The organism is Chloroflexota bacterium (assembly GCA_016219275.1).
GTDB lineage: Bacteria > Chloroflexota > Anaerolineae > UBA4142 > UBA4142 > JACRBM01.
Genome location: JACRBM010000023.1, coordinates 1 through 57671 on the forward strand (window position 1 = coordinate 1; position 57671 = coordinate 57671).

Here is a 57671-nt window from a genome sequence, read left to right on the forward strand (position 1 = left end):
CGGTTCGTGAAACATCCACCAGTGCCGGCTCAACTGCCTGTGGCGGTCTGGATCAATCCGCCCAAACCAGCGGGTGAAGTGGCGGCACCACTTCAGTAAATTCCGAAAAGAGTTGTACCAAACCTATTGACACATTCCGTTATGCCAAACCACGACGCGATGATCGTATGCTCGTTTGGTACGAAGATGCTAATGCCATAAATTTTTTTCTATTTCAGCTCGGAGCGATGGACGAGATTTTAGATCTTGAATCGAATGCTCGTCCGATCAAGAAAAAAAGACCCTCTGTGTATTTCTTTGGTAGACCATTGGCGGTATTTACATTTCAATCGCAGGTCTTGCCAGGAATACACCATATTGAAAGCCCAAGTTCATTTGCGGATTGGGGTGAAATTCTAGTCCTTGGAAATTGTGAGATAGAGAATAAAAATCAATGGAAAATAATCGCGCGATATTCGGATTTTCGTTTGATAAGCAAATAGTTGAAGTTTATCCGCAAGATTGGTTTAACAAAGGTGATTATGATTTTGGCTATCAATGGATTACGCGTGTCGCGAGAGATGAAGATGGAAAGATCATCGGCGATGGAATTCGCCTAGACCGCTTCCGGCTCGATGCATCGGGTAGAAATATTGAAACCAAAGGTTTTCAAAGTTCGTACTTTGATTTCGATTAGAACCTTTGGATAGGATGTTGTTCATGCGTATCGGCATTCTCACCATCAGCGACCGCGCGTCGCAAGGCATTTACGAAGATAAATCGGGTCCCGCGTTGCGTGAAATGGTCGTCCAACATTTCGGCGAAGATGTGGACTTGTACCACATCGTCCCGGACGAATTCATGGAGATCAAGCGCGCACTGCTCAAGTGGTGCGACGACGCGAAACTCGATTTGATTTTGACAACCGGCGGCACCGGCTTTGCGCCGCGCGATGTAACGCCCGAAGCGACGCGCGTGGTGATCGAACGCGAAGCGCCGGGCTTGGTTTACGCGATGATCGCGGCAAGTTTGCAGAAAACGCCCTACGCGATGTTGACGCGCATGGTCGCCGGGATTCGCGGGCATACGCTCATCGTGAATTTGCCCGGCAGTCCAAAAGCCGCGTGCGAAAACCTCGCGGTGATTTTGCCCGCGTTGCCGCACGCCATCGAATTATTGCGCGGCGCGCCGGGCGATCATCATACGTACGAAAATCCGCTCGACGAAGCGGAACGCAAACGCGAAGTGGCGAGCGACTAATCCATGAGCATCACCGTCTCCGCCGTCCAACTCGCGTTCACGCTCGCGAGTTCACCGCAAGAATTTTACGACCGCGTGTATCCGCCGATTCAGCGCGCCGTACAAGATGGCGCGCAAGTGGTCGTGCTCCCTAATTATGCCGGCTTGATGCTGTTGGGTGTCGCCGCGCCGTCGGAACAAAAGACGCTCGCATTGGGCGAGATTGCGCGCGCGGGCAGGTTCGCGACCGTCGGTGATTTGTTGCGCGCGACCGCGCCGACTATCCGGATTTTTTATCTCCACTTGTTTCAGTCGCTCGCTGAACGCGCGCGGGTGTTTATCGCGCCAGGCACGGTGGTCGAGTGGCAAGGCGGTCGGTTGTTCAACACCGCGTATCTGTTTTCGCCGGAGGGACACATTGTCGGCGCGCAAAAACAAACGCATCGTTCGCCACGCGAAATCGGCTGGGGTTTGGATCAAGGGAGTGAACTCGCGGTGTGGGACATTGGCTTGGCGCGTGTCGGCATCGTCGTCGGCACGGACGTGGCGTATCCCGAAGTCGCGCGAATTCTCGTTCAGCAAAACGCGAATCTACTATTGCATCCTGCCGCATATCCGACATGGAACGACGACGCGTTGTTGCTCGACCTTTGGCGCGAGACGCAGACGAATGGCGTGTGCGGCGCGCAGGCGTGCGCGGTCGGCGAGTTTCGCGGCAAGTCCGCCTTGTATGCGCCGATTGAAATGACCCGTGCGCGTACGGGAATTGTCGCGCAATCCACCGTCGCCGATGACGAGTGCGTCGTCACCGCGCCGCTCGAGGTAGACGCGTGCCCGTTGAACGGTGCGCGCAACCATCGCGGATTTTTCGCGCGCGAATTGCCGCGGGCGTATCGAGGCATGTAGCGATGCCGCTTCAGGGTCAATTTCGTTCTGCCGCGTTACGCGCGTCGCTCGCGCTCAAAGCTAATCCGCGCGCGGTGAACGCGGCATTGAGCAAACGCGCCTCGCAGCGTCCGCGCCTGCCCACGCGCGATCGCGTCACGGTCGCCGCGATTCAAATGCCGCTCTTGTTGGTGCACGAGGTCGCGCCGTTCGTCGAGCAATGCGAACGGCTCGCGTGGCAAGCCGTCGAGCGCGGCGCGCAACTGATCGTGTTTCCCGAATACAGCGGTCTGCCGTTGCTGGGATTGTTGCCGAGTCTGCGCGATCTCGCCGGGTTGAGTGCGCCGTTCGCCCAGGTCATCGCGGAACCGGACACGCGCGCGTTTCTGCCGTTGAGCCAACGCCTCTTTGAAACGCTTGGCGCGACGCTCGCTGCGCGATTCAGCGTTTACGTGATGATGGGCACGACGATCACGAATGACAGCGCGGGCAGATTGTTCAACACCGCGTTTCTATTCAGCCCCGAAGGTCGGCGCGCCGGAACCTGGGACAAGTTGTTCGCCGCCGAGCACGAAGCCGACTGGATGATTCCCGGCGAAGATTTGCGCGTGTTGACCTTGCCTTTCGCGCAGATCAGTGTTTTGCTGGGCGCGGATTGCCAATACTGGGAAGCCGCGCGTCTAGCCATGTTGCGCGGCGCAGATATCATCTTGTCCGCGAGCGGCGAGCCGCGTGCGAACGAAGCCACCGCCGGTTTGCGCGGCATGGCGAGCCGCGCGCAAGAAAGTCTCGCGTTCGGCGTGCAAGCGCGCGCGGTGACCGAATTGTTTGGATTGAGTTGGGGCGGTCCGAGTGCGATCCTCGCGCCGGTCGGACTGCGCCAAACGACGAGCGCGTTTGTGGCGCGTACCCATACGCCGAATGTCGAAGAGGTGATCGTCGCCGATTTGGATCTGGCGGCGCTGCGCGAATTGCGCGACGCGCAACCGCGCGATTGGAATGTGGAACTGTATCGCAAATATTTGGCACGCGGGTTCGAGGTCTAGTCGCGATGGAATTGTTTCTCACTGGCATCCTGGTTGGTTTCTCGATTGCCGCGCCGGTCGGACCGATCGGCGTACTGTGCATTCGCCGAACGTTGGCGGAGGGACGCGCCGCCGGCTTGGTGTCTGGTCTCGGCGCGGCAACTGCCGACGCAATGTACGGCACGATTGCCGGATTCGGACTGACGCTTGTATCGAGCGCGCTCGTGAGCCAACAAATGTGGCTGCGTTTGATCGGCGGCGCGTTCCTGTTATATCTGGGTGTGCGGACATTTCTCGCGCAACCCGCCGATCGCGCGGCGAGCGCGGAAGGACGCGGTTTGCTCGGCGCGTACGCCTCGACGTTTTTCCTGACTGTGACCAACCCAATGACGATCTTGTCTTTCGTCGCGATTTTTGCCGGCGTTGGATTGGCGAATGCGGCGGGCGATTACGTCGCCGCGGCGATGCTCGTCGCCGGCGTGTTTCTCGGTTCCGCGTTGTGGTGGCTCACGTTGAGCGGCGGCGTCGGATTGTTTCGCAACAAATTCGATCAACGCGCACTCGGCTGGGTCAATCGCGTGTCTGGCGTGATCGTCGCCGTCTTTGGTCTTGTCGCGCTCGTATCGTTGTGGAGTGTTTGAGAAACAAAGAGGACTAGCATTATCTAGAAAATTCTTTCTCCCACGAAGGACACCAACGGCACGAATTTGTCAAACATTTTTCAGTGATCTTCGTGCGCTTCGTGGGAAAAAATCTTTTTCATACAATATGTTCGCCGATCAAAAAAAATCATGTGAAATTGTGGGGCAATTTTCCAAATTGCTCGCTTCTGGGAGAGGGCATGACAAAACCGTTCATCGCAGACCGCCGCAAGATTCAAAAATTTTCAGACAAGGAACTTGTCAATCTCAATCTATTCGACGGCGACGCGTTCTTCGGTCGCCTGCTGTGTTTCTCGCGTGGTCAGGTCGTGCGCTATCATCGCCACGAACATACCGACGAAGTATTCGACGTGCTTGAAGGCGAGGGCACGATCTTGATTGACGGCGGCGAAGTGCGCGGCACGGCTGGGACGATTCTCTACGTGCCTGCCGGCATCGAGCATGGTTTTCGCGCGGATGGCACCGAAGAATGGATCGTGCGCGAGACGGTCCACGAACGCGTGTACGCGGGACGCGCCGCAAAGATGGTTCTGCGCGCGCTGCTCAAACGATTGCCGTTGATCGGCAAAAGGTGGAGTAGTGGATAGTACTGCCGCGCTCGATGCGTTGAAAAGCCAACCGTACTTTGTCGCGCTGGATCATGTCGAACTCGAACGCCTCGCGCGGACATTGGTCGAGCGGTCGTACGATAAAGACCAGATTATTTTTCTCGAAGGCGAGCCGTGCCAGGGCTTGTACATATTGCGCGAGGGATTGGTGAAAATCTACAAACTCTCGGATGAAGGACGCGAACAGATTTTGCGCTTTATGAGTCCCGGCGAATCGTTCAACGAAGTCGCGGTGTTCGACGGCGGACCCAACCCAGCGAACGTCTCGGCAGTCCAGGCGAGTACGCTCTGGATCGTACCGAGCGCGAGCGTGGTGGACTTGATCACGCGCCGTCCCGAAGTCGCGCTCGCGGTGATTCGTAACCTGGGTGCGCGCATACGCCATCTCGTCACGCTCGTCGAGGATTTGGCGTTGCGGCACGTAACCGCGCGTCTAGCAAAACTGTTGCTCGAAACCGCGACGAGTCGCCAACCCGCGTTGACGCAACAAGAAATGGCATCGCGACTCGGCACGGTGCGCGAAATGATCGGACGTTCTCTGCGGCAGATGGAATCGAAAGGGCTGATCAAAACCGAGCGCGGCAAAATTGTGATCGTGGATCGCAAGGGCTTGGAAAAGTTGGTGTGAGGTAATCAACCCGAAGGCGGTTTGCCCGCTTCGGGTTTTTACATTTAATCAATGAGACAAATCCTTCACCTCGACCTGGACGCGTTTTTCGCGTCGGTTGAGGTTTTACTCAACCCCGAACTAGTAGACAAACCGCTCATTGTCGCGTGGGATGGACCGCGCAGTGTGGTCACGACCGCATCCTATCCCGCGCGCAAATTCGGCGTCCATAGCGCGATGCCGCTTGCGCAAGCAGTCCGGCTCTGTCCGCAGGCGATCATCGTGCCGCCGCGTCGCGGCGTCTACTCGGAGTACTCGCAACGCGTGATGAATATTCTGCGCGAGCATTCGCCGCTCGTCGAGCAAGTTTCGATTGACGAGGCGTACGTCGAAATCGAGCCCGACCGCGACGCGGTCCAAGTCGCGCGCGCAATTCAACAGCGCATCAAGAACGAAGTCGGACTCGATTGCACGGTCGCGGTCGCAAGCAACAAACTCGTGTCGAAAATCGCGTGCAACATGGTCAAGCCGCGCGGGTTGATCGTCGTGTCGCCGGGCGAGGAAGCGAACTATCTCGCGCTCTTGCCGATTGACAAACTTCCGGGCGCGGGCAAAGCGACGCGCGCCAAACTCGCGCGCTGGCAAGTGCAAACGATTGGCGATCTGGCGCACGTGCCGGTTGAAGAACTGCGCGCGGCGTTCGGCAAGACCGGCGTTTACTTGCACGACGCGGCGAACGGGCGCGACGATTCGAGCATCGTGACGGATTGGAAGCCGAAATCGGTGAGCCAGGAAAATACGTTCGAGCGCGATATTCGCGATCACGCGCAAATCGAAAAATGGATCGCGGACATGAGCGCGGGCGTTGCGCACGAATTGAAACACGAGGGTTATCTCGCGCGCACCGTCGTGTTGAAACTGCGCTATGGCGATTTCACAACACTTACGCGACAAACAACCTTGCGCGCGCCGACCGCTGATGCTGACGAGATCGAAGTCTGCGCGATGCGTTTGTTGCGCGAACACTGGGACCAAAAACGCGCCCTCCGCCTAGTCGGCGTGGGCGCGCACAATTTGATTGAAGAATCCGGCGTGTGGCAGATGGAGTTGGAAGTGTGAGGACTTGCCTCACCTAACCTCTCCCCTGCGGAGAGAGGAACTGAGCCGCATCGTCACAAACATCCACGGTGCGCCCACGCCAATCCACAAACCAATCACCGCATAGCGGATGAACGAAAAGATGTCGCCTGGCGGCAAAAGCGGTTTGATGCCGAGACGCAAAGCCATTACTATCGCAAGCGCCAGTGCGAATTTCACGATTTGCTTCCACCACTCGCCGCGCGGATCGAACCGCACGACCTGAGTCTCGATCATCAAGCCGATGTTAAAACCCAGCATCGCACCAAGCGAAACAGCGGATTCGGGATTCAGCATGATCGCGGCGAGCAGGAGGGGCCAGCCAATCGCCATCACCCACAACATCACGCGCGGACGCGCGGCGAAGCGCTCGACCACTCTCCCGCGCACGACGACCGCGAGAACGAGCAAACCGATGAGGAGACTCGCAAGCACATCGGTCGGATAATGCGCGCCGAGATACACACGCGCAGATGCGATCATCACCACCGCGCAAATTGCCCAGACCCACAACGCACGATTGCGAAACTGGGTTGCGAGATAACCCCACAAGATCAATACATCCAGCGTGCCCGCGCTCGGGAAACTCGAATCGGGTTGGTGATCGAGATCGCGCACACGACGATCCAGATCATACGGGCGCGTTTCGCCGGTCACATTCTTGAGAAAGCGCGAGAGAAATTCGGTAGAGGTAAACAGAATCAAAAGCGATGCCCCGATCCGTTTGTCAATACACCACCACACGATCGGCAAAACAAGCAACATGAATTCTTCGGACTGCAAGAGGTTGAACGTGTTGAAAACAGCATCGAGCGCTGGATTCAAGGATTGGAACCAGAGCGTAAACGCGATTTGTGCTTGAAGCAGGTCGGTCATCGGTGACTCCTCAGTGTACGATGTTACGGACAATTGTCATGTGAATTTATCGTGGATCACGATTTACTTTTTACTTTTGATTTCTGACTTTTAACTTCATTCAATAACTCCTCCGCATTCTTACGCGTCGTCGCGGTTTCCGTGCCAAGCATTTGCGCGATTTCGTCAACGCGTTCCGACTCTTTCAACGGCTGGACCTGGGTGATCGTTCGCTCGCCGGCAACCTCTTTGCGAATCTTGAAATGCGTGTCGCCATACGCCGCGATTTGCGGCAGGTGCGTGATACACAGCACTTGATGTTGCGGCACACCATCGGTGCGTTGCGCGCTCGGCGTGAGCGCCCACAACTTGTTGCCGACAATGCCGCCGGTGCGTCCGCCGATACCCTGGTCAATCTCGTCAAAGATCAACGTCGGTGTGTTGTCCGCGACGGCGAGCACCGATTTCATCGCGAGCATCAAGCGCGATGTTTCACCGCCCGACGCGATTTTCGCGAGCGGTTTGAGCGGCTCGCCCGGATTCGGCGCGACTATGAATTCGGCGCGATCAATCCCGGTCGCATCGAACGCGACGCGCTTGCCCTGTTCCGCATCCTCGACGCCGTTCGCGTCGTCCGCACGTTCGAGCGCGACGCCGAATTTCGCTTTCGCCATGCCCAGGTCTTGGAGTTGCGCTTCGATCTCGCGCGCCAAGCGTTCGCCCGCCTCGCGACGCGCGTGCGATAAATCCGTGGCGAGCGCGGCGATCTGCTTGAGCAGTTGCGCCTCTTGGTCTTTTAACTCCGCGATGCGTTCTTCGCTGTGCGAAATCGTTGCGAGTTCCGCCGCGGCGTTCTCGCCGTACTTGATGATCTCGGCGATCGTTTCGCCGTACTTGCGCTTCAAGCGAAAGATCAGATCGAGCCGCTCGTCAATCTGCGCGAGCCGCGCGGGGTCGTGGTCTACGTTGTCGCGATACGCGTGCAACGAACGCGCGAGGTCGTCCGCTTGCGCGGCAACCCCTTCGGCTTGCTCGCGCAAATTTTTCACCGACGGATCGTACTTTTCCAAACCCGTGACGGCTTGCAACGCTTCGGCGAACATATCTATCGCGCCTTTTTCGTCCTCGCCTTCGCCGTATAGCGCGCGGTACGCGTGATCCGCGAGATTCGCGCGTAGTTCCGCATTTCCCAAAAGTTCCCTTTCTTGCTTAAGCGCCTCTTCTTCGCCGTCTTGCAAATTGGCGTCCGTGATTTCTTCGACGACGTACGTCAAGCGATCCACGCGCCGCGCGATTTCGCGCTCGTCCACCATCAAGCGTTTGAGTTCACTCCGCACCGCGCGAATCGCTTTGACTTTTTCGGCGACGCGCGTGCGACTCTCCCAGAGGTTGCCATAGCGGTCGAGAAAATCAATGTGCTCGCGCACGCGCAGCAGCGACAAGTGTTCGCTCTGTCCGTGAATGTCAATCAAACGTTCGCCGATGCGTTGCAGCACGGTGAGCGTCACCGCGCGTCCGTTCACGCGGCAAACGTTGCGTCCCTCGCGTGAAATCTCGCGCGTGATGATGAGTGCATCCTCGGTGTGCTCCACGCCGATTTCGTCGAGGAGCGCGAACGCGTCCATCCGCATCGCGGCATCGAGCGTAAACATCGCTTCGACGCGCGCCTTGTCCGCGCCGGCGCGCACGAATTCGCTCTGCGCGCGTCCGCCGAGCAGGGTGCCGAGCGCGTCAATGATGATGGACTTGCCCGCGCCGGTCTCGCCGGTCAACACGTTGAACCCAGGATGGAATTGCAAATGCAAATGATCTATGATCGCGAAATTCGCAATATCGAGTTCGGCTAGCATAAATCCCCTCTGACTAGGCGCGCAGACGCGCGAAGACCGTGCTCACTGCGAGCACGAGGTAAATGATCAAGCCCAGGTTGAACAACGTCGCCGGAATCGCGAGCAAGGCAAAGACAAAGCGCCCGCTCGTCAACGCGGCATACAGCGGCAGCGCGCCAGCGCCTATCACACTACCGACAACCGTCGCGCCTGCCGCGACCCACGCGATAAATTTGCCGCGTCGTTTTTGGATCGCGCGCCGAATAATTTCCGCCATCGCACCGCCGGCAGCGGGCGCATAGAAAATCGCGAGGAACCACATGCCGCTCAACACCATGGCAATCGCGCCGCCGATGCCGGCGAGAATCAAACCGACGATGACGACAATCGCATAATCGAGTGCGGTCGCGGTGTAATACCCAGATTGTTGAACGTTCAGACAAGTCTTGCAGCGATAACCGACCGGCGTGCGGACGACGCATTTGATACACACCGGGTTCCCGCATTTGTTGCAGCGCAACAATGTTTCGGTTTGCGGATGATTCACACAATAGACAGCCGTCGGCATTCTTATTTCTCCGATACTCAGCCCAACCTTACGAAGGTTTCGCGCAAGCGCCTTCGCAAGGTTGAGCCGTTTTCTTTCCGAACAAATTTTCGATTCGTATTTTACCACGAAATAATCAGATGCGAAATACCATTAGCAGCCAGCCGGCGATGCAAAAGTACGGACCGTACGCAATCGGTACGCCCGTATTCACGCGCCGCGTGCGCGCAAATTGATACAGCAACACTCCGATCGCGGCAAACCCGCCGAGCAGGATCGCGACGACCATCGCATAAACACACATCGGAAATCCGGTGATGATGCCGACGAACGCGGCGAGTTTGACATCGCCAAAGCCGAACGGCACCGCCAGTGTGTGCCCGCGCCAACGCGAAAACACCGGCGCGGCGATGTAAATCGCAAAGACGAACGCGAACGCGACCACGCCCCCGAGCAGCGACAACATCCAACCCAGTTTGGTGAACGGACTCGCGATGAGCGCGAACACAATCGCGGGCAGGATGACGACGTTGAGAATCAAACGATGCTCGTAGTCAATCACCAACACGAGCACGAGCACCGCCGTGTAAATCAACGCGAGCGCGAGTTGCACTGTCGCACTGTAGTACACCCAGAGAAACGCGAACAGCGCCGCGGTTCCCAGGATGACGAGCGGCGCGCGATTTGGAATCCGCCACACGGGTGCGCGCGTGGGTAGCGCATCGGCTAAACGATGAATGCCTGCGCCGACAAGGAGACCCAATCCAATCAATAAAACAATTTCCATTTTGACAAAAATCCTTTCGGCGAATATGATGCGCCCATGCTAGAACAATCCCACGTCGAACGCACCTTTATTCCGCTTGACCGTTTGAGTTTGCTGACCAGTCTGGTGCTCGTCGGCTTGACGCTCACGCTCGTCCTCGAGCTGCCTTCCGCACATATCCAGTTTTCGTTCCTCGGCTCGGATGCCGGGCTGACGATTTCGGGTACGTGGTTGATCGCGTTCGTGCTCGCCGCGCTCACCGCCGCCGGCGTGAATGGCATCGCGCGCGCACATCCGCGCATTCACCTCGCCGATACGCGGTACATTTTTATCTTGTGGATTCTCCCCGCGCTCATCGTCATCGCGTCCACGATCATGTTGTCGTTTGTGAATGTGCGCGTGAACGGCGGATTCGGCTTGGCGGGCATCGTCATCACCGGCGTTTTTTTCGTCGCGGTCATCATCGGCGAATATACCACGATTGATTTGAACGACCACTGGTACAGCGCGGCGCGCCTTGGCGTAAACCTCGCGGCGTATCTTGCCGCGCTCGTTTTCTTCGCGACGATTTACAGTTGGAAAATTCGCAGTCTGTTTTCCGCGACCGGGATCGGCATCGTCGCCGGGCTGCTTGCGCTCGAATTGCTGCGCGGGAGTGAAACCGATTTTCGCCGCACTTGGTTGTTCGCCGCGTCCGTCGGTCTGACCATCGGCGAGATGGTGTGGGCGTTGAACTATTGGAATCTCACCGGCTTTATGGGCGGCGCGTTGCTCCTCGTTTTTTTCTACGCGATGACTGGCTTGCTTCAGCAATACCTCTGGAATCGCTTGAACCAAATTGTGTTCAGCGAATTCGCGCTCATCGTCCTCGGTGCGCTCGTGCTGTTGTTCTGGCTCCGACCAGGTTAGTGCCAGGATTAAGTAATCAGTAATCAGTGTTCAGTATTCAGACTGAACACTGAATACTGATTACTGTTCACTGCTCACCGTTCACTGCCGACTGACCACCGCTCCCCCAATCACCATCACGCCACCCAGTATTTGCAACACCTCGACGCGTTCGCCGAGCAGGATGAACGCGAGCGCACTCGCGATGACCGGCTCGATGGTCGCGACGAGACTCGCGTTGCTCGCCGGTACATGTTTCAAGCCGATGTTGTAGAACACGTACGAACCAATCGTCGGACCCAACACGAGTCCCAGGAGAGACAACCACACAGCGGGTCTCTGCGCGAGCGGCGCAAACGCATCAAACGATTGGAACGGTGCGAGGAAGAGCGCGCCGATGAGCAAGGCGTACACGAGCGCGGTCAGCGATTCGAACTCGGCGAGCGCGAACTTGCTAAAGATCGTGTAGAGCGCGTACGTGAACCCCGCGCCCAGCCCCAACAAAATTCCCACCGCGTTGAGCCGCAACTGCGATAGATCGTATGCGCGCGCGACGAACGCGCAACCGGCGAATGCGAGTACGAGCGCGAGCACTTTGCGCGCGTTGAGCGGCTCGCGCCACGCGCGCCACGCCATCAACGTCACAAACGCGGGCGCGGTGTAGAGGAGCACCACCGCCGTCGTCACGCTCGTTTGAATCACCGCGTTGGTGTACGTGAAATAGAACGCGGCAACCGCGCAGAATCCATACGCGATGAAAAATGGGATCGCGCGGCGCGGAATTCTCAAGAGGCGCGGTTGTGTTAACGCAACCCAGGTCAGTAGAATCGCGCCGGTCAACACCGCGCGCAAGAATGGAATCGTCAAGCCGGACAAACCAAAATCGTCGTACAACGAACGGAAAAATATTCCCAGTGTGCCCCATAAAATGGCGGCAAGCAAAACAAAAACATAACCCCGCGTAGATGAATGCCCCAAATTCCAATCTCCGATGTCGCGTCCATGTAAAACGTAGCGCGATTTTACCGCGATTTGCGCGGCAAGACAAGTAATCAAAAAGACCTGGAAGGTTTACAAAACCTCCCAGGTCTTTTGCTTCTAGTAGCGTCCGCCGCCGCCGCCACCGCGACCGCCGCGTCCACCGCCGCGATGCGTGCCGTAGCCGCCGCCGCGATGCGTGCCGTAGCCGCCGCCGCCGCCGCTGCTACCGCCGCGGAAGCCGCCGCCACCGCTGCGCTCTTCGCGTGGGCGCGCCACGTTCACCGTGATCGCGCGACCATCGAGTTCGTGGCTGTTGAACATCTGGATCGCTTTTTGCGCGTCCGCATCCGTCGCCATTTCGACAAAACCGAAACCTTTGGGGCGTCGCGTTTCGCGATCCAAAATCAAGGACACTTCCTTGACCTCGCCGGCTTGGGCAAAGAGCGCACGCAAGTCGTCCTCACTCACGTTGTAAGGCAAATTGCCAACGTACAACTTCGATTCCATTTTGAACCTCTCCTTTTGGGTTCTGGAAAAAATGCCCCGCTCTACGCGTCGGCAATTCCTTCCGAGTCAATTCGACGACGCGAGCACTATGCCGGCGTCGCCACCATTTTTTGCCGCGCGTGACGCTGCGATTCGACGTACCGCCGAATCGCTTCGGCGTCCGGCTGAACCAACGCCGGCGCGCGATAATCAACCCCGTCCAGACGACGGCGCTCAATTTTGCGTTGCAATACATTTTCGATGCGACGGACCATCGTTTCGTCCGTCGGTGTGACGAGTGTGTACGCGCACCCCGCCGCTTGCGCGCGTCCGGTGCGACCGATGCGATGCACGTAATCTTCCGCTTGCATCGGCACGTCATAGTTGACGACGTGCGAAATGCCTTCGACGTCAATCCCGCGCGCGGCGATGTCGGTCGCGACGAGCACACGCGCTTTGCCGCGACGAAAAGCTTCGAGCGCGGCGATGCGTTGTCCTTGCGAGCGGTCGCCGTGAATCACATCGGCGCGAATGTTCGCGTTGCGTAATTGCCGCGCGACGCGATCGGCGCGCCGTTTGGTGCGCGCAAAGATCAGGACGCTGTCCATTTCTTTTTCGCACAACAATCGTTGGAGCACTTGGACTTTTAAATGTTCCGGCACCGGGAAGAATGTTTGCGCAATCGCGTCGGGCGTGGTTTTCTTTTCGACTTGAATGCGCGCGGGGCGCCGCGTGATTTGCGCGGCGAGACTCACAATCGCGGGTACGAGCGTGGCGGAAAACAACAGCGTTTGCCGTTCGCGCGGCAATAACGCGATGATGCGGCGAATGTCCGGCAAAAAGCCGATGTCGAGCATCCGATCGGCTTCGTCGAGCACGAGCGCCTGGAGCGACGCGAACGCGACGTTCTTGCGCTCGATGTGATCGAGCAATCGTCCGGGCGTCGCGATGATCACATCCGCGCCACGCCGCAGCGCGTTCGTCTGATTACTCATCGCCACGCCGCCGTAAATCGCGGCGACGCGCAGATCGGTGTGTGCGCTCAACGCTTGTGCGTGCTCCGTGACCTGAAGCGCCAGTTCGCGCGTCGGCACGAGAATCAACACGCGGGGTGTACGCATGCGCGTACCGAGCAAGCGTTGCAAAAGCGGCAGAAGGTACGCGGCTGTTTTGCCGGTGCCCGTCTCCGCCGAACCCAATACATCTTGACCAGTCAGCGCGGCGGGAATCGTCGCGGACTGAATCGGTGTGGGCTGGGTAAAACCCAACGACCGCACGCCTTGTTGTAAGCGCGGGTCAAGTGCAAAAGTACCAAAACTCATCAAACTCCTATGCGGTGAAAGTATGCCGAGGTGAACAACCGCGAGGGACACATCGGTCGCAAAGCGTCACGGGCATTTTTTCAATCACGCACAGTGCTCTTTGCGAGCGTTAGGGGATAGTAAGAGGTATAAGAAAAACCGACCAGCCACAAGACTGGACGGCTTTGATTAACCGAATCTACTTGGCTCTAACGGTCAATACTATATCATACATTCGCCGGTTCGTCAAGCGGGAGGAATTTCTGAACACGGTTTTTCAAAAGTCATTTGCCGACCCATCCCCCTGCCCCCGTCCCTTATAGGGAAGGGGGTTGAGGGTTAGGTTAGCAAGTGAGTCAAGCGACTTTAGAAAAGCCGTGATTTCTGAATTTCTGCAACGAAATTTACTTTGCCGCGCCAGTTTCCAACTTGCCCAACGCGATCAAACTTTCGAGATCACTCACATCATTCGGCGCGTAACGTTTGAACAACACACGTACGGCATCCAGGTCTGCCGCGCTCGCCAATCCCAACATTCGGGTCACATCCGCAATATCCTGAACGCGCCCCGACTGGAATTTCATCAAGACCAGATAATGCAGTGGCAACACGGGCAATCCTTGCTCGTCGCGATTCGATTGCGCTTCGGCGAGCGCATCTGTCCACCACTCGTCGCGACCTTCGATCACGTCAATGATCTGCCCATCCGGTGCGCGCCACGTTGATTCGCCGATGCTCAATTCGCCTTGAAGCACGAATCCTGCTTGCACCAGTTTCTGCCGCGCCGCGAAGGTGTCTTGAGCGCGAATTGCCGCGTCCATATCGCGCGTTGCGCGTTCAGGCATGTACAAACGCGTCGCTACCGCGCCAACACAAGCCCAGTGAATTGGCGCAAGCGTTGGTGTCAGGTCGAGCCATTTCATCCGGGCTGTCCTTTCTGCGAGAAATGCCGGCGCGCTACCTGTTCCCGCATGTTGACGCCGTTGGGCGAGTCGGATAATCGTTTGTCGCGTGAGAATCCGAATATCAGTTACCAATTGTCTACCTACAACACAATTATAGCCAAGAACACGGCGAATGACAACTGACCAAAAAGATTTTCCCCACTTTGCCCTCCTGGGTCGGTTGCGCCAATCTGACCATTTGACCATTCGACTAATGAACTATTTCCCTTGCCACACCGGCGCGCGTTTTTGCAGAAACGCGTTCATCCCTTCCTGCGCGTCGCACGTCAGCGCGCTTTCCGCCATCGTCTCTGCCATCAACGCGTACGCGGCTTGTTGCGACAAATCAATCTGCCGGTAAAACGATTGCTTACCGATCTTCAACGTGAGCGGACTCGCGGACGCGATTTGTTGCGCGAGATCCATCACCTGCGCGTCGAGTTGCTCGGCGGGCACGACGCGATTGACCAAGCCCCAATCAGCGGCAGTCGCCGCGTCAATCATCTTGCCGGTCAACAGCATCTCCAACGCGCGCTTGCGTCCGATGCAACGACTTAACGCGACCTGGGGCGTTGAGCAGAACAAACCGATCTTGACGCCGGGTGTCGCGAATTTCGCGTGCTCGGACGCGATGGCGAGGTCGCACGTCGCGACGAGTTGGCACCCTGCCGCCGTCGCGATGGCGTGCACTGACGCAATCACCGGTTGCGGAATGCGCTGAATCATTTGCATCAACTCGACGCACACATCGAAAATCGCGCGTTCGTCTTCGCGCGTGCGATTGAGCATCTCGCGCAAATCGTGTCCCGCGGAGAACGCGACGCCCGCGCCTTTGAGGATGATGACGCGACATTCTGCGCGCGCGCTGGTCTGGTCGAGCGCGGTAATCAGCGCGCGCATCAGTTCAGTCGAGAGCGCGTTGCGTTGCTCGGGACGATTCATTGTCACGATTACCGCAGGCAAAGCGTTTTCAATCAACACGTAATTCGCGGTCATTGCGTCCTCCTTGTCACGACGGAGGACGGATGACCAAAGACGGAAAATCATCCGTCCTCCGTCTTTCGTCTTCCGTCTTCTTCAAACAACAAGGGGCTGGAGACGCACTCCAACCCCATTCGGTTACACAATCGCTTCGACTTCCTTGTCTTGGTGAATCTCCACGCGCCGCCGTTTTGCCGGCAACAATCCCTCCGGTCGCACGAGCATCATCACGATGAGCACCAAGCCAAACACCATGCGTTGGTACTTGGCAGGCTCGAACTGACTCGGCAGTTGCGCGAGATTATAGTTGATGACTGGGATGACGTACCCAGCTTGGCGAATGCTGTTCAGGGCGAGTGAAATGTTCGGGAGAATCTGCAGGTTGAGCACCGTCAACGCGGTCGCGCCGAGCACGACGCCGGGAATACTGCCCATGCCCCCGACGATGACCATGGCGAGCACGCCGATGGATTCGAGGAATGTGAACGATTCGGGATTGATGAACACTTGCTTTGCCGCGAACAACATGCCCATCGCGCCGGCGAACGATGCGCCCGTCGCGAACGCGGCGAGTTTGGTCGTCACAATCGGAATGCCCATCGCGACTGCGGCGTCTTCGTCTTCGCGCACCGCTTCCCACGCGCGCCCGATGCGCGAATCGCTCACGCGACGCGACACGAAAATGACGATCGCGATAACCAGGAGCACGAGAAAATAAAAGTAGATCGGATACAACTGCGCGGGGTTTGCATTCTCCATCCAACTACCGATGCCACCGAAGACTTTATCGAGTCCAAGCGGGAGTCCCGTTGATGCGCCGTGCAGTGCTGTGCCAAAGCCCTCGAACCAGGATCGGAAAAAGAGCGGCGGTCGCTGGATCGGCGTGATGCCTTGCGGACCGTTCGTGATGTTCACCGGCTTGTCGAGATTGTTTGCGACGACGCGCAATAGCTCGCCAAAGCCGAGCGTGACGACGGCGAGATAGTCGCCGCGCACGCGCAATACCGGCAAGCCGAGCATGATGCCGGTCAGCGCGGCGAGGAACGTTGCGAGGAAAAAGAACGGAAAGAAAAATTCTTGCGCGAGCGGGAACTTGAGCAATTCGGGCGGGATGAATTTTTGCGCCTGCGGCGATCCGAAGATCGCCCAGGTGTACGCGCCGACGAGATAGAACGCAACGTAACCCAGGTCGAGCAGACCGGCAAACCCGACGACGATGTTCAAGCCGAGTGCGAGGGCAGAGAAGATACACACCTGGGTCGCGACTTCCAAATAATATTGGTTCAATCCGCCGAAGACCGGAATCAGGACGCCGAGGACGAGAAAGCCGATGACGACTTTGAGCGCGTTCGGAATCTGGAGATAGTAAAGCCAGAGCACCGAACCGGCAAAGAGAATGAACACGGCTTGTGTCGCCAAACCGAACGCCAATTGGCGCGGGGTTGCCACGACGAGGTACGACGTGATGACGACCCACGCCAAGATGAACGTGATGCGCGCGTTCTGCGTTGCCATTAAGCGTTGCCACAAACTGGGCGTAGTTGATTTGCTCATCGCGTCCCCCTCTACGCCTTTTCCCGTACGACCTGCCCGAGCAAACCGGCGGGTCGGAAAATCAAAATGATGATCAAAATACTAAACGCCAGAATATCTTTGTACTCCGCGCCGAACGCGCCGCTGGTAAAGATCGAGAGGTACGACGCGCCGTACGCTTCCATGATGCCGAGCACGATGCCGCCCAGCATCGCGCCGCTGATGTTGCCGATGCCGCCGAGCACCGCGGCGGTGAATGCTTTCAACCCAGGAATAAAACCGGTGAACGGATTGATCGTGTTGTACTGCAAGCCGAACAACACGCCCGCCGCGCCGCCCATCGCACCGCCGATGAAGAACGTGAGCACGATGATTTGGTTCACGTCAATCCCCATCAAACTGGCGGTCGCGCGGTCTTGCGCGACGGCGCGAATCGCGGTACCGATCTTGGTCGCGTTGACGAAATAGTTGAGAATGACCAGCATCAAAATCGCGCCCAGAATGACGATGATGGACTTGACCGAGAAATCAATCGTGGAGGAAAGGATGATGCGCTGTTCAAAAAATTTGATAGTGGGATACGTGAGGTAGAATTCGTTGCGCCAAATGCCTTCGAAAAAACGCACGGCGTCTTGGAGAAAGAGCGAGACGCCAATCGCCGAGATGAGGGGAACCAAACGCGGCGCGCCGCGTAGTGGACGATACGCGATGCGTTCGACGGTCACTGCCAAGCCGCCGCTCCCAAGCATTCCGAACAGAAGAATGAGGAGGAGCAGAATCAGCGGATGCACCGCGCCAAGGACGCCCGCCGAGTTCATGATTAACAAAACTTCCGCGCCGATAAACGCGCCGACCATGAAAATTTCACTGTGCGCGAAATTGATGAATTCGAGCACGCCGTACACCATGGTGTAACCGAGCGCGATCATCGCGTACACAAAACCGGCGGAGATGCCGTCCACGGCGACCTGGGGCAAAATCAACCAGACCCGTTCAAGCAAATTGAAATCAGTGCGAATGTCGCGGAAAATAAATCCGAGGATCAACACAAGCGCAGACAGAATGAATACGGTGCCCGCGACGTACAGCAGCATCTGCGCGACCGGCAAGATCAAAAATTTGTACACTCTGGAATCAAGAAAACTTCTCAACGCGTTCCTCCAACCAGCAAGGTGGGGAAGGGAGCACGCGGCTCCCTTCCCACTCAGTGATGCGGACTATTTCTTTTCGGGCGGCGCGATTTCAAGCGTCTTGGCGATGGGGTTGGCGTCCCACTTGGCGGGATCACCCGATGTAACTTTGATGAAGAAGTACTTGGCAATGGTCGGGTCGCCATTCTTGTTGAAGGTGTAGACGCCGGTGATACCCTTGAAATCTTTCGTCGCGCGGATCGCGGCGGAGACTGCCTTGCGGGTTGGCTTGGCGTCCTTGGCGACGGCGGCGATGGCTTTCAACGCGATCGCGGCGGAGTCGTACGCGTGCGCGGCGAACGGTTGCGGGTCTTTGTTGAATTTCGCTTTGAAATCTTTGATGAACTGCGCGGCATCCGGGAACGCGGCGGCTGGCGCGGCAACGCTAGTGTAGTACGTGTTGACGGCGGCATCGCCGGCAAGCTTGGCAAAGTCGGACGAGTCGAGACCATCGGGTCCAAGCAAGATCGAATTGATGCCCTTGGCGCGCGCTTGCTTGATCAACGGACCGGCTTGCGGATACAGACCGCCAAAGTAGATCAAGTCGGGATTCGCGGCTTTGATCGGTGTCAAGATCGGATCAAAGTTCGCTTTTTCTTCGGTGCCTTCGAAACCGAGGATGTTCAAGCCCAACGTCTTGGCAGTGTCGCGGAAGAATTCGGCGACGCCTTGACCGTAGGTCGTCTTGTCGTGCAGGATGTAGACCGACTTGACTTTCAGTTCTTTCGCCGCGAATTCCGCGCCGGAAGGACCTTGCACATCATCGCGACCGCAGACGCGGTTCACGGTAGCATAACCACGATCGGTTACGTTCGGGTTGGTGTTCGCGGGGGAAACCATCGCGAGGTCGGTATCTTTGTATACTTCGGACGATGGAATCGCAACGCCAGAGTTCAAGTGACCGATGACGACCATGATGTCGGGATCGGTGACCAGGTTCTTGGCGTTCGCCACGCCCACGTCCGGCTTGGCTTGGTCATCGAACGGAACGTACTCGACCTTGTAGCCCAGGTCCACGAGCGGCTTGCTCAATTGCTCGACTGCGAGTTGCGTGCCGAGTTTGATGCCTTCACCGAGCGACGCTTGGTCGCCGGAGAGCGGGCTTTGCGACGCGATCTTGATCGTGCCCTTGGACGTTGCCGCCGGCGCCGTCGTTGGCGCGGGGGCTTTGGTCGGTTCGGGCGCTTTGGTCGCCGCCGCAGGCGCGGCAGTCGGCGCGGCAGGAGCCGTAGTCGGCGCAGCCGCCGGCGCCTTGGTCGGCGGGGCGGCGGTTGGCGCGGCGGTCGGCGCCGCGCAAGCGGTTGCGATCAACGCGACCAGCAGTACCACAAACAAAATTTTCGCTTTCATCGGACTTCTCCTCCTTAAGGATTGTGTCTGTTCACATCATCGTGCTCGGCGCGCGTTGGCGAAACGTGCTGACGCTTCGTCAAACGGTTTGCCAAACCGATCACGGGCGAGCATTCGCAATTCAAACCCACATCGGTAGCGTGACTCACCTCCTTTAGTTGTCTCGTCTCATCGTCGAGCCAAGCGTTCGGAAAAAGATCGGCAGAAATCCCCAACCGCAAATTGCGGCAATTATATGTACCTTGAAAACGCGTGTCAAACAAATGGGCGGCGTCCGTTCGTTACGATTCGCCGAGGTACGATTTGCGAACCATTTCGTTTTGGCGCAGATTCGCAGCCGCGTCTTTGACGACGATCTGCCCAGTCTCGATGACATAGCCGCGATGCGCGACCTGGAGCGCCTTCGCCGCGTTCTGTTCGATCAGCAAAATTGTTGTGCCTTCGCCGTTCAACTTGCGAATCGTTTCAAAGATCGCTTCGACGAGCACCGGCGCAAGCCCCATCGAAGGTTCGTCGAGCATCAACACGCGCGGGTGCGACATCAAGGCGCGACCCATCGCGAGCATTTGTTGTTCGCCGCCGGAGAGCGTGCCGCCCAATTGCGCGCGGCGTTCCGCCAAACGCGGAAACAACGCGTAGACAAATTCCAAGTCGCGCGCGATGCTGGCGGTGTCGGTGCGCGAGTACGCACCCATTTGCAGATTCTCTTCCACGGTGAGACGCGAAAACACCTTGCGACCTTCCGGCGATTGACCGATGCCTTTGGTCACGATAACGTGCGCGGGCAATCCGTCAATCCGTTCGCCTTCGAGCCAGATTTCGCCTTGGCGCGGACGCAGCAAACCGGAAATCGTTTTGAGCGTCGTGGTTTTGCCCGCGCCGTTCGCGCCAATCAGCGTGACGATTTCACCTTTTTCCACCGTGAGACTGACGCCCTTGAGCGCGTGGATATGTCCATAGTACGTGTGAATGTCTTTGACTTCGAGCATTGGCATAGTTCGTTACCTTTTGTTGATTCCTATTAGCCACGTCCTTAAGCGTGGCTAATAGGGGGTTACGCGGCGATCTCGCCGTACTCTTTGCCGAGGTATGCCTCGCGCACGCGCGCGTCTTTTTGCACCTGGGCGGGCGTGCCTTCCGCAATTTTTGCGCCAAAGTCGAGCACGCTCACATAATCCGAAATCGTCATCACAACTTTCATTTGATGCTCGATCAGCAGAATCGTCAACTTGAGTTCATCGCGCAGACGGCGAATGAAACCAACCATCTCGGAGGTCTCTTGCGGATTCATCCCAGCAGTCGGCTCGTCGAGTAAAAGTAGTTTCGGTTCGGTTGCGAGCGCGCGCGCGACTTCGAGACGGCGTTGACTGCCGTATGCCAGGTTCTTCGCCAGTTCGTTCTCGTACCCGCGCAGTCCGACAAATTCGAGCAGTTCGCGCGAACGTTGGGCGACGCGTTTCTCTTCGGCGACTGTCCCGCCGTCGCGCACGATCGCGCCGAACACGTTCGCCTTGGTGCGCGTGTGTTGCCCGATCATCACGTTTTCGAGCGCGGACATGTTGGCAAAGAGCCGAATGTTCTGGAATGTGCGTCCGATGCCCAACGCGGTAATACGATCCGAACGTTGTCCGACGAGCGCATGACCATCGAAAATAATGTGTCCTTCTTCGGGACGATAAAACCCGGTGATGCAATTAAAGAACGTCGTCTTGCCCGCGCCGTTGGGACCGATCAAACTGGCGATCATGCCTTGTTCGATCACAAAATCAACTCGATCCACGGCGGTCAACCCACCGAATCGTTTCGTCACTTGTTTCGCGTCGAGTAGTGCCATGCTGCCTCCGCACCCCTTTAGCCACGCCCTTAAGGGCGTGGCTAAAGGGGTGTTATTTCGGAATCTGAAATTTGCGTTCGATATAGCGCACGATCAAAGATAGACCCAGGGTCATTACGAGATACAACAATGCCGCCATCGTCCAGTGTTCGAGCGGACGAAACGTGTTCGCGCTGCGCTGGCGCGTCCACAGCGTCAACTCCTTGACGCTGATCGCGGACGTGAGCGCGGAATCCTTGAGCATCGAAATGAAATCGTTGCCAAGCGGCGGCAGAATCACGCGCAACGCTTGCGGCAGAATCACGAGCTGCATCGCTTGCAAGTACGACATACCGAGCGCGCGCGCCGCTTCGACTTGTCCGCGCGCGATGGATTGGATGCCGGCGCGGTACACCTCGGCAAGGTACGCGCCGTAGCCGATCGCGAGAGCGATGATGCCCTGGATCACTTCATCGCGAAAAATGCCGGAGACGGGGTCGGGTGTGTGCTCGGCGAAGAATGGCGCGATGACGTAGAAAAAGTACAGAATCTGCACGAGCAACGGAATGCCGCGCACGACTTCGACGTAGAGTGTGGCAATCGTATTGAGAACCGGATTCTGCGATACGCGCATCAGCCCGGCGACCAAGCCAATGACGAGCGCAAGGAGAAACGCGAAGAGTGTGACGGTCAGTGTTAGGTAGATGCCACTGCCGAGGATCAGCAGGATCGAGATATAATCTTGGCTTGTGGCAATGACGACAATCGCGATGACGCCGACGATGGCGAGGATGACAATCCACCATGGCATCTCGGCGATGCCAGGGATGGGTAGAGCGCGACCCGAACTCGGCGCGGGGCGCGCCGAGCGAACCGGGGTTGGTTTAGACGATGGGTCAGGATCAGACATTGGGCATTTGTCGGTCACCGCGATGATCGCGGCTCTGCAATGCAGCGCAGTTAGGAATTGCGGTCACGTCGTGGTGCCCGCACAAGGATACGTCTGGTCGAACGCGCCAGGGTAAATTATCTCGCTGGTTTTCTCGCGGCCATGGCGAAACGCGCTCGGGGAATTCTCGCGCTACCTCCCTGCCTCCCTAACTCCCTCTGTTTCGTATCGCAGGGGGAGAAGGGACGACAGGGGAGGGTAGCGTGAGGGATGGTTATTTGCCCAATTTGTCGGACAGCAATTTGCCGGCGCAATCTGGTTTGGGGTCAATGCCCTTCCACCATTTTTCGCAGAGCTTGGTCCACGTGCCGTCCTTGTAGACCGCCTTCAAACCGGCGTCAAAGGCGTCCCTGAGTTCCTTGTCGCCTTTGCGGAAGACGAGTCCGAGAAATTCGTTGCCGAATTGCTTGCCGGTCAATTTGATTTTGCCTTTGTTGTCTTCGAGCAATGCCGACGCGGCAAAGGTGTCAATCACGACGGCATCGGCTTGCTTGTTGATGAGCGCGGCAATGGCGGCGGGAAAATCCTGGAATTCCTTAACCTGCTTGTTCGCGTCGGCGACCAATTTCTTAGCGGTCACCGCGTTGGTCGTGCCGAGTTGCGTGGCGACGATGAATTCCGGTTTCTTCAAATCTTCCGGTTCCTTGACACGCGCTTCATCGGCGCGGACGACGAGGACTTCGGTGTTGGGCATGTATGGCAGCGAGAAATCCACGGTCTTGGCGCGTTCGTCGGTGATCGTCCAACCGGACGCGGAGAAATCGTACGTCTTGTTGTTGACCGCGATCATCAAGCCGTCGAAATCGGCGGTGTTGAACGTCGCGGTGCAGTTGACCTTTTTGCAGATTTCGGCGACGAGTTCAACGTCAAAGCCGACGACTTTTTTGTCCTTGTCGAGGGATTCGAATGGGGGGTACGTCGTGTCACTACCGACTTTGAGCGTGCGTCCTTTGAGATCGGGCATGCCACTGGCGGCAGAACCGGACGAACTCGGGGCGGTGGTGGGCGCGGCGCACGCGACGACGATCAACGCGACAACGAGAATAACGAGAGCGAGTACAGAGCGTTTCACTTCTTCTCCTCCAAAGAAAAAATGCCGGCGCTGGAAATGATGTTATGCAACCGCGTCGGCGCGGTTGCAAATTTGGGCGCAAGTATATCCGAGATGGGGGTACGTGTCAAATTTTCCTGGAAGATTTTCTATGGATGCCACTCTGTGGCGCGGGCGGCTTGCTCGTATATTGCAAGTGGGCGATCCGTTCGTACCACAAACTATGATTTTGACTTGCCAAGCCAAAAACAAGATGGTATAGTGCGCGTTGGAGGATTAAATTGAATCTAGACAATGCGCGTTCGACTTTTTCGCAGTATCGTTCTCTCACCGCCGCGACGCTCGGACATTTCAGCGTGGATATGTATTCGGGCATGTTGCCGATGATTCTCGTCGTACTCACCGACACATTGCACCTGACATATTTTCAAATCGGTTTCATCTCAACGGTCTACAGTCTCGCCGGCTCGTTGAGTCAACCATTTTTCGGTTGGCTGGGCGATCAACGCGGCAATCGCCCGATGGCGGTGTTGGGCGTCGCCGGCATTGCGGTGACGGTCGGCGTGATGCGATTTGTGGATGATTACTATGTTCTGCTCGCGCTCTCGATCATCGCGGGGTTGGGTTCGGGCGCGTTCCATCCGCAGGGCGCAACGCTCGCCGCGGATGTGCCGGCGAAACAGCGCGGCGTCGCGGCTTCGATTTTCATGTTCGGCGGCAACGGCGGCTATTCGACTGGTCCGATTTTCGGGACTGCGCTCTTTGGGTTGACTGGCGCGTTGATGCCGCAAACGTTCGCGGTGTTGGGGTTTGCGCAAGCCGCGCTGATTTTTTGGTTGCTCGCGGAACGCCAGCGTCAGTTCCACGCCGCGCCGACCAAACAACCAATTGCCGCGGCGAAAGTGATGGCGCCGATCGCGGTCATTATCATATTGACGCTCGTCATCTTTTTTCGTTCGTGGATGAGCGCGGCGGTTTCGACGTACGTGCCGCAAGTGTTCAAGTCGTTCGGGTACTCGAACGACGATTCGGGGCGCGTGTTGTTCAGCGTCTTGTTCCCCGTCGCCGTCGGCGGTTTGATGGGGGGCACGCTTTCCGATCGCTTCGGGCGTCGCCGCGTGTTGATCGCTTCGACGATTCTGAGCGGTCCCGCGTTAGTCGGATTGATGCTGGCGAATGGCGCGATGGTGTACGCCTCGGGTGCGCTCCTGGGTGTCGCTATCGGCGCATCGTTTCCGGTGACACTTGTGATGGCGCAATCGCTTGTTCCGCGCGGGCTGGGGTTGATGTCCGGCATCGTCCTGGGATTTACGTTTGTCGCCGGCGCGGTGGGCACTGCCGCGAGCGGTTATGCCGCCGATACGATCGGGCTGTTGCCGACGATGTACCTGAACGCGGCGTTGCCGGTGATCGCGGGTTTGCTCGCGTTCTGGTTGCCGAAGGATGAATCGCCGCAGAAACAACGCGCGTAGTTTGCCAATGTCCGATCAACCACAAAGCATGGGAATGCCCACTGCGCGGAAATTTTGGCTTGGCGTCAATTGTGATATAATCTTACACATACGCTTGTCTTTGTTCCTGGTATGATCCAGTTCGCTTCTCATCACGGAGCGCGCGATGTTTACACGCGGGATGCAAGCGCAATTGAATAGCGATTCGAACCCAGCAACTATGGCACCTGCTTGTTGATGCGCGTGCGCGCGTCGGCGGCAGGTGTTTTTGTTGGAAGACGGGGTGAATACGCTTCGCGGGTACATTCCGGAATTACTTGGGTGCGGTAGTATCGAGACGACCGAACGTGGAATGCAGAAAATCAAAAGCCCGCTCGACAATATGAAACTAGATGACGTCAAGTAAAAGATGTTCACGCGTTTTTGCATCAGACAAAATAGAAAGCCAAACGCAGAAAAAATGAGGAGGAGTCGGCATAGATGGATGAGACCTGACCAGGTCAAAATAGTTACGGAAAATGCCGTTTGGTTTTCCGCAATCGGCATTGCGGGAAGCAAGGAGTTTCGCGATGGGCGAGTTCCGTTTGAATGTCCTGGGATGGCAAAGGTGGGTATTCAGATAGCCGATAGAGTGGACGCCCATCGCGAAACATACGCCGCCCAACCGCGCGCGCGGGAAGGCGCGTGACACCAGGACGTCGAAGCGCGCGCGCCGTCGTGCGGCTCTAACGTTTCGCGCCATGCCGCTGATATTTGAATCGAATCTTTCGTCAGAAGAATGGAGAAGTTAGCAAAATGAATTTGACCTCAATCGAGGAATGGCTCAAGGGCACTATTCCTGGAATTATCGTGCTTGGCATCATCGCCAGCATGATTGCATACTACCTAATTCAGGTGCTAGCCAAGCTTTTTCGTCAGTGGTTACCAAGCAGTTGGCGAACAATTTACAACTATGTCTACGACAAGGGGTATCGACAGGGTGCTATGATGGCATTCTTTGGGAGTAGCTCTGATGATAGGGCTATTCTGGTGTACGTCGTTTATCATGCTTTGGTAACACTGCTGGCAGCGTTAAGCGGCATCCTATTCTTTGTAATATTTCTTTTCGCGGCGACCACGAACAGTTACCCTCTGACAATAACCAGTTTTCTATCTGTTGTCGTGGCAATTGCCAGTCTATACATAGCGAGTATCGAATTCTTATACGTGCAGATGACTTACCATTTCCTTGTAGAGAAGACGTTCGAGCAGGACTTTGGGCAGCAGTACAGGGAAATGAAGAGCACTCAAGTACAAGATATGTCGGATACTCATTAACAGAGATTGTTGCTCACACCAGAACACGGCGTGAAACACACACACGCCGATTCCGCCACGGTCGCCGCCTTTTGGCGGGCGGTGGTTTGCGCTGGCAAACGTACTTGCATTTCGCAAGCCACCTTGCCGCGGAATCAGCCAGCGGCAGCATTCTGCGGCATGGCTTTTCAATCAAGACACTGTCGCTCACGGCGAATTAGGCGTGTGGGCGAAAAGATAGGGAGATGATGAAAATGTCCAGCCATCCCACAGTTACCATTGATATCTTGAAAGAAATTACCGAAGCATTCAATCGGCATGATTTGGATGCCATCATGGAGTTCTTTGCGGAAGATTGTACCTTTGACCTGCCCCGTGGTTCTTCTCCCTGGGGAACACGTTATATAGGCAAGGCGCAAGTCCGCGAAGGACTTGCGAGCCGTTTCAAGGGACTTCCCGATGTTCATTATGGAGATGCTCGTCATTGGGTGTGCGGCAACATGGGTGTTTCTGAATGGACATTGACAGGCACGACGACCTCGGGTGTTCGCGTTGAAGTACGTGGTTGCGACCTCTGGGAATTCCGTGAGGATAAAATCATCCGAAAAGATTCTTACTGGAAGATAGTCGAGTAAGAGAATCTCGCTATTCCTTGAGCGACAAACACGCACGAATGCAGAAACACGCGCGCACGGCGACCACGCCACGTACACGGCTTTTGGCAAAGTTGGTTGGCGCAGTTGGACGGCGGCTCCATTTCGCGTGTGACTTAACGCGGTCGGTGCGTTACGGCGTTTGGCGTCATTCCTTTTCAATCGGAGTGCGACGCAACATACCAGCATCTGAAAACATAAACCGCCGCGCAATGGCGACGGTTCGAGCATTCGCAAAGTTGCTGGACAATTATCGCAACGGCAAGTAGACCATTCTATCCGTGTATTCGTTTTCTGTGGATGCCGTCCATATCAGCAACAGTTCTTCGATAGTGTCGTTGATGCTCATCTTGTCGTTCATAACGAGGATTCCTGGGATGTGTCGTCCTTGCGCTAAATGGTCTTTCAAGTGTGGTGGCATGGATGCGCGGTTGTTCGTTACCAAAATGAACGCGTGCTTCTCGCACCAATCTAAAATGTCTGGGTCAGGTGTTCCTCTTGGCGGCACACCAACCATACCCACACGCCAGACAACCAGCGTCCGCTCTCGCTTCAACAACTCGGTGCGATAAAGCGGATGAACGTTTTCGTCCAGCAGAAAACGAATGGTATTCATCTCGCCTGTGCCATTGCCGCTTTTTCACGTTCGGCTTTTAGCGCACGCAAACGAATAACTACAGGTGGGGGATTGCGGTCTTGCTCTGCGCGCATCTGGTCTCCCCACTCCAACCAAGCAGTAATGTATGCTTCTACTTTCTCGCGGTTGTGAAGATAGTAAAGAATGGTGGCTTGAATCTCCTCAAGCGTCAATGTTGGAAAATGTTGTTGAATCTCTTGAGGAGTTTGCTCGCGATAAATATAATCATACAAAATTGATTCGATGCCAACGCGCGATCCCTTGATGCGAATATCATCGGGCGCAAGAAAATCAAAATAATCTTCGAGTTGCATAGTACTCACCTCCGACACAGATTATATCACAGAACGATGGACGCCGCCAAAGGCGCACTGGCTGACAATGCCGCGCGTGAAATTGCCTAGCTTTGCGATGTTGAATTGTGCCGCATTGTGCCTTGCTCCATCGTTTCTCGTTTTTGTAGATCACGCAGTCTGGCTTCGCCATGTTTTCCCTTCGCGAGTATAATGCAAGTACATTTTTCGAAGGAGACCCTGATGCCCAAACGCGCTATCACCGTTGACGATTTGTTCAACATTCGACTTGTTTTCGATCCGCAGATTTCGCCCGACGGCAAAACCGTTGCGTTTGTTTTGACGACGCCCGATCTCGCGCGCGATGCGTACCACTCGCACATCTGGCTCGTGCCAAGCGATGGTTCGGCGTCGCCGCGCCAATTCACGTTCGGCGAAGGCAAAGACCGCGCACCGCGTTGGTCGCCGGATGGCAAACGGCTTGCGTTCATCTCGGATCGCGAAAAGGACAAGGCGGAGCAACTCTGTCTCATCGCGATCACCGGCGGCGAAGCGCAACGCCTCACCGACGACGCGAACAAACCGAGCGCGCCGGTCTGGTCGCCTGACGGCACATTGATCGCGTACACTTCGAAGGTGGTTACACAAGACTCAAAAACCGCGAACGGCGTGCGCGATAACTCTGACGTGAAATCGTACACGCGGCTCAACTATAAAGCCGATGGCGAAGGATTGTGGGATTACGCGTGGCGACAGGTCTTCGTCTTCACCCCTCTCCCCTCTCCTGACCAAAAGTCAGGAGAGGGGAGAGGGGGCAGGGGGAGTGGGGTGAGGCAACTCACGCGCGGCGCGTTCAACCACACCGCACCGACCTGGTCGCCCGATAGCAAAACGCTTGTGTTCGCGGCGAATCGTACCGCGCGCGCCGACGAAACGAACGTCACCGATTTGTGGGCAGTGCCGGCGCAGGGTGGTGCGATCAGACGGCTCACGCGCGGCAGAGGTCCAGCGAGCGCGCCGGCGTTTTCGCCCGATGGCAAGTGGCTCGCGTTCGTTGGACATGCGAATGAATTCTCGCGCGTGACCCAGCCCGGTATCTATCTGCTTCCGGCGCGCGGCGGCGTGGTTCGCAAACTCACGATCAATTTTGATCGCGGGTACGGCAGCACGATTGTCACCGACCTACGTGCGGGCGAAGAGTCTGTGCTTGCTCCGCAGTGGTCGGGCGATTCCAGCACGGTGTACTTTCTCGCGACCGACGGCGGCACGAGTAATGTTTACACCGCGACAATGCGCGATCTCCAGGTCAAACAGGTTACACAAGGCGAACACCAGGTCTTTGATTTCTCGTACTCGCGCGCGGCGAATCGTTTTGCGCTGGCGATCACCGATGCGCTCAACCCGAACGATGTGTTTGTCGCGCGCGCGAACAATCCGCGCCCGACGCGTGTCACGCGTGTCAACGCCGATTGGCTCGCGTCGGTGCAACTTGCCATGCCGGAGCGATTCACGGTGCCGCGTGACGATGGCTGGGATGTCGAAGCGTGGTTGATGAAGCCGATTGGCTGGCGCGCCGGGAAGAAATATCCGGTCGTGTTGGAAATTCACGGCGGTCCGCACAGCGCGTACGGCGCGGCGTTCTTTCACGAGTTTCAACTGTTGTGTGCGCGCGGATTCGCCGTCGTGTTCACGAATCCGCGCGGCAGTGCCGGCTATGGTCAGGATTTCGTCAAGGCGACGTACCACGATTGGGGCGGGGGCGATTATCGCGACTTGATGGCGGCGATGGATCACGCGCTCGAAAAATGTCCCTGGCTTGATAGCAAACAGTGCGGCGTCGCGGGCGGATCGTACGGCGGGTACATGACCGATTGGATTATCACGCACACGCATCGTTTTCGCGCGGCGGTCGCGATGCGCGCGCTCAATAATTTTTACTCGTTCTACGGCACGAGCGACATCGGACACTTTTTCGCGACGGACTGGGAAGTGGGGGACGAGCCGTGGAATAATCCGGAGGAATATCTCGCGCATTCGCCGATCGCGCACGTGGCGCAGTGCCAGACGCCACTGCTGATTTTGCACGGCGAAAAAGATATGCGTTGTCCCACCGAACAAGCCGAACAATTTTACATCGCGCTCAAAAAACTGGGCGTGCCGACCGAGTTCGTCCGTTTCCCCGATGCGTCGCACAACTTGTCGCGCAATGGCAAGCCGAAACTGCGAAAGGAACGGTTAGAACGAATTGTCGCATGGTTTGCACGCTACTTGAGGTAAAAATAAAATCCAGGTTTCTCCCCTTCGGAGAAACCTGGATTTTATTTACGACGCGAATAGCGCACCGGTGCGCGCGGGCAGGTGAATGCCGCGCGCGTATCCGTCTTGCACGACGATTTCTTCGCGTGACCATTCCTCGATCAAGCGCGTGTCGTTCGGCGCGAACGGCGCGACGCGCACATCCAACGTGACCGGCTCGCGGCTCGCGTTGATGGCGATGAGCGCGCAATCACCCTCGCGATGCCGCGCGAACACGATGACCTTGCCCTCGGCGTACAGCACGTGGAAACTGCCGCGCCGCAACGCGGGATGATTCGTGCGCGCCAGGGCGAGCCGCCGCGTCCACTCGATCAACTCGCGATTGACCCGCGCCGGATCCCAGATCATCCCGCGCCGATTGTCCGGGTCTTTGCCGCCTTCCAACGCGATTTCATCGCCATAGTACAGCATCGGCGCGCCGACGAACGCAAAGAGCGTGAGCAGTGCGAGTTTGAATAAACCGAGATCGCCGCGCAAGAGCGTCGCAAAGCGCGCGGTGTCGTGGCTATTCAGCAGATTCATTTGCGCGAAGGTGATGTCTTCGGGATACCAGGTCAATTGATCGGCGAGCGCGCGCGCGAACGCGTCCGCATCCATCGCGGGCACGTCGCCGTACGTGTGTCCGTAGATCAGCCCGCGCGTGGTGTGGTCGAGATCGGCAAAGAAACCAATCGCCGCGCGCGTGAACTGATAATTCATCACCGCGTCGAACTGATCGCCTTGCAACCAGCGGTCGGCGCGCTGCCAAATTTCGCCGACGATGTACGCCTGGGAGTTGATCGCTTTGACGCGGCGGCGAAACTCGCGCCAGAATTCGTCGTCGTCAATTTCGCTCGGCACGTCGAGCCGCCAACCGTCAATGCCGGCGCGCGTCCAATGCTCCGCGACGCGAAAAATAAACTCGCGCACCTGGGTGTTGCGATGGTTGAATTTCGGCAATGCCGGGATGCCCCACCACGCGTCATAGTTGCTCGCGCCCTCGTATGCCTTGACCGGAAAACCATGAAAGTTGAACCACTCGCGGTACGGCGACCGCGCGCCGTTTTCGAGCGCGTGGTTGAATTGATAAAACCCGCGGCTCGCGTGATTGAACACGCCGTCGAGAATCACGCGCAAGCCGCGCGCGTGCGCCGCGTCGAGCAAGGTCTGGAACGCCGCGTTGCCGCCGAGGATCGGGTCAATCTGAAAATAATCGTGCGTGTGGTAGCGATGATTCGCAGTGGATTGAAACACGGGCGTAAAGTACAGCGTGTTCACACCCAGGTGTTGGAGATAATCGAGTCGCTCGACGACGCCGAGCAGATCGCCGCCTTTGAATCCGAACGCCGTCGGCGGTGTGTCCCAGGGTTCGAGGTTGTCCGGTTTTTCGACCTGACTGTTCGAGGCGAAACGGTCGGGGAAGATTTCGTAGATGATGGCGTCGTGCACCCAGTCGGGGGTTATGGCTGACATTCACTAGTGCTCCGGGAAGAATTCATGCGCGAGATGATAACATGATTTGCGCGGCGTGTCCAGTTATCGAGTACGGCTTTTCAAACGTCCGGAGAAAAATGTCATTTCGACGCGAAGCGAGAAATCTCCACCCGCTAAAGCGAGATTTCTCGTCGCAAAAAACGCTCCTCGAAATGACAGCAAAGGTTTGTCAAGCGACTTTTGAAAAACCCTGGTTGTCGAGCGAAAACAGCAACCGTCTGCATTACGCAGACGGTTGACTCGGCATTGCCAATTTTCGCGTGGTGGTAATGTCGGATTGTACGATCACTGCCCCAGTCCGACGATAATCAAGCGCGCGTTCACCGTGCCGCTACTCGCGTTGCCTTGAACGGTAATGCGTTCGCCGGCTTTCAAATCGGCGTTTGTGCCCGGGACCATTTTCTGAACATTCGTTTGCGCGTCCAGGTTCACGTTGACCGTACTGCCGTCTTGCGCGGTCACTTGGAGCGTGTTGCCTTGAATGCTTTTGATGATGCCGGCGGTGCCGCGTAACGCGGCGAGTCCTGCGCCGCGCGCTTGGTTTTGTTGACCGGGTTGGGTCGCGGCGTTCGGGTCGGCGGATGGATTGCTGGGCGCGGCGCGCGCGGCAAAGAATTCGGCGCGCACATTCGTGGCTTCAGTCTTGCCTTGATCCACTCCGTACAGATAACCGGTCGCCGCGCCGGCGATGGCGGCGATCAGGATAAAGACGATCATTAAAACGGTTTTCATCGCGGCTCCTTAGGATGAGTAATGATTGTAGAAAAAAGTATCAATCAGTAATTTGCCGATGTAGCAAATCAAGAAAAAAATAATGATTGGAATTTGGATGTACGCGACCCAGATGTGGGGCGCGAGTCGCGGGAGCGGTATGTTCGCGAGCAACCACGCCAACGTCGTGGCGATGACCACGCGCACGAGCAACGCGCGCCAACGTCGCGACGCGTGGCTTGGGACGGGGGTCGGGTGATGGGACCGATTGCTCACGACAAACTCTCCAATCGGCAGTAGACCCGAAGGGTTGCTTGGCGCAAACCCTTCGGGTCTGGGTTGTACTATTCGCGCACGAGCACCAAATCCACTTCGAGTTTGATATTATCTTCGATGCTCAACACGAGCGGCACACTGGGTCGGGTCAGACCAAAGTAGGCAAAGTTGAAACTGGTTTTGGCAGTGCCAATGCCTTGGTTGCCGTTGACTTTGCCTGCCACATCCCAGGTAATGGACTTGGTCACATCGCGTACGGTCAAATCGCCAATCAATTGAAAGGCGACATCGCCGTCCTTGACTGGCAGAGGAAATCCTTTGGCTTCGGTCGGCACAAATTCCGCAAATGGAAACCGGTCGCTCTCCAACGTGTTGCGGCGCAAGAATTGGTCGCGGCGATCTTGATCGCTCTTGAGCGTCCGCAAATCCACGCGGAACTTGGATTGTTCTTTGACGATCGTACCGTCCGGTCTGCCGACAATCGTACCGGAAACTACTTTGGTCGCGCCGATCGCGTCGCTCGGCAGGGACACGCCGGCGAGTTGCTCGCGCACGCGAAAGCGCGCTTCGCTTTGTCCTTCCTTCATCACGATGCGAATCACCGCGCGCGTCGGCTCCGCCGCGACGGCGGGCTTGGGCGCATCAGTTGGCTTGGGCGCATCGGTCGGTTTGGGCGCGGGCGTCGGTGGCGGCGGGGTCGCGGTGGGTGCGGGCGTCGCGCACGCGACAATGACCAACGCGAGAATCGTTAGAACGATGATTTGGCTAATGCGGTTCACACTTCCTCCTTAAATAGGGTTTCAAACAGCGACTGCTCAACCTTCGCAAGGTTGGGCTGGGTAGATACTTTAACATACGGCTAGGCAGCGGCGGAGGTTTTATCGCGCCCAGTCAATCATACGCTCGTTCGAAAAATTATACACGATGCCGACCGAATCGGTGACATTCTTGAGCACTTGGCGCAAACCGGTGCCATCAATATTGATCGCAAAGAATTCCCATTTGCCGTTGCGGTCGGACAAGAAAATGAGTTGAGTTCCGTCGGGCGACCACGCCGGCGCGACGTTGTTGACCGGGCGAAACTCGAATGGATTCGCCGGGGTCATGCCAGTGATGTTCGTGCCATCCCAGACCATGATCGCAACTTGCCAGTGATCGTTCTGCCAAATTTGCAGCGCAACGCGATTGCCGTCCGGACTCAATGTCGCGGTTTGCACGCGCGGATTCGCATCGTAGATCGTCTTGACCGTATTGCTGATCACGTCGGTGCGGAGCACGCCGACATCGGTATAGCCAATATAACGCGGGTCGTTGCTCCACGAGGGCGAGAAACAGTGGCGCGTGCAAGCCGGTTCCGTGAACTGGGTTTCCGTCTCGTTCTCGCTGATCACCTTGTCGAGTTCGACGACACCCAGTTTCCAATACGGCTCGGCGGGCAAGGTAAAGGTCGAACGACCGAACGCGAAGCTGGATTCCGGTTTGCCGCCCTTTTGTTGTGAAAAGACGATTTTCTTGCCGTCGGGACTCCAGCGCGGCGAGACGAGCTGGGACGACGCAAAGACGCCGCGCTCGTTCGAGCCGTCGGCATTCGCGACACGCAAGCCGCCGTTCGCGCCCCAACGCGCGAACGCGATTTGTGTCGCGTTCGGCGACCAAGCCGGGTCAATGCCTTCGTTGAGAATGCGCTTGAGTCCAGAGCCATCGCCGTTCACGGTGTAGATCGGTCCGCCCGCCCATTGTTGGAAAACGAATTTACCGGTGGCGACGCCTTGAGCAACCGGTGTTTTGAATATCGGCGTGGGGTACGGCGAGGGAGTGGGCGTGGGATAGAGCGTTACGCTCTCGCCGGTCACGTACGCGCGAAACGTGATAGATGTGTTCGCGTTGTCGTTGAACACAACCGCGTAGAAACGACCCGGGAAATTGAACGCGCCTTCCCAGGTTTGCTTGTAGACCTTGATCTCATCGTTCTGGGGCGGTGCTTTGGTGCCCCAGCCAACCGGTTTGATCTTGGGGTCTTGAATCCACTCGTACGCTTGCTGAGGCGTGAAAATCGCCAAGCGCACATTGTCGGTTTGATAGTCAGTGAGTTCCGCGCGGATTTTCGAGCGGTCGCCGGAGTAGTCAAAGTAAAACCACATACTCGATTGGGGCGCGAGCGTGGTCGGCGCGCCGCTGATCATCAACGCTTCAAACGGACTCGACCCAGGATTGTCCGCGAAGATGCTGGGTACTGCAAACGCGGCGAATGCCGCCGCAACCAACAAAATCAAAAGCAGCCATTTCAATTGTTTCATCATGTCCTCTTGTTGGAATTGGTACACAGTCAACAGTCAATAGTCGTCTACTTTTGACTGTTGACTGTTGACTGACGACGGGCAACTTATTCGTAGCGCAACGCGTCAATCGGGTGCAAGTTCGCCGCGCGGTTCGCCGGATAAATGCCAAAGAACAGACCGACGCCGACCGAAAATCCGACGGCAAGCAAAACCGAATCGAAATCCACGACGGTGTTCAACGCGCTATTGCCCATTTGAATTCCGGAAATCACGCGCGCGATGAGCGCGCCAAATAAAATGCCGATCAAACCGCCCGACACGCTCAGGATAATCGCTTCGGTAAGAAATTGGACCAAAATGTCGGCGCGGCGCGCGCCAATCGCTTTGCGAATGCCAATCTCGCGCGTGCGTTCCGTCACCGAGACGAGCATAATGTTCATAATGCCGATGCCGCCGACGACCAACGAAATTGCCGCGATGCCGCCGAGAAAAATCGTGAGCGTGCCGGTGATCTGGCTCGCGGTGTTCAAAATGTCTTGCTGACTTTGAATCTGAAAATCGTCCTGAAACAAAACGCGATGACGCTCGCGCAACACCGCGCTAATGTCCTGGACGACCAAGTCTTGCACCGCGGGATCGGTGATCTTGACGTTGACGGTGTTGACATTGTTCTGCCCGCGAAAACGGTCGCGCCCAAGCAAGCGGCTCGTCGCGGTGGTGAGTGGCACAATAACTTGCATGTCCACGTTCATAAACCCAGTGCCGCCACGCGGCGCCAGTACACCGATCACGCGAAAATTTTGATTGTTGAGGCGGATCGTTTGCCCGATCGGATCAAGGTCGCTGAACAAGGTCGTCGCCAATTGACTACCCAGGATCGCGACGGTCGAACGCGCGGTGATGTTGGCATTCGATACGAATTCGCCCGAGGCGAGCGTCGCGTTCATGATGTCGAGGTACTCGGGCGTGACGCCGAGCAAACGCGCGTTCGCGTTCGTGCCGAGATAGACGACCTGCGCGCCGCCTTGCACTTCGGGCGCGACGCCGATCACGTCCGGCAAACCGACGAGCGCGTCGGCGTCTTCGAGCGTCAACGTCGCCGCCGAACCTTGCGCGGTCGCAACGCCTTCTTGCCGCACCGCGCCGGGTCGGATGAACAACAAGTTCGTGCCGATGCTTTGGATTTGATTGATGATTGTCGCCTGCGCGCCGCGTCCGATGGACATCATCGCAATGACCGCCATCACGCCGATGATGATGCCAAGCATCGTGAGGATCGCGCGCAGTTTATTCGCGGTGAGACTGCGAATGGCAATCCGCACACTTTCGAATAGATTCATCTTGACTCCCTCGTCAATTGTTCACGATCATGCCGTCGCGCACGTGGATCAGCCGGTTCGCTTGCCCGGCGACGCCAGGGTCGTGCGTGACCAAAATGACCGTCATGCCATGCTCGCGATTGAGCGCCTTGAAGATGCCGATGATCTCGACGCCGGATTTCGAATCGAGGTTGCCGGTCGGTTCATCGGCGAGAATGATGCTGGGGTCGTTGACGAGCGATCGCGCAATCGCGACGCGTTGCTGTTGACCGCCGGACAGTTCGTTCGGGCGATGATGCACGCGATCTGCCAAGCCGACGCGCGCGAGCGCGTCCAATGCTTTTTGCCGGCGATTCGGCGTGCCGGCGTAGACCATCGGCAATTCCACATTGTCGAGCGCGGTCGTGCGCGGCAACAGGTTGAACGATTGAAATACAAAGCCGATTTTTTTGTTGCGAATTCCGGCTTGTTGATCGTCGCTCAACTTGGACACGTCCACGCCGTCGAGAATGTACGTGCCGGCGCTCGGCGTATCGAGACAGCCAATGATGTTCATCAGCGTAGATTTGCCGGAACCGGACGGACCGATGATCGCGACCATTTCGCCGCGCCCGATGTCGAGGGTGACGCCGTTCAGCGCGTTCACCTGCACATCGCCCATTTGATACACTTTGGTGATGTTTTCAAGTTCGATCACGGCGGACATAACGACCTCACTTGAACTACCTTCGCAATATCACAACTTTTTTTAGCCACACGCTTTGCGCCACACGGAAACACACCGAAAATTTTTCCGTGAAATTCAGCGCGTCGCGCAGCGTGTGGCAGAAGAAGAAATGTGACTTGCCAAAATACTCGCGCTTACCTGGGAATGAGAATCGGACCTGCGCCCGGCACGCCCAAGCCACCGGTCTGGCGGGTTTGCGTTTGCTGCAACAATACTTGGTCGCCTTCGCGCAAACCTGCCACGATTTCAATATTCTGATCGCCGGTCATCCCGGTCGTGACCGGCATCGCGATTTGCTGACCTTTGTAAAGAACCGTGACGACGCGTTGCGTGCCTTGCGTGCGAACCGCGCGCGTCGGTAGCATCAACACGTCTTCGCGTTTTTCGATCGAGATCGCGAGGTTCGCGGTCATCCCAGGTTTGATCGCGCCGTCGTTGTTGTTGACGATGACGGTGAGCGGAAAATTGACGACGCCTTGCGTGATCGTGCCGACGGGACCGACGGCGAGCACCTTGGCAGTGTACGTCTTGCCTGGGATCGCGTCAAGCGTAACCTGCGCGGTCTGGTCGGCTTTGATCTTGGGTATATCCACTTCTGCGACCGTCACTTTGATTTGTAATGTACTCACATCCACGACCGTGATTGCGTTGCCGGTGCCCGCCGAATCGCCGACGCTAAAGTTAAGCGCGGCAATTGCGCCGTCGTACGGTGCGTAGATGCGCGCCTTGTCCACATTGCGTAGCGCCTGTTCGACCGCGACTTGATCTTTGTCCACCGCCGCCTGCGCGGTTCGCAGTTGCGTGTCCAGGTTGCGCTGCGCTTGTTCGAGCGCGACCTGGTCTTTGTCAAACTGGGTTTGCGCGGACTTGAGCGCGGTGTCATTGATCGTCGCAATCGTCAAATTGTAATTCGCGAGCGCGGACTGGTAATCGAGTGTGGCTTGCTGTAAATCGCTCGCTTGCTTGGTGAGCGCCACATCGCCGCGCCACGCGATTTGATTGTACGCGCCTTGCGCCTGTTGCAACGCGACCGCCGCTTTTTCGAGCTGGGTCTTGGCGATGATGATTTGATTCGCGTTTTGCGCGTTCTTGGCTTTGGCGGCGTCGAGGTTCGCTTGCGAACTAGCGAGCGCGCCTTGCGCGTTACGCAGCGCAAATTGCAAGTTCGCTTTGGTCTGGTCAAGACTGGCTTGCGAACTGGCGAGATTCACTTTGGCAGTCTTGAGCGCCAAGTCCAGGTCGGTCGTGTCCAATTCCATCAACAACTGACCTTTCTTGACCCGGTCGCCGATTTGAACGTTGACCTTGGCGACGCGCCCCGACGTTTGAAATGCCATCACCGCGTCTTCCGGCGCGGCGACGTTGCCAGCCGCGCTGACTGTCGCGGCAATCGTGCCGCGCTCGACAGTTGCTGTTTGCAGACGCACGCTCGCCGCCGCCGCGTTCGCGCTCACTTTCTGCCAGCCGAGAAAACCGGACACGGCGACGATCACTAACACGACAATCAACACCATTGTCATTTCGCGTTTCATTCCAAAACCTCGATCAATTATTTCGAATCGCTCGCGCCGCGAGTAGGCGTCGCGGGAGTGCGTGTTGTAGTCGTCCCAAGTTGGCTGATCAATTTGGCGACGATTTGACCCTGGTCGTTCGGCGAGCCGATCACGGCGATCCGGTCGCCCACGCGCAATTCCGCCAACGTGATCGTTTTGCCGCGCGTCGCGCGTTCGATCAGTGTTTTCTGGTCTACGACGACTTGTACGATTCCATCGCGTGTGGCGAGCGTAATGACCGGACCTTCGATAGATTGAATCGCACCCAGCGCACCGTGACCGCCAGGTATCACGCGTGGAGCGTCGGCGCGAGTGGTAAAGCGGACGCTCATTCGCCCGGCGACAAATCCCGCGCCAAACACCAGAGCCAGTATAATAACAGCGCCGAAAATTAGCAATCCGCGACGCGTCGTTGCGTTTTTCATTTATCTCCAGCTTTCACTTGTAACTGAATTTGATTAAACCCAGATGAGAATTGGAATTCAAAATAACTTTTCACCCACGAAGGACACGAAGGAACACGAATTTTTCTGCTTTTCTTCGTAAACTGGGTGTTCTTCATGGAAAAAATCGTAATTCCACAAATGTCGGGTATGTTAGCTCTTGTCCGGCGCAAAGATTGCCTGCGGATGAACTGAGTCCAGCCATTGTTGCGCCAAGACGGCAACGGTGAATAGCGCAAAGAGCGTCAGGAACATTTCCGAAATCGGCAAGAGTTCGAACAACGCCGAGAGTGATTCAACGAAATGCGTTTGGACTATTTCGGGATGACTTGCAATCCAGAAAAAGAAATCCACCGCGTTGTTATCTTCGAGTGTGACGATCATCGAAAAACCGAACCAGAGCAAAAGCAGGATCGAAAACAAGGTTGCCGCGGCGATGAGCGGCGCGCGCGAGCGGCGCGCCTGGTCTTGCGTCGTGCGCCATTCGATCGCGGTGGTGATGAGTGTCGCGAGATCGCGCGGCGCGGTCGCGCGGGGCAGCGCGCGCAACGCGGCTTCGACGCGTTGCGCGTTCGCCGCACGGGCGCGGCACCGCGCGCATTCGGCGAGGTGTCGCGTGACGCGCGCCTGTTCATCCGCGTTCAGCGCGTCATCCAGATAGCGTTCCAGGTCGGTTGCGGTGAGATGCTCGTTCATTTTGCTTCTACTCAGCCCATCCTTGCGAAGGTTACCAAACCTTCGCAAAGTTGAGCAGACCTTTATTTTTCTTTCTGTTCGTTTTCTGCAATGTGGGCGCGCAGTTGTTGCTTGGCGCGGCGCAAGTGCGTGCGAACGGTATTCAACGGCAAGTCCAAGGTTTGCGCGATGTCTTCGTACGACAACTCTTCGATATAGCGCAGCGTGATGACGATTTGATAGTGCGGCGGCAACGCGTTGACCGCATCCGATACGCGCGCGTAGAGTTCTTGCTCCGCGAGTTGTTCCCACAAGGGCGACGCGCCATCGGCAAACATCTCGTCGTCGCGCAGTTCTTCCGCGCGTTCCAGGTCGGCGAACAGCAAGGGTTGGCGTTTGCGCGCCCGGTCGCGGCACGCGTTGACCGCGATGCGAAAGAGGTACGGCTTGAACGGCGCATCCACGCGCACGCGGTCGCGCGCGGTGAGGACGCGCAGAAACGTTTCTTGCGTAATGTTTTCGGCTTCCATCGGGTCGCGCAACCAGCGCAAGGCGAGATTGTAAATTGGCGGGGTGTACTGTTCGACGAGCGCGCGAAACGCGTTCGCATCCCCTTGTTTGAATTGGACGAGCAGTTCCTGATCCGGAGCAAGCATAGCAGCTGGTCAAGACTCTTTCTATAACACGTTGCAAGCGTCGAAAAGTTTCAATAGGGCAATAAAGTATCGTATCGCGTGGCGCAACGTGCCAATACCAAGAGCAGCGCGCCAACGAGAAAACGAAGATGATGCACGGTGGGATGATTATAGCACATCTTGCGATGGCTCTGAAACTTGCGTTGGGAGCGCGAGTGACATGTGGTTGGAATTATTTTACTGCCAAGAATGCAAAGAGCGCAAAGGACAGCGACGGGTTTGCATGCCAAACGCGCGGTTGTCGAGGCGGGGTTACAGGTGTTGAGCCAAGTTATCGCTCAAGCCAGTATCCGATGTTTGCGTGGCAACGTTCGTTACGAGGGTTATTTTGATGAGATGCGCGCGTGATTCACGATTGAATCGCGCCAAGGTTAGCTTGGAGGTACTCTTCCATCGCGGGAGCAAGGTCGGTCAATGATCGAATTCGCCCCGCGATTTTTTCGCGCCCCGCGCCAACCAGGATCGTCGGCACCGGATTGAGCGTGTGACCTTTAGCAGACGTATCTTCGACGTTACCATGATCGCTCGTGGCGATGACGAGCGTATCGGCGAGATTCGTTTCCGCGAGCACTCCCGCGACCAGTTCATCCACTTCGTCCAACACGCGTAGCGTGTACTCCGCGTTGTGTTTGTGCCCTGCCGCGTCCGTCAAAAAATATTCGAACACGGTAAACGCGTGTTCGCGCGCAATGCGCGCGAGAATGTGCCCGGCATCGCGCGCGGTGATGAGCGGAACATCCGCGCCATGTTCGATCCAGAGTTTATTCGTGACGAATCCGCTGACCGCGCGTCCATCGCGCAAATCGTCAATGTCGCGATAGCGCACACCCGCCGCGCCCACCGCGTAGGCGGTCGCCGAGCGGCGCGCTTTGTTGCGTTTGAGTCGGTCGAAGAAGAAGGGTGGATACGCGTTCGCAAATGCCGCGCTCGCGCCGGACGCGATGATGCTCCGAAAAATGTTGTGTTCGGTGAGAATCGCGCGGAGCGTGTCGTTGGGGTACGGACCAGAATGCGCGCCATTTGCGTGCGCGGCGTTGACGCCGGAGAAAATCGTCGTTTGCCCGGTACCGCTCTGCGGCAACCCAGGCACGCCGAGCGTCGCATCCGTCGGCACGAGCGTGGCGCGCGTGGAACGATAGTGCCCGTTCGTGTTTGTCGGCATCGCGCCGTCGAACAAGCCGCGCAGCGTGGGCATGGGCGCAGTCAAAAAAGGATTGGTCGCCGGATCATCCGCGCCCAATCCCCAGCCATCGAAAAAGAGGAACAAGAGTCGGTTCGTCAATTGGTCGGTTTGATAGAAGAGTCGAGCCAGGTTTACGGCGTGTGGTCGAGCGCGTAGTAATGACCGTCTATCCACACGAGCGGACTTGCGTCGCGCGCGTTCCCAAAGCCGAGCGCGACGACCTCGCCAATGAAAATTGTGTGGTCGCCGGCGTCGTGCGTCGCCACGACGCGACAATCTAGGTATGCGACGCTCTCATCGAAAATCGGCGCGCCAGTCGTCGCCGCGTGATACGGAATATCGAAGAACGGGTCGGGCGGTTGCGGCGCTTGTTTCGCAAAGCGTTTCGCGAGATGTTCCTGCGCCTGACTTAGGATGTTGATGGCGAAACCGCCGGTGCGCGCGACGAAATCGTACGTCGTGTTGTGACGTTTGATGCAGACGAGCACTAACAGCGGATCGAGCGATACGGACGTGAACGAGTTCGCGGTCATGCCGTGAATCTGCGCGCCGTCGCGCGCGGTGAGGATGGTCACGCCGGTCGGCAAGCGGCGCATCACTTTACGAAACTGGGTCGCGTCTATCGGCGCGTCGGCGCGCGCTAGAAAAGTTTGTAGTTGAATCATCGTGAGCGCATTGTAGCAGATTCACGCGCCGAGCGCATAAAGAAATCACAAAACTTGTTACCCGATCACGCGCAGACGTTTGGGCAAGATGTGAATATCCAAGCGATCTACTGCATCGAACCAAATCTCGCCGTCGGTCTCGAACTCGAATGGCTTGGCGCTTTCGACGATGACGCGCGCCGAGCGCGCCACCTTGACGCGCGGGTCGGTGATGTGGGTGCCCTTCATCACTTTGGGAATGAGCGAGAGAATCCCCGCGCGTCCCAGCCCGTCCGCGACCGTTACGTCGAATAGACCATCGTCGGGTTGCGCGTTCGGCGACATCCAAAATCCGCCGCCGATGCAACGACCATTGCCGACCGTGATGAGCGTGCTCGTCTGGTTGATCGTTCGGTCGTCGAGTGTCAGTTTCAGATCGTCAATCGCGAATTTGATCAGCGTCTTGAAAATCGCGGCGAGGTACATCGCGGTGCTGGTAAGCTGGGGAAAGGAGTGCGCGTGTTTGTTGGCTTGCGCGGCAAAGCCCGTGTCGAGTGCGTTGAGAAAATAGCGACTCGCCGATTCGGTGCCGCGCGATGCCGTGACCTGGCATACGTCCACGAGACGCGGCGCGCTGTTGAGCAGATTCTGCACGGCGGTCTGCCAATTCGGTTGCGGCGAACTGGGAGTGCGCGGCGCGGGAAACATTTTCGCAAAATCGTTGCCCGACCCGATGGGAATAATGCCGAGCGTGCCGGCGGTGCCGTCGCCCGCGGCGCGCATCAAGCCGTTGACGACCTCGTTCGTCGTGCCGTCGCCGCCGACCGCGATAACGTTGACGTAGCCGTCGCGTTTCGCGTCGTGCGCGAACTGAATCGCTTGCAACGGACCGGTCGTGCGCGCAAGATCGAACGCCATGCCGCCCGCGCGTAACGCGGCTTCGATAGAGAGCCAGACCCGCGCGCCTTTGTCGTTGGCGGAATGGGGATTGAGGATGATACAAGTCTTGTCCATGATTTCTCCTATTCAGTTACAACCCCGTTGTCGGGCACGCGTTGCGCGTTATTCCAACTGAATGCGTACGATCACGCGATTCTGCGCGAATGGCGCGAGCGAATTCGCGTCGGGCGCTTGACCGACCGCGAGCCGGAACGCGCGGCGAAACATCGGCGAATGTTCGACGAGCACGCACAAACCGGCGATGACGGACACATTATCTTCGAATACCTGGGCGTGCCCGGTCATTGGCTTGCCTTTGACCCACACGCGCACCGGCGCGCCGCCGCGTAGATTTTTCCACCACGACCGCGCGGTGCGGCTAGTGAACACGAGTGTGTTGTCATCGCGCACGTAATTGACCGGCGTGCTGAATGTCTTGCCCGATTTTTTGCCGGCGAATTCGACGAGCATCGTATCGCGGCTGAGGATGCCGTGCAGAGACGACTGCAAGAGGGAGCGGTTGATCGCGTTGAAGAATTGCATAAACCAGTTTGACATAGAGTTCCTTCGCGATTGAATCTGGTCAACTGCGCTTTCAGGGAACGCTCAGACCTAGCCGTTTTGCAAAACTTTTAACCCACTCGCGTTGCGCGCCAAACTCCGCGCCGCCGAGGGTTGCTTGGACGACCGGGCGCGTGTGCCAGTCCCATGCCCATTCGATCCAGAGTATGCCATCCAATTTACCGCGCGCTTGCAAATCGGACGACCAAAGGAGGTCCGCCATTTGCTGTAATTCATCGGGCTTGGGCATATAGTACCACGAGTTTTCATCTGTGGGAATGCGCGTGGTCGCGCCGAATACTTGCGCGTTTGTCCAGAGCTGCGCTCTGGGGTCTTCGCGCTTGATGACGGCGCGCGCGCTCCGTTGTTGGGCGAGCAAATCATCGCGGCGGAAACGGTTGCCATCGCCAGTATTGCGAAACTCGCTAGCGCTGATGACGCAAATATCGCACTGACCACTTTTGAAAGTAAAGTTGGGATTGTTTTCCGTTTCGGCTCGAGCGAGCGATTTGTTGAACGTGACCATCACGCGCACATTTGGCGCGAGGTCTTTGACCTGGCGATACAACGCGCGCAAACGTTCGGTTGAAATGACGCCATTGAATTTTGGATTGTATGGATCGTCTATAATCGCGAACGCGTACAGCGAAGGTTGCGTTTGCGCCGCACGGAGAAACGCTTCGTTGATGCCCAGGTCAAAGCGCGACTCTTTCCACACAGGAGGCGCATTGTTGAACGTGGCGATCACCGCGAGATTATCCTGTTCCGCCGCTTGGAGATACGCGAGCCAGTCGTACGCGTTCGTCGTCGGCGCGAACGATTGTGCGACCGCGTTAAAGCCCAATGCCTTGAGCGCGCTAAATTGGAGACGTATCCCGCCGATGTTCGCGGCGTTCGCGCGATCCATCGGCACGGGCATCGCGGCGACGAAAGGAAATCCTGGCACGATCGGGCGATGTGTGGGCGAGGGCGAAGGCAACGGCAAGGTTGGCGCGACCGGCACGAGCGAAACTGTCGGCGCGGGGACGCGCGTGACCGGGCGCGGGGTTGCTTCGGTGCACGACACCAGCGCGAGTAGTGCGATCATGCAGAGCGCGATGACGAATTTACGCACGAGTCCTCACATAAAAAACCTGTCCACCGACAGGGGACAGGCAATTCTAAAAATATGTGTAGAGGACGCTGTGCCAAGCCATGTCTGGCGCGGTCAGGCGTCTTGCCACTTCGGTAGCCCGGCGACCCGGCTCGCGATGCGAGTGGAGGGTCCGTAGCTTTGCGTCCCTGCCTTTCGACGGGTTTGCCTTTGTCGGTCTACAGATTATTTTATCGAACCTGTGCGTACCTGCAATAGCCCTTGTGGCGGGTTTCGACAAGCAAGCCCGTCCCAGCATAACTGAGACGGGCTTGGTTCATCTAGATTATTTTTCTGCCAAGACTTTTTTCAATTCCTCGTTCAAAACCGGAAGCACCTGGAACAAATCGCCGACGATTCCATAATCGGCAACCTGGAAAATGGGCGCATCCGGATCTTTGTTGATCGCGACGATTACTTTGGAGGACGACATGCCAGCCAGGTGCTGAATCGCGCCGGAAATTCCGGCGGCGATGTACAACTGCGGCGCGACCGTCTTGCCGGTCTGACCGACCTGGGTGCTGTAATCAATCCAGCCCGCGTCCACCGCCGCGCGCGACGCGCCAACCGCCGCGCCCAACGTGTTCGCGAGTTGCTTGACGATTTCAAAGCCCTCAGTGTTCTTGACGCCGCGTCCACCGGACACGACGACCTTGGCTTCTGCGAGGTCAACCGCGACCGATTCCTTCATGACCTTTTCGACGACGCGTGCGCGCGGCGCGGGCAAACTCACCGCGACATTTTCGATCGGCGCGGTAGACGCATTCGTTGACGCTGGCGCGGGTGGAAAGATATTCGGTCGAACGCTCAACATGACTGGCAATGCCTTGGCTTTCACGGTTGCCATCGCCTTGCCCGCGTAAATCGGACGCGTCATCATCAGCGCGCCGTTCTCGATTTTGACGCCGACGCAATCCGTGACGAGACCCCAACCCAGTCGCGCGGCAACACGTGAACCCAGCTCTTTGCCAAAGCCGGTTGCGCCAAACAACACGATGCTGGGGGCGATTTTGCGAATGATTTCGGTCAGCGCGGTCGTGTACGTTTCCGGCGCAAACAGCGCGAGCGCCGAATCATCCACCGCGTACACGTGCGCGATACCGGTCGTCGCGAGCGCCTGCGCGTTCGCAGCGACGTTGCTGCCGATGATTGCCGCGTCCACCGCGCCGCCTAACGCGTGCGCGAGTTCGTTCGCGACGGTGATCAATTCAAACGAGACTTTGCGGAGCGCGCCTTCGCGCTCTTCGGGAACGATTAGAATCTGGTTTGCCATTTCAAATCACCTTCGCTTCTTCGCGCAAGAGACGCGCCAATTCCTTCGCCGCGGTCGCGGCGTCGCCGGCAATCTTTTTGCCGGGCGGGCGCGCGGGCGGCGGGTCCACGCGCACGATCTCGACCTTGGCGTTCAACGACCCTGGGTCAATCCCCAGGTTCGCCGCTTTCCAATCGGCGATCGGTTTTTTCTTCGCGCCCATAATGCCTTTGAGCGAAGGATAACGCGGCTCGTTCAATCCTTGTTGCGCGGTGATGAGCGCGGGCAAACTCGTCTCGGCGACATCGCGATCGCCGTCCACTTCGCGCAGACAGCGCGCCGATTTCTTGTCGTCGCTCAAATCGAGTTTGATCACCGAGTTGACGTGGGGCAGATCGAGGAGTTCGGCGACGCGCAACGCGACCTGGGCGTTGTCTTCGTCCACCGCTTGCTTGCCGGCAAGTACCAGATCGTACTGCATCTTTTTCAACGCGGCGGCAAGCACGACCGCGGTGGTCGTCGCATCGCCGTTGAGGAACGCGGGATCGTTGAGATGCACCGCGTCGTCCGCGCCGAGCGCGAGACCTTTGCGAATCGTCTCTTTCGCTTCTTCCGGTCCCAGGCAAAGCAACGTCACTTTACCGGTGTGCTTTTCGATCAATCGCAGGGCTTCTTCGACGGCGTACTCGTCGTACGGACTGATGATCCATGCAATGCCATCCGTCGCGATTTTACCGTCTTTGATTTGGATGCGCGTTTCTGTGTCGGGGACGCGCTTGATCAGAACCACAATGTTCATCAGCCATTCTCCTTACGCGCAATGTACAGTTAGCGTGGGCTAGGTTTCGCCATCGTTTCCGGCGGCGGAGGTTCGTTCGGAAGTGCGAGCGGAGCAACCTCACTTGCTTGAACGGGTGCAGGGTCAGTAGGTGGTTTTGCGGGCGGCGCGTCGACTTGCTTTGCCGGCGATGGTTCGCTCGGTGTCGGCGCAGGAGACGCGAAAGTGGTATTGCTTGGAACTGCCTCGGTTCGGGGTTTGGGCGCACGTTCTGTCGCGCGCGGTGGCGGCGGGACGATTTTTGAAGACGCCTTCTCGGCTTTGAGAGGTGTCGCGGGCTTGACCGGCTGAGGATGCGCCGTTTCGATTTTGAGTGGCGTCTCGGGTTTGATCGGTTGGACTGTTGTCGTTTCAGTCTTGGGCGTCGCCGCTTTGATCGGCTGAACTGCTGCCGGTTCGGTCTTTGGCGTTACGAGTTCGACGGGCTGGGGCGCGGCAACCTCGGTTGACGCGGTCGCTGTTCGACGCGCGTCGCGACGATAAACCCAATCCATGATAAAGAGTACGATGAAGGTGGTGATGAGCGACACAACTCCGCCGCCCAAAACGAGAATAAAGTCACGGCTCATACGAAATTCTATCCTCTGGTCATGCTGGTCGAATGATCCAGTGTTGATTTCACGCAATCCACCGCGCGGCATCGTGCGCGTTAACGATGATGGAAACAAATCACGAGTGCGGGGGATGTTGGATTTCATTCTACGTCTTTTGCGGATTGTGTCAAATCATTCGACGCTGGACGCCAAACACACGCGAGCACGGCGGATTTGCCGCAATCGCGCCGACCGAGTAAAATCGAACCAAACCTGTTGCGTAGTGATGATACCTTCGCCAATCAAAATACGCGCGCGAAATCGTGGGGCAATTTTCCAAATTGCCAAACAAATCCGTATTCGGCGAAGATATTGTAGTGAGGAAGCATGTTCAATTCGGATGTTCGCATTCTGGAGATCGAACCGTACTTTGCAAACGAAAAAGCCCGCGAGCCATTAAAGTTCGGGGCGTCGGTGATGGACGTGGTCACGTTCTGCCACGTCCGCGTGCGCGTCGAGAACCGGCGCGGTCAAGTCGCGGACGGTTGGGGCGCAATTTTTCTTTCCGATTTTTGGGCGTTCCCGACGCCGCGTATTCCGCACGAAACGCGCGATCACGTGATGCGTCGCGTGACGCAAGAAATTTGCGAACGCTTTGCCGAATACAAAGAGTTCGCGCACCCGCTTGATATTTTTTGGAGCATCGAGCCGGAATTGCAAACGATCAACGCGCGCGTCTGTGCCGAGATGCAATTGCCGGAAACGATGCCGTTTCTCGGCGCGCTCGTCTGCGCGTCGCCGGTGGACGCCGCGCTTCACGACGCGTTCGGCAATGTGAACGGCATTTCGAGTTATGAGGGGTACGGACGCGATTTTGTCGCGCACGATCTCAGCGCATTCCTGGGTGACGCATTTCGGGGACGCTACCTGAGCGAATTTGTGCGCGATGAATTTTCGCCGACGGTCCCGGTCTTTCATCTCGTCGGCGGACTCGACAAACTGCGCGCGAGCGAGGTGAGCGAAAGCGCGCCGCGCGATGGTCGCCCGAATTCGCTCGACGCGTGGATCGAGCAAGATGGCGTTTACTGCCTCAAAGTGAAATTGCGCGGGACGGATCTCGCGTGGGATGTGGCGCGAACGATTGAGGTGTATCGCATCGCGAGCGAAATTTTGATGCGACGAGATCAAAGGGAATTGCACTTGTCGGCGGACACGAACGAGCAGTGCGAATCGCCCGCGTACATTGTCGAGTATCTGCATCATTTGCGCGAACAAGAACCGCGCGCGTACGCCGCGCTCCTCTACGTCGAACAACCGACCGAACGCGATTTGACCGCGCATCGGTTCGACATGCGCGCGATTGCCGCGCTCAAGCCAGTCATCTTGGACGAGAGTCTGACCGGTTTTGCGGAGATGGACATGGCATTGCAACTTGGGTGGTCGGGTGTCGCGCTCAAAACGTGCAAATGCCACTCGATGGCTCTGCTCACCGCCGCGCGCTGTTCGGTCGCGAATATTCCGTACACGGTCCAGGACTTGACAAACCCAGGTTTGTCTCTGCTTCATTCGGTTGGACTCGGCGCGCGGCTCTCGCCATTGATGGGCGTTGAGGCGAACTCGCGCCAGTACTATCCGGACACGTCGCGCCCCGAAGCCACTGTGCACTCGGAAATCGTGAACCTGCATTATGGCGTCGCGCACACTGGTTCGTTGCGCGGGACGGGATTGGGCTATCGAGTCAACGAAATCAAACGAGACATTTTTTCAAAAGGATGAAGGCGGAGGGATGAAGAATGAATTTTTTCATCCTTCATCCCTCACGCGAAGCGTTCATCCTTCAGGAGTCACGATGAATACTAAACAACGCTTTCTCAACGCGATGAATCGCCTGCCCGTTGATCGTCCGCCGGTTGCGAGTGTGGTTACGGCAGTGACGGTCGGGATGATGGACAAGGTCGGCATCCATTGGCCCCAGGCGCATAGCGATGCGAACCAACTCGCGACGCTCGCGGCGACGGTGTGGGAACAATCGCGGATCGAGTGCATCAAACTGCCATTCGATATGAACGTCGAAATCGAAGCCATCGGCGCGCCGATTGATTACGGGAGCGTGGATATTTTGCCGATGGAGGCGACGAACATGTACGATCATCCCGATCAACTCGTCATCCCGGACGATTGGATGAAGCGCGGGCGTGTGCCGGTCGTACTCGACGCGATTAGCCAACTTCGCAAGCGGTACGACAACGAGGTCGCGATTGTCACGTCCATCGTTGGACCATTTTCGATGGCGGGCAAGTTGTTTGGCTTTGGCAACTTTTTTATCTGGCTCGTCGAGAATCCAGAGTTCGTGCATCAAGCGATGGCGAAGCTGAACGACCTCGCGATGCAATACGCGCGGATGCAGGTCGAAGCCGGCGCGGACACGATCACGATTGGTGAGGCGAGTTGCTCCGGCGATCTCGTGTCGCCGCAGGTGTACGCAGAATTCATCATGCCGTACCATCAGAAATTGTGTCCCAGCATACCCGCGCCAAACCTCTTGCACATTTGCGGCAAGTCCACGCGCCACTTGCCGTTCATCGCGCAGACCGGCGCAACCGCATACAACTTTGACGAAGGTGTGGACATTGCCAAGGCGCGCGAGCACATGCACGGCAAGATGGCGCTCATCGGTTATGTGCCGACCGTCAAAACATTTCTCGATGGTACGCCAGACGATGTGTACCAAATGTCAATGCAGTGTCTCGAAAATGGTGTGGACATTCTCGCGCCCGGTTGCTCGATGCCGCCGCACACGACGTTCGAAAATATCGCGGCGATGGTGCGCGCGGCGGACGATTGGGCGAAATGAAAATAACCACAGAGTTCACGAATTTCACAGATTGTTTTTTCTGTGAAATCCGTGGTTTGTTTTTGGAGTGTACGTGTGGGTAAAATTGTGCGCGTGGATGTCGCGCGTTTTGATTACGCACTGGTTGGCGAGTTCAAATTCTTCAAGACGCCTTCTCGTCCCTCGGTGCTCGTGCGGTTGATGGACGAGAACGGCGTGCAGGGCTGGGGGCAGTCCGTCCCAGTCGAATCGTGGACGTACGAAACGCCGGAGACGGTCGAGACGACGCTGCGAAATTATCTCGCGCCCGCAATCCTGGGTGCCGACCCAGCCGACCTCGCTGACATTCACGCGCGGATGAATCGCACAATCACGTCCGCTTTCTCGGTCGGGCAACCGTTGTGCAAAGCCGCGATTGATCTCGCGTGCTACGATTTGTGGGGCAAGCAGACGAATCGCAGTGCGTCCGATCTGCTCGGCGGTGCGAAGCAAGCGCAGATGAAGTTGAGTTGGACGATTCAATCTCCAACCATCGCAGGCATCGAACAGCAACTCGAACAAGGTCGCGCACTGGGTTACGATAGTTTCAACGTCAAACTCGGCGCGCCGCAATCGCCCGAGTACGATCTCGAAATCGTTCGCCAGGTGTGCGCGGTCGCGCCGAACGGTTTTCACTGGGCAGATGCGAACACGCATTACGATCTCGACACCGCGCTCGCCCTCGCGCCTAAACTCGCGGACGCCGGTTTGCGCGCGCTCGAATCACCGTTGCCGGCGACGCGGTTTCGCGATTATCAGCGATTGCGGAAGCAAGGCGCGTTACCGATTCTGATGGACGAAGGCATCATCGCGCCGGACGAGACCGCCGAGTTCATCGCGCTTGGTATGATGGACGGTATCGCGATGAAGGTCGCGCGGTGCGGCGGATTGTGGAACGCGTCGCGCGTTGTCAATCTGCTTCAAGAAAACGGACTGTTGATTTTCGCGTCCGGCTTGTGCGATCCGGATTTATCGCTCGCGGCGTCGTTGCATTTGTTCGCGTGGGCGAACGTGACGACACCGCTCGCGTTGAACGGACCCGAGTACCTCGCGGGGCGGGGTACGACCGATGCGCGCTGGCGCGCGGAACGCAATCAAATTCGCGTGCCGACTGGCGCGGGGTTGGGGATTGTTCCACCCGGTAGGGGCGAGGCATTCGCCTAATCGCGTTGAATACTAGGGCGGTTTTGCATTGGGCGAGCATTTTGCAATGAGTGGTTGATTGCGAATGCCTCGCCCCTATTTTTTCGTACCCAATTTTGACCAAAAGATATTGATTTTCTTTCGTGTGGCTGTTAATATGATATAGGATATATGATATATCTGTGTCAGTGGTCTGAATTTCAACGAAGCAATCAGACGGACAAATGCTAACCTCACTCGAACTCCCCAGGTACCGCACGAAAGAAGAGTACGCCTACGAGATTTTGCGTCGGGCGATTTTGCATTGCGAGCTCAAGCCCGGTGAAAAACTCGTCGTGGATAACCTCTCCACAAAACTTGGTATCAGCCCCATTCCGATTCGAACCGCACTGCAACGATTGCAATCCGATGGTCTCGTCGAAATTACGCCGCATACCGGCGCGGTCGTCTCCGACCTGTCGCCCGACGATTTTGAACCGGTGTCCTTGCTCCTCGAAAAACTCGAAATCCTTGCGTTCGAAGTTGCCGCGCATAAAGCGACCGACGAGGACGTTGCGCGTCTACGTCAGATTGTCGAAGACCTCGGCAAAACGCTCGAGACGAAAGATCTCGAACGCTGGGCGGAGTTGAACATTGAATTTCACCGCACTGTCGCCGGCATCTCGCGCATGAAACTGCTCATCGAATTCTCGAGACGCATTCTCGATACGTGGACGCGACTCCGTCGCTGGTACTTGCCGCCGATCATCGCGCAACTGCCGCAAGCGCAAGCCGAGCATCGCAAAATGGTGGACCTCCTCGCGCGGCATGATGTTGAAGGATTAACCAAGATTGTCGCGCGGCACAGCCAACGCTTGCGGCAGTACGCGCATCAAGCCACGGCGAATATTCCGACCGAAGAACGGTAACGCAACATGTATTGAGAAAGGATAATCCAAATGGCAACTCTAACTGCAACGGCTCAACCCCGCAAGCGTAACTGGATGAACATGATGCTCCAATGGTTGACTCCATTAGCGGGCACATTGCTCTTTTTGCTCATCTGGCAATTTGGTGTGATGTTGTTCAATGTGCCGGCGTACTTTTTGCCCACGCCCACGCGGATTCTGGAAGAGGGCATCAAAGAGTGGTCCAAACTCAGCACGCATAGCTGGATCACGGTCTATGAAATGCTCGCCGGGTATTTTCTCGCCGTGATTGTTGGCGTACCGCTTGCCATCGCAATGACCTCGTCGCGCCGCTTTGACGAATTCGTAACGCCGACGATGCTCTTTTTCCAAGTTGTGCCCAAGATTGCGGTTGCGCCCTTGTTCATCGTTTGGTTCGGCGTTGGCATTACGCCCAAAATTCTGGTTGCGTTTCTGATTTCGTTTTTCCCCATTGTGATTGACACGGCAGTCGGTTTGCGTTCGATTACACCCGACATGATTGACCTCGCGCGCTCGATGGGCGCGAGCACGATGCAAATCTTTCGCGAGTTTCGCTTGCCGACCAGTTTGCCGTACCTGTTCAGCGGTCTCAAAGTCGCGGCGACGCTCGCCGTCGCGGGCGCAGTCGTCGGCGAGTTTGTCGGCGCGGACAAGGGGCTGGGTTATCTCTTGCTCGTCACCAACTCGAATATGCAGACCGCGTTGATGTTCGCGACAATTGTCGTTCTCACGATTATCGGTTTGATTTTCTTCTACATTATCGAATTTCTCGAAACGCTATTGATCCCATGGCACGTCACACAACGCACCAAAGAAGAAGCGCCAACAATGTAGGCAAAAGGGAGGTGGGTAGCACACCAATCGTTCAGCCGATCAAACTGTTGCCGATTCGTTCAATTGACCATCGTAGCAATCGTCTTGCATGGTAAGAGGATTGCAAGTTCAAAATTACTCAAAGAGGAGAAGAACCAAAATGAAAAAGACGTTGATCGTCTCGTTGTTGGTCGCGCTCGTCGCGCTGACCGTAGTGGTGGCATGTGCGCCTGCGCCGACGGCGACGCCGGTTCCCCCGACCAAAGCGCCGGAACCGACCAAAGCTGCTGCCCAGCCCACCGCTGCCCCCGCGCAACCGACTGCCGCGCCCAAGCCAACGGATGCGCCCAAGCCAACTGAAGCACCCAAGCCAACTACCGCCCCCACCGCCGCACCCGTTGTTTTGACCAAGTTCCCCTTCCGTTTGAATTGGACACTGTACGGCGAACATGCCGGGTTCTTTGTTGCGCGTGAAAAAGGATTCTACGCGGAAGAAGGACTGGACGTTGACATTCAAGAAGGCGGCGGATCGGGTGTGGTTGCCGGTCTCGTTGCCAACAACCAAAGCCCGGTCGCGTACATTGATTCGGCGACGATGATCCAGCGCGTCGTCGGCGGTATGCCGATCAAAGCGGTCGCCGTAATGTTGCAACAATCGCCGATGGCATTCATCTATCGCGCCGATGCCGCCAAACCGACCAAGGTTTCGGAAATCAAAGGTTCGCGCATTGCCATCACGCAAGGCGATGCGAGTCTCGCCATCTTCACCGCGTTCCTGGGTAAAGAAGGCTTGAAGTTGGACGATGTCCAATTTGTCATGACTGCAAATCCTCAAGCCAAAGAACAAGCCGTGCTGAACAAGCAAGCGGATGCTCTGCTCGGTTACTTTATGGACCAAGGTCCGCGCATGCAGTTGCAGACCGGCGTCAAGATGGGTTGGACGCGCTTGTACGACATCAATGGCACGAGCACGCTTTCCAGCGCCATCGTCGTCAACAATGAATGGATCAAGGACGCCAAGAACCAGGATGTGTTGAAACGATTCTTGCGCGCGACGCAACGCGGTTGGCAATACACCTCGGAAAATCGCGCGGAAGCGGCGAAGATCTTTATCAAGTACGCGCCGGCGTTCACCGAAGAAATCGCCAAGTTGGAAATTGACGGCACGATGACGATCCTGCAATCGCCGCGCACCAAGGGCAAAGCGCTGGGTTATTCCGACGAAGCGGACTGGAAAGATTCGCAAGACTTGCTCGCCAAGTTTGCGGAGATGAAAGACCCCAAGTCCGATGTCAAAGTGTTCTTTGACAACTCGTTCCTGTCCGAAGCGCCGTACATGCTGAAGAAGTAAAATCCGAACGTGTAGGGGCGGGGGAACCCCGCCCCTACGTAAAGGCAATTATGGCTGAACCTTTCATTCGTCTTCAGAACCTCAACAAGATTTACAAAACTAAAGACGGTGATGTGCACGCCGTCGTAGATGTCAATCTTGACATTAGCAAGTCCGAGTTTGTCGCGGTGGTGGGACCGAGCGGATGCGGCAAAACGACGATTCTCAAAATGCTTGCCGGGCTTGTGCCGTACACGTCCGGCGCAATCACGATTGATGGCAAGCGCGTGGACAAGCCGCAGACCGATGTCGGCATCGTGTTTCAAGACGCGATCATGCTCGATTGGCGCGATGTGTTTTCGAATGTGATGATTCAGATTGACATTCGCAAAATGGATCGCGCGCAAAACACTGCGGTCGCGATGGACCTCCTGAAAAAAGTGGGTTTGGATGGGTTCGAAAAGAAAAAACCGTTCGAATTATCTGGCGGCATGCGTCAGCGTGTTTCCATTTGCCGCGCGCTCGTTCACGATCCACCCTTGCTCTTACTGGACGAACCATTTGGCGCGCTCGACGCGTTGACGCGCGAGCAAATTTCGATGGACATTCAACGCTTGTGGATGGACAAGCGCAAGACGGCGCTGCACATCACGCACTCGATTCCCGAAGCGGTTCTGCTCGCGGATCGCGTGGTCGTGATGAGTCCGCGCCCAGGACGCATCGTCGAGATCATTGACATTGATTTGCCGCGTCCGCGTCGTCTCGACAAACTACCGCCCAAGTTCAACGATTACGCCGGGCACATTCGCGATTTGTTCAAGTCCGCCGGGGTGTTGGCGATGGATTGACGGAATGCGAAATCGAATTGCAAATTACATGTGATGGTACTGATGGCTAGCTATTTGTTCGCTCAACTCAATGAGATCAATCAACAACGCTGTCCCTGTGGATTCACGCGCCGCGCGTTCGTGTCGCCGGACAATCCGACCGCGACGGTTCATCTGCTCGATGTCGAATCGGACGCGCAGGTGCACTATCACAAAACGCTGACCGAGATTTATTTGATTCTCGAAGGCGAAGGCGCGTTGGAGTTGGACGGCGCGCGTGTGCCGGTCAAACCGATGAGCGCGGTGATGATCAAACCTGGGTGTCGCCATCGCGCGCTCGGCAAACTTCGCATCGCGATCATTCCGATCCCCGCGTTCGATCCCAGCGACGAGTGGTTCGATTAGATGTCGCGTGATTGGAAAAGCGTCGCCGGGGCGTGGCTCGGCGCGGGACTTGCGCGCGGGTGCGCTTCTGTTTGTTTCGATGTTCGGCGCGATGGCGCTGATTTTTATTCGTAAAGGGAAAGGGTATGATTCGAGTTGCTATCATCGGCGCCGGCTCGATTGCCGACACACACATCGAAGCGTTTCTGAAATTTTCCGAGCGTTGCGAGATTGTCGCGCTCGCGGATATTTATCCGGACAAGATCGCGGAGAAAATCCAAAAGTACAACTTGAATGCCAAGGCGTACCGCGATCATCGCGCGTTGCTCGACGACGCGCGGTGCGATCTCGTCGCGATTTGCGCGCCGCCGTTCGCGCACGCGCCCGCGACGATTGACGCGCTCAACGCGGGCAAGCACGTCTTCGTCGAAAAACCGATGGCGACCTGCCTCGCCGAGTGCGATCAAATGATCGCGGCGGCGCGCGCGAACAAGCGATTGCTTTCGGTCGTCGCGCAAAATCGGTACCGCACGCCGCTGATGAAACTGAAACAGATCGTCGCATCCGGTATCATCGGCGACATTCGCCACGCACAAGTAGATTCGTTTTGGTGGCGTGGCGCGAATTATTACGATTTGTGGTGGCGCGGCACTTGGGAAAAAGAGGGCGGCGGGTGTACGATCAATCACGCCGTCCATCAAATTGATTTGTTTCAATGGATCGTCGGCATGCCGCAATCGCTCCAAGCAATGGTCGCGAACATCGCGCACCCGAATTCCGAAGTCGAAGATTTTTCGACGACGGTGTTGTTCTACGCCAATGGCGCGATTGGGCAGGTGAACGCGTCGCTTGTGCATCACGGCGAGCCGCAGCAACTCGTCGTGCAAGGCGCGTGTGCGACGGTAGGCGTACCCTGGAAAGTGAAAGCATCGCGCCAACGCGACAATGGTTTTCCGGAGGACGCTCCCGCGCTCGCGGCGCAGATTCAAGCGATGTATGAGCATCTCCCTGTTCTCGCGCATGAAAAGCACGCCGGACAAATTGCAAACGTTCTCGCGGCGATTGAGGGTCGCGAGGAATTGTTGATTGACGGAATCGTCGGACGGAACACGATTGAACTCGTGACCGCGATCTATTTTTCCGGATTCACCAACTCGCGCGTGGGGCTGCCGCTCGCGTCGGATAATCCGTTCTACACGCGCGAAGGCATTCTCGCGAACGTCAAGCGCTTTCACCAGAAAACTAAGAGCGTCGAAAATTTTGCGGACAGCCCGATCATCGTCGGCGCTGCAAGCGATGAGAAGAAATGAATATTAGACCTTCGAGGCGCTAGCGCGAAAACCTTGGAGGTCTGGATAACCGCCATGACCACATTTCAAAAAGCAGACGGCGCGAGTTACGCGCCCAAAGGCAAGGCAAACATCGTCGTCGGCAAGGGCGAATTCCGGTTTGCCGCAATCGGACTCGATCACGGGCACATTTTCGGAATGTGTAACGGCTTGATCGAAGCCGGCGCGGAACTCGCGTGGGTGTACGACCCAGACCCGGAAAAGGTCGCGGATTTTTGCAAGACATTCACTGCCGTGCGCGTCGCGCGATCCGAACAAGAAATAATGGACGATGCGACGATCAAACTTGTCGCGAGCGCGGCGGTCGCGTCGGAGCGTTGCGCGTTGGGTTTGCGCGCGATGGACGCCGGCAAGGATTATTTCGCGGACAAGCCGCCGCTCACGACGCTCGCACAACTCGACGCGGCGAAGGCAAAGGTACAGACGACCGGGCGAAAGTACGCGGCGTACTATTCCGAGCGCATCCACGTCGAAGCCGCGATCTATGCGGGTGAGTTGATCCAGTCCGGCGCGATTGGGCGCGTGATTCAGGTCATCGG

Annotated in this window: 61 protein-coding genes and 1 riboswitch (1 of these 62 running past the window's edge); of the genes, 24 read left to right on the forward strand and 37 right to left on the reverse strand. The window is 57.1% G+C overall.

Annotated features, from left to right (window positions below; genetic code table 11):
* Window positions 1–433: 433 nt before the first annotated feature.
* The 8 genes from HY868_04000 (at window position 434) to dinB (ending at window position 6124) form a co-directional block, all read left to right on the forward strand.
* Window positions 434–676 carry a hypothetical protein gene (locus HY868_04000; protein ID MBI5301277.1) on the forward strand — a complete coding sequence of 81 codons (243 nt, stop codon included), beginning with the start codon at window positions 434–436 and terminating at the stop codon, window positions 674–676.
* Window positions 677–699: 23 nt separating this feature from the next.
* The gene (mog, locus tag HY868_04005; GenBank protein ID MBI5301278.1) at window positions 700–1239 is read left to right on the forward strand and encodes a molybdopterin adenylyltransferase; all 540 of its coding nucleotides are present in this window, start codon (window positions 700–702) and stop codon (window positions 1237–1239) included.
* Between the two features lie 3 nt (window positions 1240–1242).
* Window positions 1243–2124, forward strand: a complete 882-nt coding sequence (locus HY868_04010) for a hypothetical protein (GenBank protein ID MBI5301279.1) — start codon at window positions 1243–1245, stop codon at window positions 2122–2124.
* A gap of 2 nt (window positions 2125–2126) precedes the next feature.
* On the forward strand, window positions 2127–3149 hold the full coding sequence (locus tag HY868_04015; GenBank protein MBI5301280.1) for a hypothetical protein: 1023 nt from the start codon (window positions 2127–2129) through the stop codon (window positions 3147–3149).
* A gap of 5 nt (window positions 3150–3154) precedes the next feature.
* Entirely contained in the window at window positions 3155–3769 is a 615-nt protein-coding gene (locus tag HY868_04020) for a LysE family translocator (protein MBI5301281.1), read from the forward strand.
* A 200-nt stretch (window positions 3770–3969) separates the two neighbouring features.
* A complete protein-coding gene (locus HY868_04025; protein MBI5301282.1) occupies window positions 3970–4377 on the forward strand; it encodes a cupin domain-containing protein in 408 nt (135 codons plus the stop codon).
* Window positions 4370–5026 carry a Crp/Fnr family transcriptional regulator gene (locus tag HY868_04030; protein MBI5301283.1) on the forward strand — a complete coding sequence of 219 codons (657 nt, stop codon included), beginning with the start codon at window positions 4370–4372 and terminating at the stop codon, window positions 5024–5026. Before HY868_04025 ends, HY868_04030 begins: the two co-directional genes overlap by 8 nt.
* A 51-nt stretch (window positions 5027–5077) precedes the next feature.
* Entirely contained in the window at window positions 5078–6124 is a 1047-nt protein-coding gene (gene dinB, locus HY868_04035) for a DNA polymerase IV (GenBank protein ID MBI5301284.1), read from the forward strand.
* Between the two features lie 9 nt (window positions 6125–6133).
* Here dinB and HY868_04040 read toward each other — a convergent pair whose 3' ends face one another.
* From HY868_04040 to HY868_04055, 4 genes are all read right to left on the reverse strand, one after another.
* On the reverse strand, window positions 6134–7018 hold the full coding sequence (locus HY868_04040) for a phosphatase PAP2 family protein (GenBank protein MBI5301285.1): 885 nt from the start codon (window positions 7016–7018) through the stop codon (window positions 6134–6136).
* Window positions 7019–7074: 56 nt separating this feature from the next.
* A complete protein-coding gene (recN, locus tag HY868_04045) occupies window positions 7075–8847 on the reverse strand; it encodes a DNA repair protein RecN (protein MBI5301286.1) in 1773 nt (590 codons plus the stop codon).
* Window positions 8848–8860: 13 nt separating this feature from the next.
* A complete protein-coding gene (locus HY868_04050; protein MBI5301287.1) occupies window positions 8861–9394 on the reverse strand; it encodes a hypothetical protein in 534 nt (177 codons plus the stop codon).
* A 115-nt stretch (window positions 9395–9509) separates the two neighbouring features.
* Window positions 9510–10160, reverse strand: coding sequence for a prepilin peptidase (locus HY868_04055; protein ID MBI5301288.1), 651 nt, complete (start codon window positions 10158–10160; stop codon window positions 9510–9512).
* Window positions 10161–10196: 36 nt separating this feature from the next.
* Between HY868_04055 and HY868_04060 the strand changes: the two genes are divergently transcribed.
* On the forward strand, window positions 10197–11048 hold the full coding sequence (locus HY868_04060) for a hypothetical protein (GenBank protein MBI5301289.1): 852 nt from the start codon (window positions 10197–10199) through the stop codon (window positions 11046–11048).
* Between the two features lie 81 nt (window positions 11049–11129).
* Here the strand turns inward: HY868_04060 and HY868_04065 are convergent, their stop codons facing one another.
* From HY868_04065 to HY868_04115, 11 genes are all read right to left on the reverse strand, one after another.
* Window positions 11130–12005, reverse strand: a complete 876-nt coding sequence (locus HY868_04065) for an EamA family transporter (protein ID MBI5301290.1) — start codon at window positions 12003–12005, stop codon at window positions 11130–11132.
* Window positions 12006–12125: 120 nt separating this feature from the next.
* Window positions 12126–12515: an RNA-binding protein gene (locus HY868_04070; GenBank protein MBI5301291.1), complete on the reverse strand. Its 390-nt coding sequence runs from the start codon at window positions 12513–12515 to the stop codon at window positions 12126–12128.
* Window positions 12516–12601: 86 nt separating this feature from the next.
* Complete coding sequence (locus tag HY868_04075; protein MBI5301292.1) at window positions 12602–13816, reverse strand: DEAD/DEAH box helicase; 1215 nt, start codon at window positions 13814–13816, stop codon at window positions 12602–12604.
* Window positions 13817–14199: 383 nt separating this feature from the next.
* Window positions 14200–14718: a hypothetical protein gene (locus tag HY868_04080; protein ID MBI5301293.1), complete on the reverse strand. Its 519-nt coding sequence runs from the start codon at window positions 14716–14718 to the stop codon at window positions 14200–14202.
* A gap of 240 nt (window positions 14719–14958) precedes the next feature.
* Window positions 14959–15735, reverse strand: coding sequence for an enoyl-CoA hydratase (locus HY868_04085; GenBank protein MBI5301294.1), 777 nt, complete (start codon window positions 15733–15735; stop codon window positions 14959–14961).
* Between the two features lie 123 nt (window positions 15736–15858).
* Complete coding sequence (locus tag HY868_04090) at window positions 15859–17274, reverse strand: branched-chain amino acid ABC transporter permease (protein ID MBI5301295.1); 1416 nt, start codon at window positions 17272–17274, stop codon at window positions 15859–15861.
* A gap of 11 nt (window positions 17275–17285) precedes the next feature.
* A complete protein-coding gene (locus tag HY868_04095) occupies window positions 17286–18347 on the reverse strand; it encodes a branched-chain amino acid ABC transporter permease (GenBank protein MBI5301296.1) in 1062 nt (353 codons plus the stop codon).
* A gap of 123 nt (window positions 18348–18470) precedes the next feature.
* Window positions 18471–19793, reverse strand: coding sequence for a branched-chain amino acid ABC transporter substrate-binding protein (locus HY868_04100; GenBank protein MBI5301297.1), 1323 nt, complete (start codon window positions 19791–19793; stop codon window positions 18471–18473).
* A 281-nt stretch (window positions 19794–20074) separates the two neighbouring features.
* Entirely contained in the window at window positions 20075–20788 is a 714-nt protein-coding gene (locus tag HY868_04105; GenBank protein MBI5301298.1) for an ABC transporter ATP-binding protein, read from the reverse strand.
* Window positions 20789–20847: 59 nt separating this feature from the next.
* Window positions 20848–21627 (reverse strand): ABC transporter ATP-binding protein, encoded by a 780-nt coding sequence (locus HY868_04110; protein MBI5301299.1) that lies wholly within the window; start codon window positions 21625–21627, stop codon window positions 20848–20850.
* A 52-nt stretch (window positions 21628–21679) separates the two neighbouring features.
* Window positions 21680–22417, reverse strand: a complete 738-nt coding sequence (locus HY868_04115; GenBank protein MBI5301300.1) for an amino acid ABC transporter permease — start codon at window positions 22415–22417, stop codon at window positions 21680–21682.
* On the opposite strand from HY868_04115, the gene HY868_04120 reads away from it, so the two are divergent.
* Complete coding sequence (locus HY868_04120) at window positions 22398–22631, forward strand: hypothetical protein (GenBank protein ID MBI5301301.1); 234 nt, start codon at window positions 22398–22400, stop codon at window positions 22629–22631. The genes HY868_04115 and HY868_04120 overlap by 20 nt on opposite strands.
* Window positions 22632–22769: 138 nt before the next feature.
* Here HY868_04120 and HY868_04125 read toward each other — a convergent pair whose 3' ends face one another.
* On the reverse strand, window positions 22770–23627 hold the full coding sequence (locus tag HY868_04125; GenBank protein MBI5301302.1) for a transporter substrate-binding domain-containing protein: 858 nt from the start codon (window positions 23625–23627) through the stop codon (window positions 22770–22772).
* A 260-nt stretch (window positions 23628–23887) separates the two neighbouring features.
* Between HY868_04125 and HY868_04130 the strand changes: the two genes are divergently transcribed.
* From HY868_04130 to HY868_04140, 3 genes are all read left to right on the forward strand, one after another.
* Window positions 23888–25078, forward strand: a complete 1191-nt coding sequence (locus HY868_04130; protein MBI5301303.1) for an MFS transporter — start codon at window positions 23888–23890, stop codon at window positions 25076–25078.
* A gap of 774 nt (window positions 25079–25852) precedes the next feature.
* Window positions 25853–26374 (forward strand): hypothetical protein, encoded by a 522-nt coding sequence (locus HY868_04135; GenBank protein MBI5301304.1) that lies wholly within the window; start codon window positions 25853–25855, stop codon window positions 26372–26374.
* 233 nt (window positions 26375–26607) lie between these two features.
* Window positions 26608–26988 carry a nuclear transport factor 2 family protein gene (locus tag HY868_04140; GenBank protein ID MBI5301305.1) on the forward strand — a complete coding sequence of 127 codons (381 nt, stop codon included), beginning with the start codon at window positions 26608–26610 and terminating at the stop codon, window positions 26986–26988.
* A gap of 268 nt (window positions 26989–27256) precedes the next feature.
* On the opposite strand, the gene HY868_04145 is transcribed toward HY868_04140, so the two are convergent.
* Together HY868_04145 and HY868_04150 are read right to left on the reverse strand one after the other, a co-directional pair.
* Entirely contained in the window at window positions 27257–27622 is a 366-nt protein-coding gene (locus tag HY868_04145; protein MBI5301306.1) for a DUF5615 family PIN-like protein, read from the reverse strand.
* Window positions 27619–27957 (reverse strand): DUF433 domain-containing protein, encoded by a 339-nt coding sequence (locus HY868_04150; GenBank protein ID MBI5301307.1) that lies wholly within the window; start codon window positions 27955–27957, stop codon window positions 27619–27621. Before HY868_04150 ends, HY868_04145 begins: the two co-directional genes overlap by 4 nt.
* A gap of 222 nt (window positions 27958–28179) precedes the next feature.
* On the opposite strand from HY868_04150, the gene HY868_04155 reads away from it, so the two are divergent.
* Window positions 28180–30213, forward strand: coding sequence for a S9 family peptidase (locus HY868_04155; protein MBI5301308.1), 2034 nt, complete (start codon window positions 28180–28182; stop codon window positions 30211–30213).
* 45 nt (window positions 30214–30258) lie between these two features.
* Here HY868_04155 and HY868_04160 read toward each other — a convergent pair whose 3' ends face one another.
* The 19 genes from HY868_04160 to HY868_04250 all read right to left on the reverse strand — a co-directional run bounded on the left by HY868_04160 (window position 30259) and on the right by HY868_04250 (window position 47521).
* Window positions 30259–31704 (reverse strand): glycoside hydrolase family 13 protein, encoded by a 1446-nt coding sequence (locus HY868_04160; GenBank protein MBI5301309.1) that lies wholly within the window; start codon window positions 31702–31704, stop codon window positions 30259–30261.
* A 306-nt stretch (window positions 31705–32010) separates the two neighbouring features.
* Window positions 32011–32457, reverse strand: a complete 447-nt coding sequence (locus HY868_04165; GenBank protein ID MBI5301310.1) for a hypothetical protein — start codon at window positions 32455–32457, stop codon at window positions 32011–32013.
* Window positions 32458–32466: 9 nt separating this feature from the next.
* Window positions 32467–32712 (reverse strand): hypothetical protein, encoded by a 246-nt coding sequence (locus tag HY868_04170; GenBank protein ID MBI5301311.1) that lies wholly within the window; start codon window positions 32710–32712, stop codon window positions 32467–32469.
* A 68-nt stretch (window positions 32713–32780) separates the two neighbouring features.
* Window positions 32781–33491 (reverse strand): YceI family protein, encoded by a 711-nt coding sequence (locus tag HY868_04175; protein ID MBI5301312.1) that lies wholly within the window; start codon window positions 33489–33491, stop codon window positions 32781–32783.
* Window positions 33492–33590: 99 nt separating this feature from the next.
* The gene (locus tag HY868_04180) at window positions 33591–35009 is read right to left on the reverse strand and encodes a PD40 domain-containing protein (protein ID MBI5301313.1); all 1419 of its coding nucleotides are present in this window, start codon (window positions 35007–35009) and stop codon (window positions 33591–33593) included.
* A gap of 86 nt (window positions 35010–35095) precedes the next feature.
* Window positions 35096–36331, reverse strand: coding sequence for an ABC transporter permease (locus HY868_04185; protein MBI5301314.1), 1236 nt, complete (start codon window positions 36329–36331; stop codon window positions 35096–35098).
* A 13-nt stretch (window positions 36332–36344) separates the two neighbouring features.
* Window positions 36345–37007 carry an ABC transporter ATP-binding protein gene (locus HY868_04190; GenBank protein MBI5301315.1) on the reverse strand — a complete coding sequence of 221 codons (663 nt, stop codon included), beginning with the start codon at window positions 37005–37007 and terminating at the stop codon, window positions 36345–36347.
* 164 nt (window positions 37008–37171) lie between these two features.
* Window positions 37172–38569 carry an efflux RND transporter periplasmic adaptor subunit gene (locus HY868_04195; protein ID MBI5301316.1) on the reverse strand — a complete coding sequence of 466 codons (1398 nt, stop codon included), beginning with the start codon at window positions 38567–38569 and terminating at the stop codon, window positions 37172–37174.
* 17 nt (window positions 38570–38586) lie between these two features.
* Entirely contained in the window at window positions 38587–39015 is a 429-nt protein-coding gene (locus HY868_04200) for a hypothetical protein (protein MBI5301317.1), read from the reverse strand.
* A 171-nt stretch (window positions 39016–39186) separates the two neighbouring features.
* Complete coding sequence (locus HY868_04205; GenBank protein MBI5301318.1) at window positions 39187–39729, reverse strand: zf-HC2 domain-containing protein; 543 nt, start codon at window positions 39727–39729, stop codon at window positions 39187–39189.
* 62 nt (window positions 39730–39791) lie between these two features.
* Window positions 39792–40364, reverse strand: coding sequence for a sigma-70 family RNA polymerase sigma factor (locus tag HY868_04210; protein MBI5301319.1), 573 nt, complete (start codon window positions 40362–40364; stop codon window positions 39792–39794).
* A gap of 388 nt (window positions 40365–40752) precedes the next feature.
* Window positions 40753–41685, reverse strand: coding sequence for a hypothetical protein (locus tag HY868_04215; protein MBI5301320.1), 933 nt, complete (start codon window positions 41683–41685; stop codon window positions 40753–40755).
* A 32-nt stretch (window positions 41686–41717) separates the two neighbouring features.
* Entirely contained in the window at window positions 41718–42251 is a 534-nt protein-coding gene (locus tag HY868_04220; GenBank protein ID MBI5301321.1) for a flavin reductase, read from the reverse strand.
* Window positions 42252–42308: 57 nt separating this feature from the next.
* On the reverse strand, window positions 42309–43244 hold the full coding sequence (locus tag HY868_04225) for a diacylglycerol kinase family lipid kinase (GenBank protein MBI5301322.1): 936 nt from the start codon (window positions 43242–43244) through the stop codon (window positions 42309–42311).
* Window positions 43245–43292: 48 nt separating this feature from the next.
* Complete coding sequence (locus HY868_04230) at window positions 43293–43727, reverse strand: nitroreductase family deazaflavin-dependent oxidoreductase (protein MBI5301323.1); 435 nt, start codon at window positions 43725–43727, stop codon at window positions 43293–43295.
* Between the two features lie 37 nt (window positions 43728–43764).
* Window positions 43765–44844 carry a hypothetical protein gene (locus HY868_04235; GenBank protein ID MBI5301324.1) on the reverse strand — a complete coding sequence of 360 codons (1080 nt, stop codon included), beginning with the start codon at window positions 44842–44844 and terminating at the stop codon, window positions 43765–43767.
* A 109-nt stretch (window positions 44845–44953) separates the two neighbouring features.
* A riboswitch (cyclic di-GMP riboswitch) is annotated at window positions 44954–45042 on the reverse strand.
* A gap of 106 nt (window positions 45043–45148) precedes the next feature.
* Complete coding sequence (locus tag HY868_04240; protein MBI5301325.1) at window positions 45149–46135, reverse strand: electron transfer flavoprotein subunit alpha/FixB family protein; 987 nt, start codon at window positions 46133–46135, stop codon at window positions 45149–45151.
* Between the two features lies 1 nt (window position 46136).
* The gene (locus HY868_04245) at window positions 46137–46913 is read right to left on the reverse strand and encodes an electron transfer flavoprotein subunit beta/FixA family protein (protein MBI5301326.1); all 777 of its coding nucleotides are present in this window, start codon (window positions 46911–46913) and stop codon (window positions 46137–46139) included.
* Between the two features lie 29 nt (window positions 46914–46942).
* Window positions 46943–47521: a hypothetical protein gene (locus HY868_04250; protein MBI5301327.1), complete on the reverse strand. Its 579-nt coding sequence runs from the start codon at window positions 47519–47521 to the stop codon at window positions 46943–46945.
* Between the two features lie 351 nt (window positions 47522–47872).
* On the opposite strand from HY868_04250, the gene HY868_04255 reads away from it, so the two are divergent.
* From HY868_04255 to HY868_04300, 10 genes are all read left to right on the forward strand, one after another.
* Window positions 47873–49261 carry a hypothetical protein gene (locus HY868_04255; protein MBI5301328.1) on the forward strand — a complete coding sequence of 463 codons (1389 nt, stop codon included), beginning with the start codon at window positions 47873–47875 and terminating at the stop codon, window positions 49259–49261.
* Window positions 49262–49334: 73 nt separating this feature from the next.
* Entirely contained in the window at window positions 49335–50339 is a 1005-nt protein-coding gene (locus HY868_04260) for an MtaA/CmuA family methyltransferase (protein ID MBI5301329.1), read from the forward strand.
* A 75-nt stretch (window positions 50340–50414) separates the two neighbouring features.
* On the forward strand, window positions 50415–51521 hold the full coding sequence (locus HY868_04265; protein MBI5301330.1) for a hypothetical protein: 1107 nt from the start codon (window positions 50415–50417) through the stop codon (window positions 51519–51521).
* Between the two features lie 203 nt (window positions 51522–51724).
* A complete protein-coding gene (locus HY868_04270) occupies window positions 51725–52408 on the forward strand; it encodes a GntR family transcriptional regulator (GenBank protein ID MBI5301331.1) in 684 nt (227 codons plus the stop codon).
* A 30-nt stretch (window positions 52409–52438) separates the two neighbouring features.
* On the forward strand, window positions 52439–53263 hold the full coding sequence (locus HY868_04275) for an ABC transporter permease (protein ID MBI5301332.1): 825 nt from the start codon (window positions 52439–52441) through the stop codon (window positions 53261–53263).
* Between the two features lie 139 nt (window positions 53264–53402).
* Window positions 53403–54593 (forward strand): ABC transporter substrate-binding protein, encoded by a 1191-nt coding sequence (locus tag HY868_04280; protein MBI5301333.1) that lies wholly within the window; start codon window positions 53403–53405, stop codon window positions 54591–54593.
* A gap of 50 nt (window positions 54594–54643) precedes the next feature.
* Window positions 54644–55420 (forward strand): ABC transporter ATP-binding protein, encoded by a 777-nt coding sequence (locus HY868_04285; GenBank protein ID MBI5301334.1) that lies wholly within the window; start codon window positions 54644–54646, stop codon window positions 55418–55420.
* Window positions 55421–55462: 42 nt separating this feature from the next.
* Window positions 55463–55804 (forward strand): cupin domain-containing protein, encoded by a 342-nt coding sequence (locus HY868_04290; protein MBI5301335.1) that lies wholly within the window; start codon window positions 55463–55465, stop codon window positions 55802–55804.
* A 125-nt stretch (window positions 55805–55929) separates the two neighbouring features.
* The gene (locus tag HY868_04295) at window positions 55930–57093 is read left to right on the forward strand and encodes a Gfo/Idh/MocA family oxidoreductase (GenBank protein MBI5301336.1); all 1164 of its coding nucleotides are present in this window, start codon (window positions 55930–55932) and stop codon (window positions 57091–57093) included.
* A 54-nt stretch (window positions 57094–57147) separates the two neighbouring features.
* A protein-coding gene (locus tag HY868_04300; protein ID MBI5301337.1) for a Gfo/Idh/MocA family oxidoreductase crosses the window boundary here: on the forward strand, window positions 57148–57671 show its beginning. Its footprint extends 559 nt past the window's final position; only the first 524 of its 1083 coding nucleotides appear in the window; it begins with the start codon at window positions 57148–57150; its stop codon lies beyond the right edge, outside the window.

Bases quoted from the DNA above. Each gene is read 5' to 3' on its own strand.
- HY868_04075 (MBI5301292.1), bottom strand. From the start codon at position 13,816: ATGAGTTTTGGTACTTTTGCACTTGACCCGCGCTTACAACAAGGCGTG.
- HY868_04080 (MBI5301293.1), bottom strand. From the start codon at position 14,718: ATGAAATGGCTCGACCTGACACCAACGCTTGCGCCAATTCACTGGGCT.
- HY868_04195 (MBI5301316.1), bottom strand. From the start codon at position 38,569: ATGAAACGCGAAATGACAATGGTGTTGATTGTCGTGTTAGTGATCGTC.
- HY868_04285 (MBI5301334.1), top strand. From the start codon at position 54,644: ATGGCTGAACCTTTCATTCGTCTTCAGAACCTCAACAAGATTTACAAA.
- HY868_04240 (MBI5301325.1), bottom strand. From the start codon at position 46,135: ATGGCAAACCAGATTCTAATCGTTCCCGAAGAGCGCGAAGGCGCGCTC.
- HY868_04290 (MBI5301335.1), top strand. From the start codon at position 55,463: ATGGCTAGCTATTTGTTCGCTCAACTCAATGAGATCAATCAACAACGC.
- HY868_04160 (MBI5301309.1), bottom strand. From the start codon at position 31,704: ATGTCAGCCATAACCCCCGACTGGGTGCACGACGCCATCATCTACGAA.
- HY868_04115 (MBI5301300.1), bottom strand. From the start codon at position 22,417: ATGCCATGGTGGATTGTCATCCTCGCCATCGTCGGCGTCATCGCGATT.
- HY868_04025 (MBI5301282.1), top strand. From the start codon at position 3,970: ATGACAAAACCGTTCATCGCAGACCGCCGCAAGATTCAAAAATTTTCA.
- HY868_04050 (MBI5301287.1), bottom strand. From the start codon at position 9,394: ATGCCGACGGCTGTCTATTGTGTGAATCATCCGCAAACCGAAACATTG.
- HY868_04165 (MBI5301310.1), bottom strand. From the start codon at position 32,457: ATGAAAACCGTTTTAATGATCGTCTTTATCCTGATCGCCGCCATCGCC.
- HY868_04105 (MBI5301298.1), bottom strand. From the start codon at position 20,788: ATGCCAATGCTCGAAGTCAAAGACATTCACACGTACTATGGACATATC.
- HY868_04015 (MBI5301280.1), top strand. From the start codon at position 2,127: ATGCCGCTTCAGGGTCAATTTCGTTCTGCCGCGTTACGCGCGTCGCTC.
- HY868_04210 (MBI5301319.1), bottom strand. From the start codon at position 40,364: ATGCTTGCTCCGGATCAGGAACTGCTCGTCCAATTCAAACAAGGGGAT.
- HY868_04070 (MBI5301291.1), bottom strand. From the start codon at position 12,515: ATGGAATCGAAGTTGTACGTTGGCAATTTGCCTTACAACGTGAGTGAG.
- HY868_04135 (MBI5301304.1), top strand. From the start codon at position 25,853: ATGAATTTGACCTCAATCGAGGAATGGCTCAAGGGCACTATTCCTGGA.
- HY868_04270 (MBI5301331.1), top strand. From the start codon at position 51,725: ATGCTAACCTCACTCGAACTCCCCAGGTACCGCACGAAAGAAGAGTAC.
- HY868_04260 (MBI5301329.1), top strand. From the start codon at position 49,335: ATGAATACTAAACAACGCTTTCTCAACGCGATGAATCGCCTGCCCGTT.
- HY868_04085 (MBI5301294.1), bottom strand. From the start codon at position 15,735: ATGACCGCGAATTACGTGTTGATTGAAAACGCTTTGCCTGCGGTAATC.
- HY868_04230 (MBI5301323.1), bottom strand. From the start codon at position 43,727: ATGTCAAACTGGTTTATGCAATTCTTCAACGCGATCAACCGCTCCCTC.
- HY868_04140 (MBI5301305.1), top strand. From the start codon at position 26,608: ATGTCCAGCCATCCCACAGTTACCATTGATATCTTGAAAGAAATTACC.
- HY868_04275 (MBI5301332.1), top strand. From the start codon at position 52,439: ATGGCAACTCTAACTGCAACGGCTCAACCCCGCAAGCGTAACTGGATG.
- HY868_04220 (MBI5301321.1), bottom strand. From the start codon at position 42,251: ATGATTCAACTACAAACTTTTCTAGCGCGCGCCGACGCGCCGATAGAC.
- HY868_04090 (MBI5301295.1), bottom strand. From the start codon at position 17,274: ATGAGCAAATCAACTACGCCCAGTTTGTGGCAACGCTTAATGGCAACG.
- HY868_04250 (MBI5301327.1), bottom strand. From the start codon at position 47,521: ATGAGCCGTGACTTTATTCTCGTTTTGGGCGGCGGAGTTGTGTCGCTC.
- HY868_04040 (MBI5301285.1), bottom strand. From the start codon at position 7,018: ATGACCGACCTGCTTCAAGCACAAATCGCGTTTACGCTCTGGTTCCAA.
- HY868_04010 (MBI5301279.1), top strand. From the start codon at position 1,243: ATGAGCATCACCGTCTCCGCCGTCCAACTCGCGTTCACGCTCGCGAGT.
- HY868_04205 (MBI5301318.1), bottom strand. From the start codon at position 39,729: ATGAACGAGCATCTCACCGCAACCGACCTGGAACGCTATCTGGATGAC.
- HY868_04095 (MBI5301296.1), bottom strand. From the start codon at position 18,347: ATGCTGCTGTACGTCGCGGGCACCGTATTCATTCTGTCTGCGCTTGTG.
- HY868_04020 (MBI5301281.1), top strand. From the start codon at position 3,155: ATGGAATTGTTTCTCACTGGCATCCTGGTTGGTTTCTCGATTGCCGCG.
- HY868_04245 (MBI5301326.1), bottom strand. From the start codon at position 46,913: ATGAACATTGTGGTTCTGATCAAGCGCGTCCCCGACACAGAAACGCGC.
- HY868_04155 (MBI5301308.1), top strand. From the start codon at position 28,180: ATGCCCAAACGCGCTATCACCGTTGACGATTTGTTCAACATTCGACTT.
- recN (MBI5301286.1), bottom strand. From the start codon at position 8,847: ATGCTAGCCGAACTCGATATTGCGAATTTCGCGATCATAGATCATTTG.
- HY868_04055 (MBI5301288.1), bottom strand. From the start codon at position 10,160: ATGGAAATTGTTTTATTGATTGGATTGGGTCTCCTTGTCGGCGCAGGC.
- HY868_04200 (MBI5301317.1), bottom strand. From the start codon at position 39,015: ATGAAAAACGCAACGACGCGTCGCGGATTGCTAATTTTCGGCGCTGTT.
- mog (MBI5301278.1), top strand. From the start codon at position 700: ATGCGTATCGGCATTCTCACCATCAGCGACCGCGCGTCGCAAGGCATT.
- HY868_04100 (MBI5301297.1), bottom strand. From the start codon at position 19,793: ATGAAAGCGAAAATTTTGTTTGTGGTACTGCTGGTCGCGTTGATCGCA.
- HY868_04255 (MBI5301328.1), top strand. From the start codon at position 47,873: ATGTTCAATTCGGATGTTCGCATTCTGGAGATCGAACCGTACTTTGCA.
- dinB (MBI5301284.1), top strand. From the start codon at position 5,078: ATGAGACAAATCCTTCACCTCGACCTGGACGCGTTTTTCGCGTCGGTT.
- HY868_04295 (MBI5301336.1), top strand. From the start codon at position 55,930: ATGATTCGAGTTGCTATCATCGGCGCCGGCTCGATTGCCGACACACAC.
- HY868_04000 (MBI5301277.1), top strand. From the start codon at position 434: ATGGAAAATAATCGCGCGATATTCGGATTTTCGTTTGATAAGCAAATA.
- HY868_04060 (MBI5301289.1), top strand. From the start codon at position 10,197: ATGCTAGAACAATCCCACGTCGAACGCACCTTTATTCCGCTTGACCGT.
- HY868_04110 (MBI5301299.1), bottom strand. From the start codon at position 21,627: ATGGCACTACTCGACGCGAAACAAGTGACGAAACGATTCGGTGGGTTG.
- HY868_04225 (MBI5301322.1), bottom strand. From the start codon at position 43,244: ATGGACAAGACTTGTATCATCCTCAATCCCCATTCCGCCAACGACAAA.
- HY868_04185 (MBI5301314.1), bottom strand. From the start codon at position 36,331: ATGAATCTATTCGAAAGTGTGCGGATTGCCATTCGCAGTCTCACCGCG.
- HY868_04145 (MBI5301306.1), bottom strand. From the start codon at position 27,622: ATGAATACCATTCGTTTTCTGCTGGACGAAAACGTTCATCCGCTTTAT.
- HY868_04180 (MBI5301313.1), bottom strand. From the start codon at position 35,009: ATGAAACAATTGAAATGGCTGCTTTTGATTTTGTTGGTTGCGGCGGCA.
- HY868_04150 (MBI5301307.1), bottom strand. From the start codon at position 27,957: ATGCAACTCGAAGATTATTTTGATTTTCTTGCGCCCGATGATATTCGC.
- HY868_04120 (MBI5301301.1), top strand. From the start codon at position 22,398: ATGACAATCCACCATGGCATCTCGGCGATGCCAGGGATGGGTAGAGCG.
- HY868_04280 (MBI5301333.1), top strand. From the start codon at position 53,403: ATGAAAAAGACGTTGATCGTCTCGTTGTTGGTCGCGCTCGTCGCGCTG.